61 protein-coding genes (1 of these 61 cut by a window edge) are annotated in these 55383 nt (G+C 59.6%); 29 read left to right on the plus strand and 32 right to left on the minus strand.

Going from position 1 to position 55383, the window contains the following annotated elements:
- The first annotated feature begins 99 nt into the window (after positions 1–99).
- Positions 100–750, plus strand: coding sequence for an immunity protein Imm33 domain-containing protein (locus GOX63_RS24105; protein WP_170325913.1), 651 nt, complete (start codon positions 100–102; stop codon positions 748–750).
- A 59-nt stretch (positions 751–809) separates the two neighbouring features.
- Here GOX63_RS24105 and GOX63_RS10500 read toward each other — a convergent pair whose 3' ends face one another.
- On the minus strand, positions 810–1271 hold the full coding sequence (locus GOX63_RS10500; protein WP_170325914.1) for a hypothetical protein: 462 nt from the start codon (positions 1269–1271) through the stop codon (positions 810–812).
- Positions 1272–1628: 357 nt separating this feature from the next.
- Here GOX63_RS10500 and GOX63_RS10505 point away from each other — a divergent pair, with 357 nt between their 5' ends.
- Complete coding sequence (locus tag GOX63_RS10505; RefSeq protein WP_170545675.1) at positions 1629–2207, plus strand: thymidine kinase; 579 nt, start codon at positions 1629–1631, stop codon at positions 2205–2207.
- On the opposite strand, the gene GOX63_RS10510 is transcribed toward GOX63_RS10505, so the two are convergent.
- The 5 genes from GOX63_RS10510 to GOX63_RS10530 form a co-directional block, all read right to left on the minus strand.
- The gene (locus tag GOX63_RS10510) at positions 2204–3154 is read right to left on the minus strand and encodes a 2-hydroxyacid dehydrogenase (RefSeq protein ID WP_170325916.1); all 951 of its coding nucleotides are present in this window, start codon (positions 3152–3154) and stop codon (positions 2204–2206) included. The genes GOX63_RS10505 and GOX63_RS10510 overlap by 4 nt on opposite strands.
- Entirely contained in the window at positions 3154–3492 is a 339-nt protein-coding gene (locus GOX63_RS10515) for a tRNA-binding protein (protein ID WP_170325917.1), read from the minus strand. Before GOX63_RS10515 ends, GOX63_RS10510 begins: the two co-directional genes overlap by 1 nt.
- Complete coding sequence (gene proC / locus GOX63_RS10520; RefSeq protein ID WP_170325918.1) at positions 3485–4300, minus strand: pyrroline-5-carboxylate reductase; 816 nt, start codon at positions 4298–4300, stop codon at positions 3485–3487. The genes GOX63_RS10515 and proC overlap by 8 nt, the downstream gene beginning before the upstream one ends.
- Before the next feature lie 36 nt (positions 4301–4336).
- Positions 4337–4837 (minus strand): YbjN domain-containing protein, encoded by a 501-nt coding sequence (locus tag GOX63_RS10525; RefSeq protein WP_170325919.1) that lies wholly within the window; start codon positions 4835–4837, stop codon positions 4337–4339.
- Positions 4838–5149: 312 nt separating this feature from the next.
- Complete coding sequence (locus GOX63_RS10530) at positions 5150–5398, minus strand: accessory factor UbiK family protein (protein WP_050604795.1); 249 nt, start codon at positions 5396–5398, stop codon at positions 5150–5152.
- 97 nt (positions 5399–5495) lie between these two features.
- Between GOX63_RS10530 and lgt the strand changes: the two genes are divergently transcribed.
- The 5 genes from lgt (at position 5496) to GOX63_RS10550 (ending at position 9721) form a co-directional block, all read left to right on the plus strand.
- Positions 5496–6383 (plus strand): prolipoprotein diacylglyceryl transferase, encoded by an 888-nt coding sequence (gene lgt / locus GOX63_RS10535; protein ID WP_170325920.1) that lies wholly within the window; start codon positions 5496–5498, stop codon positions 6381–6383.
- The gene (locus GOX63_RS10540) at positions 6380–7447 is read left to right on the plus strand and encodes a class I SAM-dependent methyltransferase (RefSeq protein WP_170545677.1); all 1068 of its coding nucleotides are present in this window, start codon (positions 6380–6382) and stop codon (positions 7445–7447) included. The genes lgt and GOX63_RS10540 overlap by 4 nt, the downstream gene beginning before the upstream one ends.
- On the plus strand, positions 7444–8202 hold the full coding sequence (gene pgeF / locus GOX63_RS10545) for a peptidoglycan editing factor PgeF (protein ID WP_170545680.1): 759 nt from the start codon (positions 7444–7446) through the stop codon (positions 8200–8202). The genes GOX63_RS10540 and pgeF overlap by 4 nt, the downstream gene beginning before the upstream one ends.
- A 270-nt stretch (positions 8203–8472) precedes the next feature.
- On the plus strand, positions 8473–8601 hold the full coding sequence (locus GOX63_RS23985; RefSeq protein WP_302477124.1) for a hypothetical protein: 129 nt from the start codon (positions 8473–8475) through the stop codon (positions 8599–8601).
- 337 nt (positions 8602–8938) lie between these two features.
- On the plus strand, positions 8939–9721 hold the full coding sequence (locus tag GOX63_RS10550; RefSeq protein ID WP_170325923.1) for a Hint domain-containing protein: 783 nt from the start codon (positions 8939–8941) through the stop codon (positions 9719–9721).
- 116 nt (positions 9722–9837) lie between these two features.
- Here GOX63_RS10550 and GOX63_RS10555 read toward each other — a convergent pair whose 3' ends face one another.
- On the minus strand, positions 9838–10338 hold the full coding sequence (locus GOX63_RS10555; protein WP_170545683.1) for an Lrp/AsnC family transcriptional regulator: 501 nt from the start codon (positions 10336–10338) through the stop codon (positions 9838–9840).
- A gap of 227 nt (positions 10339–10565) precedes the next feature.
- Between GOX63_RS10555 and trxB the strand changes: the two genes are divergently transcribed.
- The 4 genes from trxB (at position 10566) to GOX63_RS10575 (ending at position 15634) form a co-directional block, all read left to right on the plus strand.
- Positions 10566–11507, plus strand: coding sequence for a thioredoxin-disulfide reductase (gene trxB / locus GOX63_RS10560; protein WP_170325924.1), 942 nt, complete (start codon positions 10566–10568; stop codon positions 11505–11507).
- A gap of 4 nt (positions 11508–11511) precedes the next feature.
- Entirely contained in the window at positions 11512–11970 is a 459-nt protein-coding gene (locus tag GOX63_RS10565) for an RES family NAD+ phosphorylase (RefSeq protein WP_170545686.1), read from the plus strand.
- Between the two features lie 58 nt (positions 11971–12028).
- Complete coding sequence (locus GOX63_RS10570) at positions 12029–13696, plus strand: adenylate/guanylate cyclase domain-containing protein (protein WP_170325926.1); 1668 nt, start codon at positions 12029–12031, stop codon at positions 13694–13696.
- A 219-nt stretch (positions 13697–13915) separates the two neighbouring features.
- The gene (locus GOX63_RS10575) at positions 13916–15634 is read left to right on the plus strand and encodes a bifunctional sulfate adenylyltransferase/adenylylsulfate kinase (RefSeq protein ID WP_170325927.1); all 1719 of its coding nucleotides are present in this window, start codon (positions 13916–13918) and stop codon (positions 15632–15634) included.
- Between the two features lie 54 nt (positions 15635–15688).
- On the opposite strand, the gene GOX63_RS10580 is transcribed toward GOX63_RS10575, so the two are convergent.
- From GOX63_RS10580 to GOX63_RS10595, 4 genes are all read right to left on the minus strand, one after another.
- The gene (locus GOX63_RS10580) at positions 15689–16549 is read right to left on the minus strand and encodes a glycosyltransferase family 10 (RefSeq protein ID WP_170325928.1); all 861 of its coding nucleotides are present in this window, start codon (positions 16547–16549) and stop codon (positions 15689–15691) included.
- Positions 16546–17433, minus strand: coding sequence for a PhzF family phenazine biosynthesis protein (locus tag GOX63_RS10585; RefSeq protein WP_170325929.1), 888 nt, complete (start codon positions 17431–17433; stop codon positions 16546–16548). Before GOX63_RS10585 ends, GOX63_RS10580 begins: the two co-directional genes overlap by 4 nt.
- An 86-nt stretch (positions 17434–17519) precedes the next feature.
- Positions 17520–17744 carry a DUF1150 family protein gene (locus GOX63_RS10590; protein WP_170325930.1) on the minus strand — a complete coding sequence of 75 codons (225 nt, stop codon included), beginning with the start codon at positions 17742–17744 and terminating at the stop codon, positions 17520–17522.
- Positions 17745–17749: 5 nt separating this feature from the next.
- Positions 17750–18163, minus strand: a complete 414-nt coding sequence (locus tag GOX63_RS10595) for an Hsp20 family protein (RefSeq protein ID WP_058275530.1) — start codon at positions 18161–18163, stop codon at positions 17750–17752.
- Between the two features lie 164 nt (positions 18164–18327).
- On the opposite strand from GOX63_RS10595, the gene GOX63_RS10600 reads away from it, so the two are divergent.
- The 4 genes from GOX63_RS10600 (at position 18328) to GOX63_RS10615 (ending at position 20926) form a co-directional block, all read left to right on the plus strand.
- Positions 18328–18552 carry a YdcH family protein gene (locus tag GOX63_RS10600; protein ID WP_170325931.1) on the plus strand — a complete coding sequence of 75 codons (225 nt, stop codon included), beginning with the start codon at positions 18328–18330 and terminating at the stop codon, positions 18550–18552.
- A gap of 65 nt (positions 18553–18617) precedes the next feature.
- Positions 18618–19103, plus strand: a complete 486-nt coding sequence (purE, locus tag GOX63_RS10605; RefSeq protein ID WP_170325932.1) for a 5-(carboxyamino)imidazole ribonucleotide mutase — start codon at positions 18618–18620, stop codon at positions 19101–19103.
- Positions 19100–19855 carry an NAD(P)-binding domain-containing protein gene (locus GOX63_RS10610; RefSeq protein WP_170325933.1) on the plus strand — a complete coding sequence of 252 codons (756 nt, stop codon included), beginning with the start codon at positions 19100–19102 and terminating at the stop codon, positions 19853–19855. The genes purE and GOX63_RS10610 overlap by 4 nt, the downstream gene beginning before the upstream one ends.
- Before the next feature lie 3 nt (positions 19856–19858).
- Positions 19859–20926 (plus strand): 5-(carboxyamino)imidazole ribonucleotide synthase, encoded by a 1068-nt coding sequence (locus tag GOX63_RS10615; RefSeq protein WP_170325934.1) that lies wholly within the window; start codon positions 19859–19861, stop codon positions 20924–20926.
- Positions 20927–20986: 60 nt separating this feature from the next.
- Here the strand turns inward: GOX63_RS10615 and GOX63_RS10620 are convergent, their stop codons facing one another.
- The 6 genes from GOX63_RS10620 to GOX63_RS10645 form a co-directional block, all read right to left on the minus strand.
- Positions 20987–22138: an alpha-D-ribose 1-methylphosphonate 5-triphosphate diphosphatase gene (locus GOX63_RS10620; RefSeq protein WP_170545689.1), complete on the minus strand. Its 1152-nt coding sequence runs from the start codon at positions 22136–22138 to the stop codon at positions 20987–20989.
- Entirely contained in the window at positions 22135–22908 is a 774-nt protein-coding gene (locus GOX63_RS10625) for an esterase/lipase family protein (protein ID WP_170325936.1), read from the minus strand. Before GOX63_RS10625 ends, GOX63_RS10620 begins: the two co-directional genes overlap by 4 nt.
- Positions 22909–22946: 38 nt before the next feature.
- A complete protein-coding gene (locus GOX63_RS10630) occupies positions 22947–23789 on the minus strand; it encodes a DMT family transporter (RefSeq protein ID WP_170325937.1) in 843 nt (280 codons plus the stop codon).
- 121 nt (positions 23790–23910) lie between these two features.
- Positions 23911–25551, minus strand: a complete 1641-nt coding sequence (gene groL, locus GOX63_RS10635; RefSeq protein ID WP_170325938.1) for a chaperonin GroEL — start codon at positions 25549–25551, stop codon at positions 23911–23913.
- Positions 25552–25605: 54 nt separating this feature from the next.
- On the minus strand, positions 25606–25893 hold the full coding sequence (gene groES / locus GOX63_RS10640; protein ID WP_039523824.1) for a co-chaperone GroES: 288 nt from the start codon (positions 25891–25893) through the stop codon (positions 25606–25608).
- A 152-nt stretch (positions 25894–26045) separates the two neighbouring features.
- Complete coding sequence (locus GOX63_RS10645) at positions 26046–26720, minus strand: DUF2161 domain-containing phosphodiesterase (protein WP_170325939.1); 675 nt, start codon at positions 26718–26720, stop codon at positions 26046–26048.
- 114 nt (positions 26721–26834) lie between these two features.
- Between GOX63_RS10645 and GOX63_RS10650 the strand changes: the two genes are divergently transcribed.
- The 8 genes from GOX63_RS10650 (at position 26835) to GOX63_RS10685 (ending at position 34514) form a co-directional block, all read left to right on the plus strand.
- Positions 26835–27824 (plus strand): TraB/GumN family protein, encoded by a 990-nt coding sequence (locus GOX63_RS10650; RefSeq protein WP_254435921.1) that lies wholly within the window; start codon positions 26835–26837, stop codon positions 27822–27824.
- Between the two features lie 111 nt (positions 27825–27935).
- The gene (locus tag GOX63_RS10655) at positions 27936–28856 is read left to right on the plus strand and encodes a manganese-dependent inorganic pyrophosphatase (protein WP_170325941.1); all 921 of its coding nucleotides are present in this window, start codon (positions 27936–27938) and stop codon (positions 28854–28856) included.
- 127 nt (positions 28857–28983) lie between these two features.
- Positions 28984–30060, plus strand: a complete 1077-nt coding sequence (locus GOX63_RS10660; protein WP_170325942.1) for a DUF389 domain-containing protein — start codon at positions 28984–28986, stop codon at positions 30058–30060.
- 104 nt (positions 30061–30164) lie between these two features.
- A complete protein-coding gene (locus GOX63_RS10665; protein WP_170325943.1) occupies positions 30165–31040 on the plus strand; it encodes an HAD family hydrolase in 876 nt (291 codons plus the stop codon).
- Between the two features lie 100 nt (positions 31041–31140).
- A complete protein-coding gene (locus GOX63_RS10670; protein WP_170325944.1) occupies positions 31141–31584 on the plus strand; it encodes a MaoC family dehydratase in 444 nt (147 codons plus the stop codon).
- Positions 31585–32077: 493 nt separating this feature from the next.
- Positions 32078–33010 (plus strand): bifunctional riboflavin kinase/FAD synthetase, encoded by a 933-nt coding sequence (locus GOX63_RS10675; RefSeq protein ID WP_170325945.1) that lies wholly within the window; start codon positions 32078–32080, stop codon positions 33008–33010.
- On the plus strand, positions 33007–33480 hold the full coding sequence (locus GOX63_RS10680) for a YcgN family cysteine cluster protein (protein ID WP_170325946.1): 474 nt from the start codon (positions 33007–33009) through the stop codon (positions 33478–33480). Before GOX63_RS10675 ends, GOX63_RS10680 begins: the two co-directional genes overlap by 4 nt.
- Positions 33480–34514, plus strand: coding sequence for a threonine aldolase family protein (locus tag GOX63_RS10685; RefSeq protein ID WP_170325947.1), 1035 nt, complete (start codon positions 33480–33482; stop codon positions 34512–34514). The genes GOX63_RS10680 and GOX63_RS10685 overlap by 1 nt, the downstream gene beginning before the upstream one ends.
- Here GOX63_RS10685 and GOX63_RS10690 read toward each other — a convergent pair.
- Positions 34511–35320 (minus strand): alpha/beta fold hydrolase, encoded by an 810-nt coding sequence (locus GOX63_RS10690; protein ID WP_170545691.1) that lies wholly within the window; start codon positions 35318–35320, stop codon positions 34511–34513. The two genes, GOX63_RS10685 and GOX63_RS10690, sit on opposite strands and share 4 nt — an antisense overlap.
- Positions 35317–35919: a 2-hydroxychromene-2-carboxylate isomerase gene (locus tag GOX63_RS10695; protein ID WP_170325949.1), complete on the minus strand. Its 603-nt coding sequence runs from the start codon at positions 35917–35919 to the stop codon at positions 35317–35319. Before GOX63_RS10695 ends, GOX63_RS10690 begins: the two co-directional genes overlap by 4 nt.
- Positions 35920–36027: 108 nt before the next feature.
- Here GOX63_RS10695 and GOX63_RS10700 point away from each other — a divergent pair, with 108 nt between their 5' ends.
- From GOX63_RS10700 to GOX63_RS10710, 3 genes are all read left to right on the plus strand, one after another.
- Complete coding sequence (locus GOX63_RS10700) at positions 36028–37047, plus strand: ribose-phosphate pyrophosphokinase (protein WP_170325950.1); 1020 nt, start codon at positions 36028–36030, stop codon at positions 37045–37047.
- A 60-nt stretch (positions 37048–37107) separates the two neighbouring features.
- Entirely contained in the window at positions 37108–37554 is a 447-nt protein-coding gene (gene rpiB / locus GOX63_RS10705) for a ribose 5-phosphate isomerase B (protein WP_170325951.1), read from the plus strand.
- 143 nt (positions 37555–37697) lie between these two features.
- Complete coding sequence (locus GOX63_RS10710; RefSeq protein ID WP_170545694.1) at positions 37698–38813, plus strand: linear amide C-N hydrolase; 1116 nt, start codon at positions 37698–37700, stop codon at positions 38811–38813.
- Positions 38814–38834: 21 nt separating this feature from the next.
- Here GOX63_RS10710 and GOX63_RS10715 read toward each other — a convergent pair whose 3' ends face one another.
- The 7 genes from GOX63_RS10715 to GOX63_RS10745 form a co-directional block, all read right to left on the minus strand.
- Positions 38835–39185 (minus strand): H-type lectin domain-containing protein, encoded by a 351-nt coding sequence (locus GOX63_RS10715; protein WP_170325953.1) that lies wholly within the window; start codon positions 39183–39185, stop codon positions 38835–38837.
- Positions 39186–39302: 117 nt separating this feature from the next.
- Positions 39303–39713 (minus strand): F0F1 ATP synthase subunit epsilon, encoded by a 411-nt coding sequence (locus tag GOX63_RS10720; RefSeq protein WP_170325954.1) that lies wholly within the window; start codon positions 39711–39713, stop codon positions 39303–39305.
- Positions 39714–39725: 12 nt separating this feature from the next.
- Positions 39726–41150, minus strand: coding sequence for a F0F1 ATP synthase subunit beta (atpD, locus tag GOX63_RS10725; protein ID WP_170325955.1), 1425 nt, complete (start codon positions 41148–41150; stop codon positions 39726–39728).
- An 18-nt stretch (positions 41151–41168) separates the two neighbouring features.
- The gene (locus tag GOX63_RS10730) at positions 41169–42044 is read right to left on the minus strand and encodes a F0F1 ATP synthase subunit gamma (RefSeq protein ID WP_170325956.1); all 876 of its coding nucleotides are present in this window, start codon (positions 42042–42044) and stop codon (positions 41169–41171) included.
- Positions 42045–42059: 15 nt separating this feature from the next.
- Positions 42060–43598, minus strand: a complete 1539-nt coding sequence (atpA, locus tag GOX63_RS10735; RefSeq protein WP_170325957.1) for a F0F1 ATP synthase subunit alpha — start codon at positions 43596–43598, stop codon at positions 42060–42062.
- Positions 43599–44159: a F0F1 ATP synthase subunit delta gene (locus tag GOX63_RS10740; RefSeq protein WP_170325958.1), complete on the minus strand. Its 561-nt coding sequence runs from the start codon at positions 44157–44159 to the stop codon at positions 43599–43601. It abuts the gene before it with no gap.
- 303 nt (positions 44160–44462) lie between these two features.
- Complete coding sequence (locus tag GOX63_RS10745) at positions 44463–45197, minus strand: class I SAM-dependent methyltransferase (RefSeq protein ID WP_170325959.1); 735 nt, start codon at positions 45195–45197, stop codon at positions 44463–44465.
- A 61-nt stretch (positions 45198–45258) separates the two neighbouring features.
- Here GOX63_RS10745 and gloB point away from each other — a divergent pair, with 61 nt between their 5' ends.
- Complete coding sequence (gloB, locus tag GOX63_RS10750; RefSeq protein ID WP_170325960.1) at positions 45259–46026, plus strand: hydroxyacylglutathione hydrolase; 768 nt, start codon at positions 45259–45261, stop codon at positions 46024–46026.
- A 166-nt stretch (positions 46027–46192) separates the two neighbouring features.
- A complete protein-coding gene (gene clpA / locus GOX63_RS10755; protein ID WP_170325961.1) occupies positions 46193–48517 on the plus strand; it encodes an ATP-dependent Clp protease ATP-binding subunit ClpA in 2325 nt (774 codons plus the stop codon).
- A gap of 123 nt (positions 48518–48640) precedes the next feature.
- On the opposite strand, the gene GOX63_RS10760 is transcribed toward clpA, so the two are convergent.
- The 4 genes from GOX63_RS10760 to GOX63_RS10775 all read right to left on the minus strand — a co-directional run bounded on the left by GOX63_RS10760 (position 48641) and on the right by GOX63_RS10775 (position 52836).
- Positions 48641–49270 carry a phosphotransferase gene (locus GOX63_RS10760; protein WP_254435934.1) on the minus strand — a complete coding sequence of 210 codons (630 nt, stop codon included), beginning with the start codon at positions 49268–49270 and terminating at the stop codon, positions 48641–48643.
- Positions 49271–49415: 145 nt separating this feature from the next.
- Positions 49416–51053 (minus strand): peptidoglycan -binding protein, encoded by a 1638-nt coding sequence (locus GOX63_RS10765; protein ID WP_170545699.1) that lies wholly within the window; start codon positions 51051–51053, stop codon positions 49416–49418.
- A 3-nt stretch (positions 51054–51056) separates the two neighbouring features.
- On the minus strand, positions 51057–52235 hold the full coding sequence (locus GOX63_RS10770) for a biopolymer transporter ExbB (protein WP_170545702.1): 1179 nt from the start codon (positions 52233–52235) through the stop codon (positions 51057–51059).
- A gap of 70 nt (positions 52236–52305) precedes the next feature.
- Entirely contained in the window at positions 52306–52836 is a 531-nt protein-coding gene (locus GOX63_RS10775; RefSeq protein WP_170325965.1) for a gamma-glutamylcyclotransferase, read from the minus strand.
- A 67-nt stretch (positions 52837–52903) separates the two neighbouring features.
- Here GOX63_RS10775 and GOX63_RS10780 point away from each other — a divergent pair, with 67 nt between their 5' ends.
- On the plus strand, positions 52904–53905 hold the full coding sequence (locus GOX63_RS10780; protein WP_170325966.1) for a DUF2125 domain-containing protein: 1002 nt from the start codon (positions 52904–52906) through the stop codon (positions 53903–53905).
- On the opposite strand, the gene GOX63_RS10785 is transcribed toward GOX63_RS10780, so the two are convergent.
- Both GOX63_RS10785 and GOX63_RS10790 read right to left on the minus strand, forming a co-directional pair.
- Positions 53902–54729, minus strand: a complete 828-nt coding sequence (locus GOX63_RS10785; RefSeq protein WP_170325967.1) for an extensin family protein — start codon at positions 54727–54729, stop codon at positions 53902–53904. The two genes, GOX63_RS10780 and GOX63_RS10785, sit on opposite strands and share 4 nt — an antisense overlap.
- On the minus strand, positions 54726–55383 hold the 3' portion of the coding sequence (locus GOX63_RS10790; RefSeq protein WP_170325968.1) for a prephenate/arogenate dehydrogenase family protein. The gene runs 263 nt beyond the window's last position; only the last 658 of its 921 coding nucleotides appear in the window; its start codon lies off the right edge, out of view; its stop codon occupies positions 54726–54728. Before GOX63_RS10790 ends, GOX63_RS10785 begins: the two co-directional genes overlap by 4 nt.

The raw sequence follows: 55383 nt of genomic DNA on the forward strand, positions 1-55383 counted from the left end.
TTTGCCATATGTTCTTGCGCCGGTTCTGAAAATTGATCACGGTGGTGATGAATAATACAGAGCAAAGTGAACTACTAACGCTGATCAAGGTCGCCTTTTGTGACAGAACCTACCTTTCGTCTTCAAGACCCGCGCCCGACGCAAAAAGAAAACCCTTACACATTCCATATCCCAAGCAAGGAAGAACTTGCCGAAGTCACCAAAGGGACAACCGTCAAACTGATCTTCAGTGCAGTTCCTGCTTCCGAGAAATACGATGCAGAGCGAATGTGGGTTATAGTTGAACACCGCGATGGCACCAACCTGGTGGGCAGACTCGACAATACTCCAGAAGACATTCCAGGGTTGAACCCCGGCGATCCGGTTGAGTTTCAAATTCATCATGTCATTGATGTTGATTGGGAAGACCCAGAACTGAATGCGCGCTTTGCAAGCGACTTCAACAACTGGTTTGCGCGTTGCTTCGTAGATGATGCGGTCCTGGAACGACGCGCCCGCGTCGGGTTTGTATATCGCGAAGACCCCGAACACGACGACGAAGACAAGTATCCTGATACCGGCTGGCGAATCCGCGCAGATGTAGAACAGCTATCGCAAGAGGAATACGATGATACACCGTGCAGCTATGTGGCCATCGGTGCAGTATTAAATTGCGACGATAGTTTTGTACATCTGCTCTCAGAACCTGTCGGCAGCAGGTTTTTGAGAACTGAAGGAGACACCTACGAGCTTTGTCGGGAAAACCAGTAAGCATGCTTAGCTGATAAAACCGATCAAAGCTGTTAGCCGCTCCACAACACCAGGATTGCTCAGCTCACGCTTTCCTCTTCCAGATGCAGCTTCATCTCGATCAGCACCTGTTGCAGCAGGCTGGTTTCTTTCAACAGGCGCTTGGCTTCGTTCACGGTGATAATACCGTCCTCGATGGCGGCCTGATATTCGGTCATCAGCATCGCGAACCGTTGGCTCAGGGCGATGACGTCCGAGTTCACCCCTCCGGTACGCGGTTTGTCCGTGTTGCGGCCATCGTAGGACAAGGTGATGTTCTTCAGGTCGGCCAGCGCCGAGGTGACATGCGGATAGGTCGAAACGGCCTCAAGCCGGGCCACGGCGTCCACCGGCATGAACCGGTCAACATGTTCGGCGTTGTCTGAATAATACCGGCCCAAAGTCGCCTTGGATTTGCCTGTGATGTCACATGCGGATTCAATGCCGACATCTTTGACCAATGCTTCGGTGTGTTTTTTCAGATAGGCCCCGATATCTGCCATGTTTTTACCTTTTCTGCCTGTCCCCCCCACAATATCTGCCACTGTGGGGGAAAGGGGAAAGAAATTTCCCATACTCGATTCTTAATTGAAATGTCATACATTGGCTATCCCTCAGATATTCGGGGGTTTTGTGAGTGAGTGACGGCAGTTCCGGCTGGTGATGAGTGATTGTGAGGCAGAATTTTAGCCTCGCTCTGTATTGGCCGCCTGTCGGCCAACGGCGTCGTTGTTGTTGATGTGGGGGATCCATCCCCCTTGAGCTTTACGCTCGGCCCCCGCACAACAACGGCGGCGTCGCTTCTTTCCCCCGATTTTGACATCTTGCCCAAGGGGATCAGGCGTTTTAGACCCGGGCGCATGGCAAAGCTCTACTTCAATTATTCGACCATGAACGCGGGCAAATCGACCGTGTTGCTGCAGGCCTCGCACAACTATCGCGAGCGGGGCATGGACACCTACCTGATGACCGCGGCGTTGGATGGGAGGGCCGGGGTGGGCAAGATCGCCTCGCGGATCGGGATTTCCGCCGATGCCGATACATTTTCGGTCGGCGATGACGTCTATGCGATGATTGAAGCGCGCCTGAACCAGGGCGCGATCGCCTGCGTTTTTTTGGATGAGGCGCAGTTTCTAACCGAAGAACAGGTCTGGCAACTGGCCCGCGCCGTGGATGATCTGCGTGTTCCGGTGCTGGCCTATGGGCTGCGGGTGGATTTTCAGGGTCATCTGTTCCCCGGCTCGGCGGTCCTGCTGGCGCTGGCCGATGAGATGCGCGAGGTCCGCACGATTTGCAAATGCGGCCGCAAGGCAACGATGGTGATTCGTCAGGACGAGAACGGCAATACCATCACCGAAGGCGCACAGGTGCAGATCGGCGGGAACGAGACCTATGTCTCGCTCTGCCGTAAACACTGGCGCGAGGCGGTCGGAACCTAAACCGGATTCGGCAACGCGTGGCCTGCAACAAAAGCTGCTACGTTGTCCAACGCCATGTGGCCCATATCGCTGCGTACTTCCTCGGTCGCGGTGCCCAGGTGGGGCAACAGGGTAACATTCTGCATGTCACGCAGAGCCTGCGGAACGGCGGGTTCGAATTCGTAAACGTCCAGACCTGCACCCGCGATCTCGCCCGATTGCAGCGCCGCAATCAGGGCCGACTCGTCCACGACCTCTCCGCGCGCGATGTTGATCAGGATGGCCGAGGGATTCATCGCCCCAAGCACCAAAGCGTCAATCAGATGACGGGTTTCCGCACCACCGGGGACGGCGAGGATCAGGAAATCGACAGAACCTGCCAGTGCTTTGAGATCGCTGGTGTACACGGCCGGAAAGTCCAAGTCTTTCGGACTGCGAGACTGATAGGCGACCTGCATTCCGAACCCGAAATGGCAACGGCGGGCGATGGCCTGACCGATACGGCCCATGCCGACGATACCCACACGCTTGCCGGTGACGTGATGGCCCAGCATCTGCGTTGGGTGCCAACCCTGCCAGTCACCTGAACGGACCAACCGTTCGCCCTCACCCGCGCGACGCGCGGTGGTCAGCAACAATGTCATGGCAATGTCGGCGGTGGCATCGGTCACCGCGCCGGGTGTGTTGGTAACGGCAACGCCAGCGGCACGGGCTGCGTCCACGTCGATGTGATTGTAGCCGACGCCAAAATTCGCCAGCAGCTTGCAGCGCGGGTTGGGCGCTTCGGCGAACACTTGAGCCGAGAATAGATCACCTAGTGTGGGCACAACCACGTCAAAGTCAGTCAGAGCGCGCAGCATCTCATCGCGTGTCAAAGGCAGCGTTTCACTGCGAATCTCGACATCGAACTCGGCACGGGCGCGGGCTTCGACGGCGGCGGTCATCGGGCGGGCAATAAACAGTTTCATCAGTGCATCCGCCCGCCGACAGGAACCTCACCATCCGGTCCGATCAGGACGATCTCGCCGTTTTCATCGGGCAGGCCCAGCACCAGAACCTCGGACATGAAGCGACCGATCTGGCGTGGAGGGAAGTTGACAACGGCCATCACCTGTTTGCCCACCAGCGTTGCCGGGTCGTAATGCGCGGTGACCTGGGCCGAGGTTTTCCGCTCTCCAATCTCATCACCGAAATCGATCCACATCTTGATCGCAGGCTTGCGGGCCTCAGGGTACGGTTCAGCGCGGATCACTTCGCCCACGCGGATATCAACTTTGAGAAAGTCGTCGAAGGTAATCTCACCCACGGGACAGCTCCTTGGATCGGTCGGTTGCGGCTTTGACCGCGCGGTGCAGCAGGTCGGGGAAGCCTTCTTCTTCGTGCATCAGCACCTCAAGCGCGGCTTGTGTGGTGCCGTTGGGCGAGGTCACGTTGATTCGCAATTGCGAGGGGTCTTCCTCGGCCGCCATCGCCAAGGCCCCTGCCCCGGCGACGGTGGATTTGGCCAGCTTCATCGCCAGCTCATGCGGCAGCCCCTGCGCCTGACCGGCGGCGGCCAGCGTTTCGATCAGGTGGAATACATAGGCCGGACCCGAGCCGCTGAGGCCAGTGACAGCGTCCATCTGCGCCTCATCGTCGAGCCGGACGGTCTCGCCAATGGCCGATAGCAAATTTTCGGCCAGCGCAACATCGGCATCCGACGCAATCGAATTGCCGATCAGCGCGGTGATTCCCCGCCGGATCGCGGCAGGTGTGTTTGGCATGGCGCGCACGATCGGCGTTCCCTCACCCAACACAGATTCGAATGTGGCGATCGAGGTGCCCGCAGCAACCGATACAAACAAGCTGCCCCCGCCGCCCAGCGCTTTGATCGCGGGCAGAGCCTCACCCATCATCTGCGGCTTGACGGCCACCAGCACCACTGCGGGCGCTTCGGGCAACGGAGTGTTGATGTTGACGCCTTGCGCCTTCAACCAGTCCGAGGGGTTCGGGTCGATCACCCAGACGGCTGACGCAGGAAGGCCATGCTCCAACCATCCGGCGAGCATGGCCGATCCCATCTTGCCGCAGCCCAGAAGCACCAGCCCCTGCTCGGCGACGCGTGACATGTCCATGATTGCCCCTCCCCTTAGTCGGCTTGGGGCAAAGCTTTACGCGCGGCCGTAGGCCTCTGCAATGGCGACTTGCATCGCTTCTTCAGGGGTCCGGTTGCCCCATGTGACCAGCTGGATCGCCGGGTAGTAACGCTCGGCGCTCAGCACCGCTGCGTTGATCATCGTGTCGATCTGTTCCGGGCTGGCCATCTGACCACCGGCCAGAACCAGACCGTAGCGATAGACCATCAGCTTCTGGTTGGCCCAGTACGTGAACGCCCCGGCCCAGCACTGATCGTTCATCTTGTTCAGCAGCTCGTACAGCTCGCTCTCACGCTCCGACGGTGGCTCCATTTCAAAAGAGCAGACCATCCGCAGGGTTTCGTCATAGTGCGACCAGGCCAGAGTGATCGAGTATGTGCGCCACTGCCCTTCGACAGCCATGGCAATCTGATCATCCCCGATCCGGTCAAAGTCCCAGTCGTGATGTTCAGCCAAATGTTCAACAATATCGATCGGATGAAGGTCTTCTTCGAGAAACTGCTCGGAAAGGGCCATAATGCCACCTCACTAATCTCTAGCATTTCGGGGCTGGCAGCGCCCCAGCGCTAGTTGCCTGCTCTACAAGCCGGGCTTCCCCCGTAGGCCTGTACTAAATATGGTGCGACGCAAGATGGGTTCTGGCAACCCTATTTATTGGGGATAACAGCAATAAGTTGTGGACAGAAGGCAACTAGGGTCAAAATATTGGCACTTCACGCAGCTTTGTCTTGATTAAATTCCGCAAGACGGCAAGATGCACAACACCGCACAACCCAAGGCCCGGATTGCGCGGCGTATGTCTTTTTCCGAAAAACTCTGAGCTGGACGTTACTTGTCCAGTTTCGCCTCAAGCGCGGCAATTCGAGCTTCAAGCGCTGCGTTTTCTTCGCGCGCTTTCTGGGCCATCGCGCGGACGGCGTCGAATTCTTCGCGCGTGACAAAATCGCGGTCGGCCAGCCAGCGGTCGATCATCGACTTCATCGCGTTTTCGGCCTCTTCCCGCGCACCCTGCGCCACACCCATGGCGTTGGTCATCAGCTGGGATACGTCGTCGAGAATCTTGTTGCGGGTTTGCATGGCTTTACTCCGAAATCGCGGTTGGTCTCTATATGGGGAATGATTACGCCGGGCTCAAGGTTGACTTGCCCCGCAAACCCCGGGCAATGAGACGCACATGCAGGCTGTTCTGAATTTCCCCGATCTGTCGCCCGAACTGTTCTCGATCTCGCTATTCGGGATGGAGTTCGCGCTGCGGTGGTACGCGCTGGCCTATATCGCCGGTATCCTGATTGCGTGGCGGATGGGGGTGATGGCGCTGAAGCGCCCGGCCCTTTGGCCCGACAAGACACCTCCAATGAAACCCGAACAGCTTGAGGATCTGATCACCTGGATCATCCTCGGCGTGATTCTGGGGGGGCGTCTTGGGTTCGTGCTGTTCTATCAGCCCTCTTATTACTTTTCGAACCCGCTGGAGATCGTGAAGGTCTGGCAGGGCGGCATGGCCTTCCATGGCGGGCTGCTGGGGGTGGTGATTGCATCTTACCTCTATGCGCGGCGTCACCAGATTCCGGTTCTGTCCATGGCGGACCTGATCGCTCATACAGTACCGCCGGGTCTGTTGCTGGGGCGGTTGGCGAATTTCATCAATGCCGAGCTCTGGGGCCGACCCAGCGAGTTGCCCTGGGCCGTGATCTTTCCGGGGGCGGCTGCACAGGACTGTACTGGTGTTGTCGCGGGCATGTGCGCGCGGCATCCGTCACAACTGTATGAAGCCGCGCTAGAGGGGTTGCTGCTAGGGGCCGTGCTGTTGTGGCTGGCCTATCGGCGCGGAGCCTTCCACAAGCCCGGCCTGATCATGGGCCTGTTCCTGGCGTGCTATGGCGCGTCACGGTTCATTGTCGAATTCTTCCGGCAGCCCGACGCACAGTTCATCTCGGCCGGTAACCCGCTGGGACTGGCCCTACAGGTCGGCGGGTACGGCCTGACGATGGGACAATTGCTGTCGCTGCCGATGATCGCGCTTGGCTTATGGTTCGCCTTGCGTGCAAGATCGGAATCATGAGCCTGAAAGATCATCTGCTGGCGCGGATCGCGCAAGACGGCCCGATGAGCGTGGCCGACTACATGACCGAATGTCTGCTGCATCCGACGCACGGCTACTACACCACCCGTGACCCGCTGGGCGCGCAGGGGGATTTCATCACCGCCCCGGAGATCAGCCAGATGTTCGGGGAACTGATCGGCCTGTCTCTGGCGCAGAGCTGGCTGGATCAGGGGCATCCGGACCATTTCGTGCTGGCCGAGCTTGGCCCGGGGCGCGGCACACTAATGGCGGACATGCTGCGCGCCACGGCCCGCGTGCCAGGGTTTCTTGATGCCGCCGAAATTGCGCTGGTCGAGGCCTCACCCGCCCTGCGGGACATGCAGGCGCAGACCTTGAAGGAGTTTAAGCCGCGCTGGATCGATTCGGTTGCGGACCTGCCCGAAGCACCGTTGTTTCTGGTCGCGAACGAGTTCTTTGACGTCCTGCCCATTCGCCAGTTCCTGCGTGACGGCGATAGCTGGCGCGAACGGTTGATCGGCCTGGATGGCGATGCGCTGAAATGGGGGCTGGGACCGCAGGGCGAACAGGTCGCGCTGAAGGATCGGCTGGATGACACCAAGGACGGCGATCTTGTCGAGCTGTGCCCGGCGGCCATACCCATCATCACCGTGATCGCAGGTCGAATCGGCACCCACGGCGGGGCTGGTCTGATCGTGGACTACGGTGACTGGCATTCGCTGGGCGATACGTTTCAGGCACTGCAGGCGCATGAGCGCACCGACCCTCTGGCCCTGCCCGGTCAGGCCGACCTGACAGCACATGTGGATTTCGAACCGCTGGCCCTGGCGACCCGCGCTGCGGGATGCGCCCATTCCCGCCTGACACCGCAAGGCGTATTCCTTGAACGGCTGGGAATCACCACCCGCGCGCAGGCGCTGGCTGCCCCTCTCGGCGGGTCTGAGCTTGAAGCGCTGGTTGCTGCACATCGCCGGTTGACGCACCCCGAGGAAATGGGAAACCTGTTCAAGGTGCTGGGCCTCTACCCCACCCCTTCCTCGCCGCCACCCGGACTGGAGCCATGACCCTGGAAATCCTGACCTCAGATTTGTTGTCGCCCATGCGCCACGGGTTCTTCAGCCGCCGCGGCGGCGCCTCATCGGGCGTCTTCGCTGGCCTCAACTGTGGCTATGGGTCGTCCGACCAGACCGAGGCCGTCACGGTGAATCGCAAGCGGGTGGCGCAGGCGATGGATGTCGCGCCCGAGGCGCTGATCGGTGTTCATCAGGTTCACTCGCCAACCGTCTTGACCGTGGACGCGCCGTTAAACGGCGAAAAACCCAAGGCTGATGCGGTGGTCACGGCAACGCCCGGCCTGGCGCTGACGATTCTTACGGCCGACTGCCAGCCGGTCCTCTTCGCCGATTCTGACGCAAATGTGATCGGGGCTGCCCATGCTGGTTGGCGCGGTGCGTTGGATGGGGTGCTTGAGGCAACGCTTGACGCGATGGAAGCCTTGGGCGCGAAACGGGAAAACACCGTGGCCGTGATTGGGCCGTCAATCTCGCAACGCGCTTATGAAGTCGGCCCCGAGTTTCTGGACGAGTTCATTGCCGATTCTCCGGAAAACCTGCAGTTCTTCGCGAATGGGAACGGGGACAGGCTGCAATTCGACCTGCCTGCGTTTGGCCTACACAGGCTACGCCAGGCTGGGGTCGGTCAGGCCGAATGGACACGCCACTGCACCTACTCCGATCCGGACAGATTCTATTCCTATCGCCGGTCGACCCACGCGAAAGAGGCCGACTATGGCCGCCTGATTTCAGCCATAAAACTTTAGGACCCTGCCTAGATTGCGGCAATATCGCCGCTTTTTCGCCACAATTGTCTTGTCTACCTAAGTCTAGACAATTCGATTTTTATTGTCCGCTCTCAGATGGTTATCAGCCTTTAGGCCAGCCAAGCGTGACATAACCGAAAAAGAGGAAACGCAAACCGTCCATTGTCCTGAATTCATCCCGGATCAGCCTTATCGCCGCCGCAATGGCGCTGCACATTGAGGACCCAGAGGAAAAACGGGGCGAAAGTTCCCAAACGGGCAGGACATGACATGAAGATGAAATCACGCTTTCTCAGCGCCGTGGTTGCGGCCACCAGAGAGCAACAGTTGGAGATGCCGTGGAAACGGGTTTCCAGCCACTCGGTCAGGGTCGCACGCCGTCTGGCGGCACGTCGCTGACCAAAAAGGGCCCCACAAGCCAAGCTGCCGGTTGTTTGGGGAACTGAAGACGCACAGCGGAGGAAGGCTCCGATCCGGTGTGTGACCTGCCGCCAATATTGTGTGCGGTTCAGGCTCGGGGCGTGTGTGCGCAGGCAATTCCGCCCGCGTTTGTATGAGTTTGTCTGGGGGGACCAGTGGTGACTAAAAGCGTAGGGATTTTCGTTGCAACAAGCGCCAACCGCGCCTGTTGTCCTGCGGTCACAAGCTTCTTTCCTGACAAAAGTAAATCCAATTGGACGGGCCTGTACGGGGGTTCGGTCTGTCTGAGCGGGGGTTAGAGGGGACTAAATTGAGAATGGGTATTCCACATTCGTTATCGCGCGCAGCCAGAAACGCCGTAGAAACTTCGGCGCTGCTGCGTGACGCACCAAGGCCAACAACACAGAAAAAGGCGCAGCTGCGGCGCTATGAAGTCAGCACGTTGATGAGAAACGGAGATGTCGTACAGACCCGTCACATCGCGCCTGCACTGCCGATGTTCGAAGACGCGTTCTGCGCCTTCACCCGGGGGTCTCTGGTCGAAACCGAATTCGGGCCAATGGCGATCGAAGATCTGCTGCCCGGCGATACGGTCCTGACGCAAAGCGGCGCCTCGGAAACGGTGCTGTGGAAAGGATCGGTTACGCTGGTTCCCGGGCGCGAGGACTCTCGTGGCCGGGCACGACCGCTGACACGGATCATGGCCGATACGTTCGGGATACAAAAGCCGATGTCGGGTGTCATCGCCGGCCCTGCCGCACGCCTGCTGGGAACGCCTGCGCACCTTCGGCATCTGCATGGCGACGATCAGGTTCTGACGCCGGTCCGCGAGTTTCAGGATGGCACAAGCATCATCGAAACGATGCCGCCGACACCGGTCGAGCTGTTTCACATCTGCCTCAAACGCCATGCGGTGATCAGGGTCGACGGGCTGCAGTTCGAATCCTATCACCCGGGCGTCAACACCATTCGCAAGGTCAGCCGGTCACTGAAGTCTATCTATCTGAACCTGTTCGCGCATATCGATACGCTGAGCGACTTCGGACCGCTGGTCCTGCCGCGCGCCGGAGACGGAGAGGTGGATGCGATAACCGCCTGAATCCGGGCTCATTCTGCAATGTGGGGGCATTATGCAGTTATTGTTAAGTTGGGTGTTTTACATGACGGTGGCAGCCTTTCTGCCATCGATGAAGCCACACCCAAGGGCGGCGGCGCTTACGCCGTCCGGCTCATTCGTTCTTCCAGAACATCAAAAGGTACGCCGGGCTCGTCTTTTGCGCCGCGGATGACCAGCGAGGTCTTAACGCTGGCCACGTTCGGCGTGGTCAGCAATTCGCCTGTCAGGAACTGCTGAAAACTGCTCAGGTCCGGTGCCACGCATTTCAGGATAAAATCCACCTCGCCGTTCAGCATGTGGCATTCCCGGACCAGCGGCCATTCACGACAGCGTTCCTCGAACGCGCTCAGCTCGAATTCGGCCTGGCTTTCCAGACCGACCATGGCAAAGACCTGAACCTCGAACCCCAGCTCGCGTGAGTTCACTTCGGCGTGGTAGCCGCGGATCAGGCCCGATTCTTCCAATGTCCGCACGCGCCGCAGGCATGGAGGCGCTGAAATACCCACGCGCTTTGCCAGCTCGACATTGGTCATGCGACCGTCTGCCTGCAATTCCGCCAGAATCTTGCGGTCAATCTCATCCAGCCGTATCGCGACCATCAAATGCTCCTGATTTTTGCGGTTGTTATATCAGCCCCCAAGGGATGCGCAATAATCTTTCGTGGACGCGCAATATTGTTTGTTTTCAATGTTCTTTTTTTGTGCGCCATTCATTGGGCGCATATCGGGTGTGAAACAGGAAGGGGCTTTAAGCGAGGCACAGGGGTCGCTATATCCATCCGCCAAGGGCTGCGCGCCCAAATCAGGCAGATCGAGTTGGGGGTACCATGGCCGAAACACGTCACACAAAGGTTCTGATCATCGGGTCGGGACCGGCCGGTTATACTGCAGGCGTCTATGCAAGCCGCGCGATGCTGGAGCCGATCCTGGTTCAGGGCATCGAACCCGGCGGTCAGCTGACCACCACCACAGATGTTGAAAACTACCCCGGCTTTACCGAAGTTCAGGGCCCTGATCTGATGGTCAAGATGCAGGAACACGCTCAGGCTATGGGCTGTGAGGTGATCGGCGACATCATCAGCGATCTGGATGTTTCGAAACGCCCCTTCACCGCCAAGGGCGACAGCGGCACCACCTACACCACGGATGCTGTCATTCTGGCCACCGGTGCGCGCGCCAAATGGCTGGGTCTGCCGTCGGAAGAGAAATTCAAGGGCTTTGGCGTTTCGGCTTGTGCCACCTGTGACGGCTTCTTCTATCGCGGGCAGGAGATCGTGGTGATCGGCGGCGGCAACACCGCCGTGGAAGAGGCACTGTTCCTGACCAACTTCGCCAGCAAGGTGACCCTGGTCCACCGCCGCGACGAGCTGCGGGCCGAGAAGATCCTGCAGGATCGGCTGCTGAAGCACGAAAAAATCGAACCGCTGTGGTTCCACGAGCTGGAAGAAGTGATTGGCACCGATGCCCCGCTGGGCGTCGAAGGCGTGCGCGTCAAGAATGTCAAAACCGGCGAGATTACCGAGATCCCCTGCAAGGGCGTCTTTGTTGCCATCGGCCATGCTCCGGCCAACGAACTGGTCAAGGACACGCTGGAAACCCACATGGGTGGCTATGTCGTGACCAAGCCGGGCTCGACCGAGACCTCGGTCCCCGGTGTCTTCGCCGCCGGCGACCTGACCGACCACATTTATCGTCAGGCTGTTACCAGCGCTGGCATGGGGTGTATGGCCGCGCTGGATGCAGAACGCTTCCTGGCGGAGCAGGATTAACCCGATGCTGGAGTTCTCCGGCCCCGTCTGGAGAATTCTGTTTTTGTCACAGATAGACGCCCCTCTGGCCCCCGCACAGGCGCCCGAGGGGCGTTTTCATTACGCGGGTCAGAGGGCGCTGTATGCCTCTCTCACAGCAGAGGGCGCCGGGGTCGCGATCCGGCGGTATGTGTCGGACGGTGACCCTCCACGGGTCTTGCAGCGCGCGCGCATCATAGGCTCTCGACTGGTGGACCTGCGCGGACGACCCGACGTTTCGATTGTCTGGCAGGGCATCCGCGACGTTCAGGGACGCTCACCCACATGGCGATTTTCAGACGAAGCCCGCGCCGAGGGGGCCGACGGGGTGCTGTACAGCTCACGCTCGCGTCCCGAACTCAGCCATGTCGTGCTGTTTGACCCCTCCCCTGCCCTGATCCGCACGGACGCCGCGGCAACAGAATGGGTCCCGTCTTATTCTTGACCCACTCGCCCGCCCGTATCAGACTCGGGTGCACGCAAAGCGAATACAGGTGAATTGATTGAACAGCGTTCTATGGCGAGGCGGGTGGACAACCCGGCTGAGGATCGGCAGCGGCCTGATCCTGTTTACCTTTGCCTTCTTTCATTTCATCAATATCGGGCTGGGGCTGTTTCACACCGATTATCTGCACGGAATGCAGGATGGTCGCAAAGCGGTCACCCGCCACGATGTCATGAGCTTGGTTTTGTATGCTGCGCTGTTGCTACATGCAGGGCTGGCGCTGTTTTCGATCAGCCAGCGCAGAACGCTGCGGATGCCGCTGTCGACGGGGTTGCAGGTTGTGCTTGGTTTGCTGATCCCGCTGCAGCTGATCTCTCATATCGTGCACACGCGCTATGCACATGAAATCTATGACGTAAATGACGAGATGGGCTATATCATCGTCCTGATGTGGCCCGGCACCGTGATCTGGATGCAAAGCCTGCTGTTGTTGGTGGTGTGGGTTCATGGCTGCATCGGGCTGCATATGTGGCTGCGGCTGACCCACTGGTGGTCGAAAACTGTGCCCTATCTGATCGGTGTAGCGGTATTCATCCCCTCGTTCGCGCTCGCCGGGCTGCTGACCGAGGGGCGGCGCATCTGGGCGGATTTCGCCGATCCGTTCCTGCGCGAACAGTATATCGAGCATTACAACTGGCCCTCTCCCGAGGCCTTCGAGGCCATGTTCAGCGTCAAGGACAATGCGCTGATGGCCTTCTGGATTGCGTTGGGGGCAGCGCTGGCAGTGTTTGCGATCCGCAAGCTCTGGCGTCGAAGGCATTCCGTGCGGGTGAAATATGTCGAAGGCCCCGAGGTCGTGGCCGAAAAGGGTATGACCCTGCTTGAGATTTCACAGGCCAATGGCATTCCGCACACGGCCCTGTGCGGCGGCAAGGGGCGCTGCACTACCTGCCGGGTGATCGTCGAAGACGGCGCTGACTCACTCCCCGCCCCCGAAGAGGTTGAGGCCCGCAGTCTCAATGCCGTTGGCGCCCCGAAGGGCGCGCGGCTGGCCTGTCAGATCCGTCCGACCGAACCTCTTACAGCGTATCGCATGTTCCGCCCGGAAGGAGGGCGGCACCGTGCCCATGCAAGCCAGGGGCAAGAGCGCAAACTGGCCGTTCTGTTTCTGGACATGCGCGGGTTCACGTCACGCACCACTGGCCAGTTACCCTATGACATCGTGTTCCTGCTGAACCGGTTCTTTGATGCCATTGTTCCGGCGATCACCGCAGATGGCGGCGTGGTCGACAAATACATGGGCGATGGCCTGCTGGCCGTGTTCGAAACGCCCGACGCCGAAAGCTCGGCCCGGGCGGGGTTGAAAGCTGCGACCGATGTCAGCCGCGCCCTCGCCCAGTTCAACCAGCGACTTGAGGCCGAAGGCAGCCCCCGCATACGTATCGGGATGGGGTTGCATCTGGGTGATCTGGTGCTTGGGGAAATCGGCGCTGCCGGTCACGCAGCACGCACCATCATCGGCGACGCGGTCAACGTGGCCAGCCGACTTGAGGGTCAGACCAAAGCCCTGGGGGTCGAGCTTCTGGTCTCGGAGGAGTTGCTGCAGGTTGCAGGCTATGAAGGCGATCAAAGCGGCATGAGGTCTTTTGATTTGCGCGGTGTAACGCGACCGATTCCGGCTCTGCCGGTGACAAGCGCCTCGGAGCTGTTGCTGGTCACCGCATGACAGGAACAGACGTGCTGAATCTGCACGACAACTGCGCGTCTGCAGAAATTAAGTCGTGAAAAGCTGCGCCAGCCGAAATTTCCTTCCAATCCCGGCAAAAACGGCGCATATCGTCCTTAATTTCGTGAATGTATATGGACTTCAACCAGTAGTCGGGGCAAATGCCCCGCAAACACCCCTGAACCACCGGTAAAACCGAACTTCGACAAGAGTATTCCTATGACGATGTTAAGCAATCTGGCTCCCATCCCTGAGCTTTATGTATCTTATGAATCGGCTCAAAAGCTGAAAGTAGAAGCCGCCGACCTGACCAGCTGGGATCTGAGCCCGCGTCAGATCTGCGATCTGGAGCTTCTGATGAATGGCGGGTTTAACCCGCTCAAGGGTTTCCTGTCCGAGGCAGATTACGACAATGTTGTCGAAAACATGCGCCTGGCTGATGGCACCCTGTGGCCGATGCCGATCACGCTGGATGTCAGCGAAGATTTTGCCGAAACCGTCGAATTGGGCCAGGACATCGCCCTGCGTGATCAGGAAGGTGTCATCCTCGGCACCATGACCGTGACCGACCGCTGGACCCCGAACAAGGCACGCGAGGCCGAAAAGGTCTTTGGCGCCGATGACGACGCCCACCCCGCCGTAAACTACCTGCACAACGTGGCAGGCAAGGTCTATCTGGGTGGCCCCGTCACCGGTATCCAGCAGCCCGTCCACTATGACTTCCGCGGCCGCCGCGACACCCCGAACGAGCTGCGCGCTTATTTCCGCAAGCTGGGCTGGCGCCGCATCGTTGCGTTCCAAACCCGCAATCCGCTGCACCGCGCGCATCAGGAACTGACCTTCCGCGCCGCGAAAGAAGCGCAGGCCAACCTGCTGATCCACCCGGTCGTGGGCATGACCAAGCCGGGCGACGTCGATCACTTCACCCGCGTGCGCTGCTATGAGGCGGTTCTGGACAAATACCCGGCCTCGACCACCTCGATGTCGCTGCTGAATCTGGCAATGCGTATGGCAGGCCCGCGCGAAGCAGTCTGGCACGGCCTGATCCGCGCCAACCACGGCTGCACCCACTTCATCGTTGGCCGTGACCACGCCGGCCCCGGCAAAAACAGCCAGGGCGAAGACTTCTACGGCCCCTATGACGCGCAGGACCTGTTCCGCCAGTTCCAGGACGAGATCGGCGTCGAGATGGTCGATTTCAAGCACATGGTCTATGTGCAGGAACGCGCCCAATACGAGCCGAATGACGAAATCGAAGACAAGGAAAACGTCACGATCCTGAACATCTCGGGCACCGAACTGCGCCGCCGTCTGCGTGAAGGCCTGGAAATCCCCGAATGGTTCTCCTTCCCTGAGGTGGTTGCAGAGCTGCGCCGCACCTCGCCGCCCCGTTCAGAGCAGGGCTTTACCGTGTTCTTCACCGGCCTTTCGGGCTCGGGCAAATCCACCATCGCCAACGCGCTTATGGTTAAGCTGATGGAGATGGGCGGCCGTCCGGTAACGCTGCTGGATGGTGACATCGTTCGTAAGAACCTGTCCTCGGAACTGGGCTTCTCGAAAGAGCACCGCGACCTGAACATCCGCCGCATCGGCTACGTGGCCAGCGAAATCACCAAGAATGGCGGCATCGCCATCTGTGCTCCGATTGCGCCTTACGCCACCACCCGCCGCGCCGTTCGGGAAGACATCGAACAGTTCGGCGCCTTCTGCGAAGTGCACGTTGCGACCTCGATCGAGGAATGCGAACGCCGCGATCGCAAGGGCCTGTACAAGCTGGCGCGTGAAGGCAAGATCAAAGAGTTCACCGGCATCTCAGACCCCTATGACGTGCCTCAGAACCCTGAGCTGAGCGTCGAGACCGAGAATGTGGACGTCGACAACTGCGCCCATCAGGTTCTGCTGAAACTGGAAAGCATGGGTCTGATCGCCGCGTCGTAAACCGGCACCAGAAACATTCAAAGGCCCTCGCGTCGCGGGGGCCTTTTTTCTTGGTCAGAGCTCGGCACGGATGGCCGCGACGGCGCGGGCTTCGAAGTCTCCATACTCCGCCGCTTTGGCCTGCATCTCCCTCAGGTGCGGCAGACGGGTGGCATAATCCTCGGCTGAGGCCGCCTGAATTGCGCGTTGAATATCGACCTCGGACTCGCACATGATCATGCCCGACGTATCGAAGAAATCGCCGATATTCGGACAGCCCCAGTAAATCGGCACCGTCGAGCACAGGATCGCGTCCGTCAGCTTTTCCGAGAAATAGTTCCGCTCCCGCACATTCTCGATCACCACGGAATAGCGGTACGGGGCCAACCCGTCGGACTTGCGGTCAAACGGCGTATAGCCACGACCCATGATATCCACATCCGCGCCGGTTTCCCGCACCCAGTTGATCACCGAATGGCGCAATTGGTGCCCTTCAAGGTCACGTTTGGCCGACGCGATCAGCGAACAGGACTTGGTTTTCGTGACATCAAGATTCTGCCAGTCAGGCACCATAGTGACGCCATAGGGCAGGAACACTGCATTTGGGATGCCTTTCAACAGCACGTCGTGGAAAGTCAGCACCCGGAAGAACCGCCGCCACGTATAGCGCAGCATCCGGTCGTGTTTGCCATGAATGGCCGACGGTTCGCCCATCATCAGCGATATCCGCGCGCGGGTACCCCTACGCAGGCGCAAGTGCACGGTCGAGTTCGGATACATGATCAGGTGATCGGTGGGCTCCAGATCACCAACCGTTTTGCCGATCAGCCGGTCTGGGCAGCCCTCGGGCCAGTTCAGCTCGGACAACGGGACCGAAGCCAACTTCGGCCCCAACCGATGCCCGTAAGGCAAGATCGCAATTGCGGGTCGGGTCATTGCACGATCTCGGGCAGATCGACCTGACCGCGCATCAGAATATGGCCGCGCCCCGCGACCTTGATACCAGTCATCTCATCCGGCGGGCCAACGCGGGTGACAGTGGCCTGACCCGGGCGCCCCATGTCGTGACCCTGCTCGGCGATGAACGTGTCTTTGGGCATCAACCCGTGTTTCCACAGATAGGCTGCCATAGCGCCGGTGGCCGATCCGGTGAACGGGTCCTCGGGCGGACTGGGCGGCGCCATCAACAGGCGCGAGAACGTGTCGCCTGCCTGGGTTGCGCCCTTGAGTGTGACGAGAAAAGGTTCGGCCATGTCTGAACCGGAAAACCCTGCCATTTCCGTGATTTTGCCCAGCGCGCCCGCGTCCAGCTTTGCGGCGCGCAGAGCCTCATGATCACACAGAACAGTGATGCAGAACGGCAGCCCGGTGGACACGAATTGCGGTGGGGAAATGATGGTGTCCTGTGGCAGGCTGATGGCTTCGGCGACAAGCTCGGTCGGGACTGAATTGCCGAATTTCGGCGCGACCTGCGTCATCTCGATCTCATCCCCGTGCAGACGGATCGAGACAATCCCGGCGCCCGTTTCAAGCGTCAGCGTATCGCCCTGAAACAGGCCCCGCGACCGCATCGCGGCCACGGTGGCGATGGTGGGGTGCCCGGCAAAGGGAATCTCGCGGCTGGCCAGGAAATAGCGCACCCGGATATCGGCCACGTCGGATGGTCCGGTAAAAGTACATTCAACCAAAGAGGTTTCGCGCACATAGGCCATGCAGACCTCTTGTGTCAGCACAGCGCCACCATGAACCACGGCACAGCCATTACCGCCGAATGCACGGTCGCTGAAGGCGTCTACCCAGTCAAAGTCAAACCAGCTCATGTGTTGCGCCCTTTCGATATGCGAACCGTTACAGGTCCGCATATCTCGCCCGCGGGGCGGCAGATGTCACGGGGAAATCGTGCGGCTCAGTGGACAGCCACCGGCGAGAAGTCATGCTCTCGCGCCAGAACAAAGGCCAGCTTGCGGTCGGCGACCAGCGCCAGTTGCTGACCGTCGGAATCGTGAACGGCGTAAAGCTGATCCAGATCGCCCGCCTGCTCGCGTACTTCCCGAGGCAGATCAGCGACGTCGACAGCTTTCACATAGACGATCCGGTCGCCCTCGGCGTTCAGCTCAATCGGTGTATTCATTGCTCTTACCCCTTTCTTATGTTGATCGTTTGCACCACGGTTTCGGGCACGGCACGAGTCAGATCCACATGCAGCAGACCGTTTTCCATGATCGCCTCGCCCACCTCGACACCGTCGGCCAGCACGAACATGCGCTGAAACTGACGCGCCGCGATACCACGGTGCAGGAAAATACGCCCCTCGCTGTCGTCGCGTTGACGGCCCCTGATCACCAGTTGGCGATCCTCGATGGTGATCGACAGATCCTCTTCCGCGAAACCGGCAACGGCCAGTGTAATGCGATACGAAAAGTCCGAGGTCTGCTCGATGTTGTAGGGCGGGTATCCTTCGTTGCCAGCCTTTGCAGACCGTTCCAGAAGGCGTTCCAGCTGCTCGAACCCCAAAAGATGCGGGTATGAGCCAAGAGTAAGTTTCGACACGTATTTTCGTCCTTTATTGTCAAAGCGACGTGTGGTGCGGCCCCGTTCTGGCGACCGCGTAGAATAGAATATGGGAATATGCGGGGATGTCCACAAGGTCTGGCCGGATAAAGCCTGACACACTATCTTGTGTGTTAAGCACCACAAAAGGCACTGAGTCGCACATGAACGCGCCCACCGATCTTTCGATGAAAACAGACGAGGTTTTGCGGGTTGAACTGGAGGTTTTCCGCCGCCAGCACCGTGATCTGGACGAGGCGATCGAAGCGCTGCAAGCCACCGGCACAGCCGATCAACTGACGATCAAACGGTTGAAAAAGCAAAAACTGCGGCTGAAGGACATCATTCGCCTGATCGAAGACCGTTTGACCCCTGATATCATTGCCTGACGCATTGCCACGAAGTCGGTTTTGGCTATAGTGCGCGCTCTCTCAGAAGGCGGGGAAGCAAGCGGATGAGCGACGTGAAAGTGGGGATCATCATGGGCAGCCAGTCGGATTGGCCCACGATGAAAGAAGCAGCTGACATTCTGGATGAGCTGGGCATTGCATATGAGAAACGCATCGTCTCAGCACACCGCACCCCCGACCGTTTGTGGGACTATGGCAAAACCGCCGTATCGCGCGGGCTGAACGTGATCATTGCAGGGGCCGGTGGGGCCGCGCATCTGCCGGGTATGATGGCCTCGAAAACGCGGGTGCCGGTGATCGGCGTTCCAGTGCAGACGCGGGCGCTGTCGGGTGTCGATTCACTGTATTCCATCGTCCAGATGCCCAAGGGGTTCCCCGTGGCAACCATGGCGATCGGATCGGCTGGCGGCGCGAATGCAGGCTTGATGGCCGCCGGCATTCTGGCCTTGCAGGATGACGCTCTGGCGCAGCGGTTAGACGCGTGGCGTGAGGCTTTGTCGGCCTCGATCCCCGAGGAACCACAGGGATGAGCCGGATCGGGTTCATCGGCACTGGCCATATCGCGGCACCAATCGCACGCCTGCTCGCCCGTAAAGGGCACGAGATTTTTGTGACCGAGCGCAACGCCTCGGTCTCGGCTGCGCTGAAAGCCGAAATCAACGCGACGGTAAGCGATCCGCAGTCGGTGATTGACCAGTCTGAGATTGTGTTTTTGTGCCTGCGCCCGCAAATCGCTGCCGAAGTACTTGGTCCGCTGACCTTTGGATCCGAACATCGGATCGTTTCTGTCATGGCCGCGGTTTCCGAGGAAGAACTCAGATCGCTGTGTGCCCCTGCCGCGGATTTCGTGCAAACGATCCCGTTGGGCTTTCTGGAACAGGGCGGCTGCCCTATGGCGGCTTATGGGAACGATCAGCTGCTGGCCGACCTGTTGGCCCCCGAAAATCCGGTCGTCAAAGTGGCAAGCGAAGCATCGCTGAATGCCCATTTTGCGATCTGCGCGATGGTTCCCGGTATTCTGGATCTGTTGGCGACCGGCTCGGAATGGCTGGCCGATCAGACGGGCGATGCTGACGGCGCAGAATTCTACACGACGCAGTTGATGGCAGGGTTTCTTGCGACCATGAACAAAGGTCAGGCCGGACGGCTTGCCGCCGAACGCGATGCGCTGGCCACTGACGGAACGCTGAGCCTTCAAATGACGCAGGCCCTGCAAACTGACAAGGCGCATCAGGCCTTGCGCGACGCCCTGACTGCAATCGGCAAACGGCTGGAGACCTGAATAATGACCGACATGCTTGCTCCCGGTGCCACGATTGGCATTCTTGGCGGTGGCCAACTGGGCCGAATGTCGTCCGTAGCGGCGGCGCGTTTGGGCTTTGTGACCCATATCTATGAACCCGGCGCCAACCCGCCCGCGGGGCAGGTCGCCGACCGGGTGACCACCGCAGCCTACGATGATGCGGACGCCTTGCGCGCCTTTGCCGAGTCGGTCGATGTCATCACCTATGAGTTCGAAAACATCCCGACCGAGGCGCTGGACCTGTTGGAATCCCATCGCCCGATCCGCCCGGGACGCGAGGCGCTGCGGGTCAGCCAAGACCGTCTGACAGAGAAGATTTTTCTACAGGGGTTGGGTCTGCAAACCGCACCGTTTGCCGATATCACCGATCTGGACAGCCTGAACGCAGCGATCGAACAGATCGGCACCCCCGCCATCCTGAAAACCCGCCGGTTTGGCTATGACGGTAAGGGGCAAGCACGGTTGCGTGCGCCCGAAGATGCCGAAACCGCTCTGGCCGATATGGCTGGCGCACCGTCGATCCTTGAAGGGTTCGTGGAGTTCACGCACGAAGTTTCGATCATCGCCGCGCGCGGCCTGGATGGACAGGTCGCCTGTTTCGACCCCGGCGAGAACGTGCACCGCGATGGCATCCTGCACACCACAACGGTCCCGGCCCGCCTGCGCCCGGCGCAGCGCACGGACGCGGTCTTGCTGGCCGCCAATATCCTCAACGCGCTGGACTATGTCGGCGTCATGGGGGTTGAGCTATTCGTCACCCCTGCCGGTCTGATCGTGAACGAGATTGCGCCGCGGGTGCATAACTCGGGCCACTGGACGCAGAATGGCTGCGCCGTGGATCAGTTCGAACAGCATATCCGCGCCGTGGCCGGGTGGCCGCTGGGCGACGGACAACGGCATTCGGATGTTGTCATGGAGAACCTGATCGGCGGCGACATGGACCGGGTACCGGAACTGGCACAGGAACGCGATGTGGCCCTGCACCTTTATGGCAAGGCCGAGATCAAGGCCGGCCGAAAGATGGGGCATTTCAACCGCATCTCCCGCTAGGGTATCGCGTTGGCGCGCGATGCCGCCGGCGGAGACATTTATGGCCTGATGAAGCGCGGATCAGCCGATGAACCGGTCCGCGATATCCCCGGCCATATAGCTGACGCGGCCATTGGCCAGAGTTGCGGCAACGCGGTGGGCCTGCCTGTCCAGTATGGTCAGGTCGGCACGTTTTCCGGCAGCCAAAGTTCCCCGATCATCCAATCCAAGCACTCGTGCGGGGCCCGACGATACCAACGCCCAGGCCCCTGCCATGTCCACCAACCCGGACTTGGCCAGCATCAGCGCAGCCCGGCGCGGACTGGGGTAGTGATAGTCCGAGGCCAGCGCATCACAATACCCCATCGAGATCAGATCCAGCGCGCTGACGTTGCCCTTATGTGATCCCCCGCGCACCACATTGGGCGACCCCAGAATAATATAGTCACCCGAAGCACGCGCCGCCTCGGCGGCCTCAAGCGTTTCGGGGAACTCGGCGATCTGTGCCCCCCGCACGCGCCAGTCGGCGCGGGTTTGTGCAGTGGCATCGTCATGGCTGCCCATGCGCACGCCCTGTTTGGCGAGGTCCGCACACAGCGCGTCCAGCGCCGCAGGCACCTCGGTCCGGCGGTCATGCATGGACAGCAACAGTTCGAAGTGCTTCTCCGGGTTGCGCCCAGCCTTGAGTGCCTGCCCGGTCAGGCGCGGCGGTTTGCGTCGCTCGGCCAGCCGATCATGCGGCAGATGGTCGTTGAACACCACATAGGGCACCTGCCATTCGGCAATACGTTCAGGCAGGCCTGCGTAGTCGTCGAGCATATGCGTCTCGAACCGCAATTGCGGCATCAGGTCGGTGACCACACGATCTTTGACCGCAGCAATGGCGTCAAATACCTGCCCTGCAAATTCGGGGCCGCGAACACCGCCTTCCCAACTGTGGAACTGGGCCAGAACAGCGGTGGTGATACCGTTAGCCGCCAGCTCGGCCTCGACCGAGAGTATGCCTTCGTCCATTTGTTTCATCGCCCCTCGACGCGGCGCGATATGCCGTTCGAACCCATCCCCGTGCAGATCGATGATCCCTGGCAACACCAGATAGCCGGACAGGTCGATTTCCCGCCCGGCACGGTCCGGCTGAATAACCCCATCCCCAATGGCCAAGTCGGAAGGCACAAGGCCCTGCTCCGGCAACAGCACCTCTGCGCCGATCAGGGTCAGGTTCAAAGCATTCATTGCGAGGGCTCCGAAGCAGGTTCCGAGCAATCCCGCCCGATGCAGATTTCGTCGATGACATCCAGCACCCCGTCCAGCCAAGTGATCTGGGGGTCAAACTGCCCGAATTCAATGAAATGCAGCGCCTGCGCCATCACGCGCGGGTTGTTCATCATGAAGGTGTGGGTCACCGGCAGAACGATATGATCCTTCATCCCTTCGACCTTGGTCGTTTCGATCGACACCTTGCCGTCGTCCCGACCGTCGATCATCGACGAAAACACCGGGTTCAACGAGTTTTCGCCCGCGATCACGCCGAGTTCGAACTCTACCGGAGGTAACTGGCGCGGGATGCCCTCGGGGCCGGTGCCCAGTGCCAGCCCGGCTGGGCCGTGCAACATGCCGAACACTTCCCAGGCGCCCAGCTCATCGACCAGTTGGCTGCCCTGATTGGGCGGGCCGAGCATGACCACACGGCCCAGATTCTCCGGGTGGTGGTCCTGCAGCCAATAGCGCAGCAGAATCCCACCCATCGAGTGCGCCACGACATTCGCCGTGTCGTCTCCACAGGCCGCGAAGGCATCCGGCAAGGTCTGGTTGGCCAGTTCGGGGATTGGCAGGTCTGTCGAGGGATAGCCGGGGCGCACCACGTTGTATCCGTGCGCCTGAAAAAGCTGCTCCATGACGGTGAATGACGCCTCGGTCCGCGCAAGCCCGTGCAGCAGAACCACGCATTTTGCCTGGGCCACGACCGGAACAAGGAACAGAAACAGGGCAAGCAGATATCTCATAGCCGCCAGATAAGCCCTAAGCGTTGGTGATGAAACCCCTAGCGCGGTGTTAGGCGCAGGACGGCCAACGCAATGCCGCCCAGAACCAGCAATGCCCCCAGGATCAGGCGCAGGCTGGCTACCTCACCCAGCAGGAGAATGCCGCCGAGAATGGCGATTATTGGAACGCTCAGTTGCACCACCGCTGCCGTGGTCGGGGCCAGTTGCGGCAGGACGCGATACCAAAGCGCGTACCCCATCCCCGACGTGACACCGCCCGAGATCGCGGCCAACAAGTAACCCGAACCGGTCATCTGCCATTCTGCTCCGTTAACCAAAAGGGCCAACCCGGTCACCGGTAGGGCAACGATGAAATTGGCCGCTGTCCCCGCCAAAGCATCCGGTTCAGATCGCCCGGCCAGAGAATAGATCGCCCAGCCGACCCCCGCAGCCGCCATCAGCACCGCGCCCTGAAGGTCGACCTGCACGACGCCGGACGGCCAGAGCACATAAGCCAAGCCCGCTAGCGCAATCGCAGCACCGGCAATCTGGCGGGAGGTCGGGGTGTTTCCTGTAACAGATGTCACAGCAAACATTGTGATCTGCACCACTCCGAACAGGATCAACGCCCCCAACCCGGCATCCAGCGTCAGATAAGCCAGTGAAAACCCGATCATGTAAAGCGACAACGCCCCTGCCCCCGTGATCCTGCGCCGGTTGCGCAGCGGCAGATGCCCAGACCGGAGCCAAACAAGACCTACCAGTACCACAGCCCCGGCCAGAACCCGAACAACGGCGAACCCGGCAGGATCGCTGGCACCGCTGTCGATTGCCATGCGGTTCAGGATCGAGTTCGCCGCAAAGGCGCACATGGTCAGGGCAGTGAGCAGAAACAAACGCATATCAACCGCATAGCCGTTTCGCAGGGGTTTGCACACTCACATTCCTTCGCGACTGTGTCGCAAAAAAGAAACGGGGCCGCCCGAAGGCGACCCCGCTCTTTAGCATTATAGCTTAAGCAGCTTACATCATGCCGCCCATGCCGCCCATGTCGGGCATGCCGCCACCAGCAGGCGCGTCTTTCTGCGGTTTGTCGGCAACCATCGCTTCGGTGGTAACCAGCAGACCAGCAACCGATGCCGCGTCTTCCAGAGCGGTACGGACAACTTTGGCCGGGTCGATGACGCCGAACGAGAACATGTCGCCATATTCTTCGGTCTGAGCGTTGAAGCCGAAGGATGCGTCAGCGGATTCACGGACTTTGCCCGCAACAACCGCACCATCAACACCTGCGTTCTCGGCGATCTGGCGCAGCGGCGCTTCGATTGCTTTGCGAACGATGTTGATACCGGCGTTCTGGTCAGCGTTTGCACCTTCCAGAGCTTCCAGTGCTTTACCGGCCTGAACCAGAGCAACACCGCCGCCTACAACAACGCCTTCCTGCACAGCAGCGCGGGTTGCGTTCAGAGCATCGTCCACACGGTCCTTACGCTCTTTTACTTCAACTTCGGTCATGCCGCCGACGCGGATAACGGCAACACCGCCTGCCAGTTTGGCAACGCGCTCTTGCAGCTTCTCACGGTCGTAGTCCGACGAGGTTTCTTCGATCTGAGTGCGGATCTGAGCAACACGTGCTTCGATCTCAGCTTTCTCGCCAGCACCGTCAACGATGGTGGTTTCGTCTTTGGTGATTTCGATTTTCTTGGCAGTGCCCAGCATGTCCATGGTGACGGACTCGAGCTTCATGCCCAGGTCTTCGCTGATGACCTGACCGCCGGTCAGGATTGCGATGTCCTGCAGCATGGCTTTGCGGCGGTCGCCGAAGCCCGGTGCTTTGACAGCAGCAATTTTCAGGCCGCCGCGCAGTTTGTTGACAACCAGCGTTGCCAGCGCTTCACCTTCAACATCCTCAGCAATGATCAGCAGCGGCTTTTGCGACTGGATCACCTGCTCGAGCAGCGGAACCATCGGCTGCAGCGAGGACAGTTTCTTTTCGTGCAGCAGGATCATGCAGTCGTCGAGTTCTGCGATCATCTTGTCTGCGTTGGTGACGAAGTAAGGCGACAGGTAGCCACGGTCGAACTGCATACCTTCGACAACGTCGGTCTCAGTTTCCAGACCTTTGTTTTCTTCGACGGTGATGACGCCTTCGTTGCCGACCTTCTGCATCGCGTCTGCGATTTGCTGGCCGATTTCGGCTTCGCCGTTGGCCGAGATGGTGCCGACCTGAGCGACTTCCGACGAGTCTTTGACTTCGCGCGAAGCCGACTTGATGCCTTCAACAACCTTGGCAGTTGCCAGGTCGATGCCGCGCTTCAGGTCCATCGGGTTCAGACCAGCTGCAACCTGCTTCAGACCTTCGCGAACGATGGCCTGGGCCAGAACGGTTGCGGTGGTGGTGCCGTCACCGGCTTCGTCGTTGGTGCGGCTGGCGACTTCTTTCACCATCTGCGCGCCCATGTTTTCGAACTTGTCTTCCAGTTCGATTTCCTTGGCAACCGAGACACCGTCTTTGGTGATGCGCGGTGCGCCGAAGGATTTGTCCAGAACCACGTTGCGGCCTTTGGGGCCCAGGGTCACTTTAACAGCATCGGCCAGGATGTTCACACCTGCCAGCATGCGGTTACGGGCATCGGTGTCGAACTTGACGTCCTTTGCAGCCATGTCGTTTCTCCTTGAGAAATAAGTTGGGAATGAAGATCAGAGAAGCGCGTGGGCTTACTCGATGATCCCCATGATGTCGCTTTCTTTCATCATCAGCAGCTCTTCGCCGTTGACCTGAACCTCGGTGCCCGACCATTTGCCGAACAGGATCTTGTCGCCAGCTTTCACAGCCATTGCGATCAGTTCGCCGCTGTCCTTGCGTGCGCCTTCACCGGTCGCGACGACTTCGCCTTCGCTGGGCTTTTCTTTTGCGCTGTCAGGAATGATCAGGCCGCCTGCGGTTTTCTCTTCGCTTTCGGTACGGCGAACCAGCACGCGGTCATGAAGCGGTTTCAATGCCATCTTTGCAGCTCCTTGGGCTCAAAGTTTATCTATCCTCCCCTCACCGGACGGCGAGGCGTTAGCACTCAAAGGTGGAGAGTGATAACGACGCATAGCTAGGGAGTTCAAAACCCCGAGTCAACAAGCTGTGATGGATTTTTTTGCGGCTTGGGTCAGTCGGCTTGTTCCCAGCTATAGGCCCAATGCTTCAACCCTTCCGCCCCCTGAGAGGTAAGCACATAAACGCCCTTTTCAACCTTCTCAAACCAACCATAATGGTTTTCCCGCATCAGGCGGGTGGCCGTGGGTACTCCGGTCGCTTTCGCCACCTCGGCCCCCTTGGTGGCGCCACATTCGGCAAGATGAGCCGCACACTTCAACGCGTCCTGGCGGTAAGCAGTGACGATGCCATGCCGGGTGGCACCACCGGCGTTGGGATCGCCTTCCAATCGGTCGAATTCTCGCAGCAACCGCGCCGCTTTGGCCTTGTTCTTGCGCGGTGCGTAGGGGCCGGGATCGCATTGCACCTCGACCGCGCCATCGGCCCGAACGGTGATCAGCCCCAAGCCCAGACGACGGCACAAAGAGAGGTTGTCCTTCAGCGCCCGCCGGGCTGTGCGTCCTTTAGGTTTGCACACGCCGATATAGACCTGATCGGTCACTTTCAGCCGCGTGATCGCCTGATGAAACAGCGCCAGAGAAAACCGCAGTTTGAGCTCTACGATCACTGGCTCACTCCCATCCCGCAACGCGACGACATCGGCCGCGCCGACCTCGCCTTTGACGGTATAGCCCTGACGCTCCAACAGCGCCTTGATAGGGGGGTAGAGATCCTGCTCGCGGTCCATGACCGCATGCTAGGCGATTTGCCACAGAATGCCAGAGGTCACCTGCAAGCCTCTGATCTGCCTTGCATACCGCCCTGCACCGGGGCAAGGTTCGGCAAAGATGACACCACCGGGATGAAACACATGCGCCTGTTCCTGTTCCTGATCTGCCTGTTGCTGCCCGCCACCGTTCAGGCCGCGTGCGAAGGGCGTGATCTAAAGGCCGATCTGACACCCGCGGCATGGGCAGAACTGGAACAGGCCCTCGAAGGTGTCCCCTATCCAGAAGGCAACCACTGGATCGCGACCAAGGGCGACACGGTGCTGCATCTGATCGGCACACTGCACCTGAACGATCCGCGCATGGGCGCAATTGTCGAACGCCTGACGCCGACACTCAGCCAGGCCGATGCGTTCTATTTCGAAGTGACTCGGAACGAAATGGACGCCTGGGAACAGGAACTGGCCCTGGACCCGAGCCCGATCATGATCACGTCCGGCCCCACTCTGATTGACCTGCTACCAGAGGAGGCGTGGGCGACCTTGTCTTCTGCATTGGACGAGCGCGGCATACCCAGTTGGATGGGGGCAAAAATGCGCCCCTGGTTTCTGGGCATGACGCTGGCCATGCCTGCGTGTCTAATTGGCGACCCGGAGGCCAGTCGCGGGCTGGATGCACGCCTGACCGAATTGGCCGAAGAAAACGGCATCCCGCAATTCTCGTTGGAGAGCATCGAGGAACTGATGGCGATGTTCGAAATCCACACCATCGAAGAACAGGCGGAATCGCTGGCGCGGATGGCCAATGCGTATGGAAACAGCGACGACCAAATGGCCACCATGAAAAATGCCTACTTCGACGAAAATCACGCGCATTCCATCGAACTGGGTCGCATCATGGCGCGCAAGTATTCCGGCATGTCACCCGAAGTTTTTGACGAGGAATGGAATGCGTTCGAACAACACCTGCTGATCGAACGGAACAACAACTGGATGCCGCATATTCTGAACATTCAGGATCAGACCGCCGTGATCGCCGTGGGCGCGGGGCATCTTAGCGACACACACGGCCTGCTGAACCAGTTGCAACAGGCCGGATACACCCTGACCCGCGCCCCCTTCTGACCTGAAACCAGCGAAATCCAGACCAACCGTCGCAGCGTAAACTCTGCCGGGTGACAACCCCGGCGGACCACCCTATAAGGCGCGCAAATTTATCATCCTCAGGACGCTGACATGACAACTCTTGTATTTGGCCATAAATCCCCCGACACCGATTCCACCGGCTCTCCGATCCTGTGGTCATGGTACCTGAACGAAGTCAAAGGCGAACAGGCCGAGCCCGTTCTGCTGGGCGAACCCAACACCGAAGCCGCGTTCATGCTGCAGCGCTGGGACCTGCCCAAGCCGCGCATCATCGACGACGTCGAAGCCGACGCGCCGGTTGTCATCGTTGACACCAACAACCCGGCCGAGCTGCCCGCCAGCATCAACAGCGCCGACATCCGCGCCATTATCGACCACCACAAGCTGGTCGGCGGTCTGGAAACCAAAGGCCCGATCGACATCACCGTGCGCCCGCTGGCCTGCACCGCGACCATCATGGTCGACCTGATGGGTGACGACGCCGCCAAGATGCCCGAAGCCATTAAAGGCGCGGCGCTGACCTGCATCCTGTCGGACACGTTGGAATTCCGCTCGCCCACCACCACCGCGCATGACCGCGACGTGGCCGAGAAACTGGCCGCCGATCTGGGCTTGGACGTCTCGACCTATGCTGCCGACATGTTCGCGGCCAAATCGGATGTATCGTCCTTTTCGGACGCTGAACTGATCCGCATGGACAGCAAGGAATACGAAGTCGACGGCACCAAGTTCCGCGTCTCGGTTCTGGAAACCACCGCACCCGGCGTCGTGCTGGACCGTAAGGCAAGCCTGGCGGACTCGATGGTGGACGTTGCCAAGGAAGATGGCGTCGATCAGGTTCTGCTGTTCGTTGTCGATATCCTGAACGAAGAAGCCACCCTTCTGGTGCCGAACGATCTGGTCAAAGGCGTAGCCGAGAAAAGCTTTGGCGCTTCGGTCAATGGTGACGCCGTTGTTCTGCCCGGCATCATGAGCCGCAAAAAGCAGATCATTCCGAACCTCAAGGTCTAACCTTCGGAACAGTGATTTTTAAAGGCGCCCCAAGAGGGCGCCTTTTTTCATTGCACTGAAATATTTGCGTGAAACGCTTCCGTTGTTACTCTGGTCAATAGAGTGGGTACCGGACCAGATCCAAAGTATGAGTAAGCGCAAGTTCAGCACAACACGCAGCATCCTGCGGTTCGAAGGCCAGGATAAATCAGCCTATTGGCGCCGCTTTGCCATGTTGCTGACCCTGTCCGTGGTCATTGCCACGATGGGCATGTTGCGCAATTCCGGCGCAGTGGTAATCGCCGCAATGTTGGTGGCGCCGCTGATGACTCCTATTCTTGGCGTGGCGGCAGCTATGGTCATGGGATGGCTGGGGCGGGCGCTCTACCTGGCAGTGATTGTTTGCGGCGCAGCAGTATTGTGCGTCCTGCTGGCCTGGTTTCTGGTCTATGTCGCCGACGTCCCGCGCGGGATTCTGATCCCTGATCAGGTTCTGGCCCGGACTGATCCAGGAACCGAGGATCTGATCGTAGCCTTGGCTGCAGGTGTCGCCGGGGCATATGTTCAGATCAACAGGTCCGAAGCCAGCTTGCTGCCCGGCGCAGCCATTGGCGTGTCACTGGTGCCGCCGCTGTCAGCCTCGGGTGTTCTGATGTATTTCAGAGAACCGGCAGAAGCGTATGAAGCCGTCTTGTTGTTTGCCACAAACCTGGGCGCGATTATCCTGTCCGCCTGCGCGGTCTATATCGTGTACGCGGCCCGCTCGGTGGTTTTCAGTAAAGGTCGGCGCAAGCTGAACTTCACAGCCAGCGTGGTGGTAACTTTGGCCTTTCTGGCCTTTGTCGTCCTACAGTTGGGCAAATCCACGTATAATCGGTACCTCGAAACACGGACCGAGGCGCAACTGGCACAAACCATCCGCAACTGGGCCGATCCGGTCTCGGTCGAGATCATCCGCATCGACGTAAACGCCAAAAGCAAACATGCCGACATCTGGTTGATTGTCGACCTACCGATCGAGGCGGCCTACAAAGTCTCCTCGGTTGTAGGATTATTACCTGAGAGCCTGCGAGAGAAACCTCTGGTTGACGTCTTACGCAAGGAACTGGGTCCGGGCTATTTGGTCGTTGTGCGATTTCAAAATAGGATTGGCGCGCAAATCATTTTGGGCACAGACACCGTCCAGCAAGCACCGGACGTAGAGAAAGTGACCGAAGAAAACTGAAAGAAACGGCCCTAGTTTCCCGGCAATTGATTTTGCGGGATGGCAAAACTGCACCAGCTTTGTAATAGCTGTCGCAACCTGATTTAACTCCCCCGAGGCTTTTCATGACCCAGATCATCCACGCCCTGTCCGAAGTATCCGATCGCTATAAGGCGTTGTTCGTTGACCTTTGGGGCTGCGTTCACAACGGCATCACCGCCTTCCCCGAGGCTGTTGCCGCCCTTCAGGCCTATCGGGCGAAAGGCGGGATTGTGGTGCTGGTCACGAACTCTCCGAAACCCCGCGCAGGCGTAGCTGTACAGTTGGAGCACTTCAACGTGCCCGCCGATGCCTATGACACCATCGCCACCAGCGGCGACTCGGCGCGTTCGGCGATGTTTCGGGGTGCGGTGGGCGAAAAGGTCTACTTCATGGGGGAATGGCAACGGGACGCCGGGTTCTTTGAACCGCTGAAACTGCTGCACCACCCCATCCACATCGAACGTGTCCCTCTGGACGAGGCCGAAGGCATCGTCTGCTGCGGCCCGTTCGATCCGATGGCGGACCCTTCGGTCAACCGTCCCGATTTCCTCTATGCCAAGCAAAAGGGCATGAAGCTGCTCTGCGCCAACCCCGATATCGTGGTTGACCGGGGCGAGGTCCGGGAATGGTGCGCAGGCGCGCTGGCCAAGCTCTATACCGAGATGGGTGGAGAGAGCCTGTACTTCGGCAAACCGCATCCGCCGATCTACGATCTGGCCCGCCGCCGGTTGCAGGAAATGGGTCATGACATCCCCGATGGCGACATTCTGGTGATCGGCGACGGCCCCCATACCGACATTCTGGGCGGCATGGGAGAGGGGATTGATTCTCTGTTCATCTCGGGCGGATTGGCCGCGGCCGAAACAAAAACTGAGCACCATCCGCACCACGAATCCCTAACTGATTATATCGCAAGGGAAAATATCAACCCCACCTATACAATCGGCCTCTTGAGATAGTCAGAAAAGACTTGATTTTCTGCGACTGCGAAGTAATAAAGTTGCCGAACAGGGGTGACTTCGGTTGTTTTGTTGCCCTACGGATTTAAGTGAGGGCGACATGTTGGACAATCTTCCGCGCGGCACGATCTGTATCGAAGACATCGAAATGGGCATGACCCGTCACCTGCGCAAAGTGGTGACGGATGAAGACATCGAGATGTTCGCGCAGGTTTCGACTGACCGGAATCCAGTGCATCTGGATGACGATTATGCCCGCGACACGATCTTCGAGGGCCGCATTGCGCATGGAATGCTGACCGCGGGCCTGATCTCGGCCGTAATTGGGGAACAACTGCCCGGTCACGGTACGGTTTACATGGGTCAGTCGCTGAAGTTCCTGGCTCCTGTCCGCCCTGGCGACATGGTCTATGCCGAGGTCAAGGTGATCGACATCGACTTTTCAAAGCGCCGGGTCAAGCTGGACTGCCACTGCTCGGTCGACGGTAAGAAAGTGCTGATCGGCGAAGCCATGGTGCTGGCCCCGTCGCGCAAGTTCGACTGACTTGAGTTGAGGTGGAAAGGGCGTCGCATTGACGCCCTTTACTTTAGTGACAATGCAAAGGCTTTTTGCCTGCATGGCAACATTTCCCGGGAGGAGAGTCTCTACGGCAGCCACCTCCGTGTGCAATCTCATCGCCTGACACGAACCCAAAATGCGAAACAGCAGACGCAGGCTCTTCTGTTAGCAAGCACGCGCATATCCCAATAAACAAGAACTTCTTCATCTCTCTTCCAGTGGTGACTTATTCACTAAGTTTAACATCATTTTGATGCCGCCTGACGTATTACTCTACAAGCTTGAGGTCGGGCTACCAGGCTACTCAAACTGATCGGAAACGCATCAATACAAATCAGCTAGGATGCACCGAATGAGTTGTGCCCCCATTGGCCAAACCTACGGATGCGGCGAAGCAGAGTTTTGGGGCTGGCCGGTCCGACCCTGACGACGCAATCAGACGCTTGAACCCGCCCCGCAGTCCCGATAGGCAGGCGGTATGCGCATTATCCGGGATTTTCAGTTTATCGAGCCTCAGGACCGCGGCGCCAGCGTGGCGATCGGGAATTTTGATGGCGTTCATATCGGCCATCAGTCGGTGATCGAACTGGCGCGCAATGCCGCCCCGGATGCCCCATTGGGTGTGATGACATTTGAACCCCACCCGCGCGAGTACTTTGCACCCGACGCGCCCCCCTTTCGCCTGATGCGCGGCAATGCCCGCGCGCACCGTTTGGAAAAGCTGGGTGTGCGAAAGCTGTACGAATTGCCCTTCAACGCCGCCCTGGCCGGACTGACACCCGAGGAATTCGCTCGCAACGTGATCTGCGACGGGCTGGGCCTGTCGCATGTGGTCGTGGGGGCCGATTTCTGCTTCGGCAAAGGCCGCAGCGGGACGGCAGATGACATGGTCCGCTTTGGGCAGGAGATGGGGTTCGGCGTCACCATTGCCCCGCTGATGGAACGGTCCGAGAACGTGGTGTCCTCGACCGCAATCCGCACTGCCCTGTCGGAAGGCCGCCCGCGCGATGCCGCCGCCATGCTAGGCCATTGGCACCGGATCGAGGGCGAAGTGATAGGTGGCGAACAGCGTGGCCGCGAGCTGGGCTTCCCCACTGCAAACATGTCCATCGAAGGCTTGCACCCGCCGAAATTCGGCGTCTATGCGGTGTTGGTCGATGTGTTGGACGGCCCCCATCAGGGCAGCTATCTCGGCGCGGCCTCGGTCGGGACGCGACCGATGTTCCATGGCGAAGTGCCCAATATTGAAACCTTCCTGTTCGACTTCTCGGGGGATCTTTATGGCGCGACCCTGTCGGTCGGCCTGATCGACTATCTACGCCCCGAGATGACCTTTGACGGGCTGGATGGCCTCATCACCCAGATGGATGCCGATTGCGACAAGGCCCGCAGCATTCTGGCGGCGCTATGACCGCCGACCCGATTGATCGCAACGGCCTGAGCCCCCGCTTCTGGGAACGCAAACCGCTGACCAAGATGAACCAGCGCGAGTGGGAGGCGCTGTGCGACGGATGCGGCAAATGCTGCCTGAACAAGCTGGAAGACGAAGATACAGGCGAGGTCGCCCTGACCTGCGTCGCCTGCCGCCTGCTGGACGATGAGACTTGTCGATGCACCCAATACGACATCCGCCACCAGTTCGTGCCGGAATGTATCGTGATGAAGCCCGACAACATAGACGACCACGCCTATTGGCTTCCGCAGACCTGCGCCTATCGGCTGCTGTGGGAAGGGAAACCTCTTTACGATTGGCACCCGTTGATATCTGGTACGCCGAACAGCGTGCACGCCGCCAGAATGTCGGTTCAGGGGCGCACGGTGTCCGAGTTTGAAACACCGCTTGAAGAGTGGGAAGACTATATCATCGAGGAGCCCAGCTGATGTATTTCGCCTCTGACAATTCCGGGCCGGTTCACCCGCAGGTCATGGCCGCACTGAACGCGGCCAATGAAGGTTATCAGATGGCCTATGGCGCCGACACCCTGATGAACGAGGTGCGGGATCGCATTCGCGGCATCTTCGAGGCTCCGGGCGCGGCGGTTTATCTGGTGGCCACCGGCACGGCGGCCAATTCGCTGGCGCTGGCGACGCTTGCAAACCCTTGGGATACGGTATTCTGCTCGCCTGTTGCCCATATCCACGAGGATGAGTGCAACGCGCCGGAGTTCTACAGCGGCGCCAAGCTGACGCTGGTGCCGGGCGGTGACAAGATGGAGCCCGAGGCGCTGCGCCGCTCGATTCTGGCGGAAGAGACGCGCGGTGTGCACGGCCCCCAACGCGGTCCGGTGTCGATCACGCAGGTGACAGAGCGCGGGTCGGTCTATTCGCTGGCCGAGTTGCAGGCGCTGTGCGGTGTGGCCAAGGAATACGGCCTGCCAGTGCATCTGGACGGCGCGCGGTTCACCAACGCGCTGGTTGCACTGAACTGCTCTCCGGCCGAGATGACGTGGAAGGCGGGTGTGGATGCGGTCAGCTTTGGCGGCACCAAGAACGGGCTGATGGGGGTCGAGGCGGTTGTCTTTTTCGACGAATCCAAAGCCTGGGAATTCGAACTGCGCCGCAAGCGCGGGGCGCATCTGTTTTCCAAGCATCGCTATCTGTCGGCGCAAATGGCGGCCTATCTGCAGGATGACCTGTGGCTGAAACTGGCGCGTCAGGCCAATGACAACTGCGCCCGTCTGGCCGAGGGGTTGCGCGCCAAGGGGGCCTCATTCCTGCACGAACCGCAGGCGAACATGATCTTCGCGCAATTCTCGCGGGCACGGCACAAACAGCTGCACGACGCGGGTGCCGTCTATCACCTGTGGGGGGCGGAACTGGACGGGGCCGATGATGCGGAAATCCTCGCCTGCCGTCTGGTCTGCGACTGGTCGATCAGCGCCGAGGATATCGACAGGTTCCTCGCCCTGCTTTAACGGTCGCGGGCATCCCGCCAAAACTGCTGCACAAGACGCGCAGTGTCTTGCGGATACGAAATCGGCACCATGTGCCCTGCGCCCTCGACCACGGCGCAGGATGCGTTTGGCAGCCGCCGTTGCAGCCCCTGACCGATCGCAGGCATCACCGGGTGCGTTTTTGATCCGCTGAGGATCAGAACCGGCATGGCTGCGAGGCCCAGAACATCGGGGCTCAGCAACCCCTTTTGATCTTGAAACAGAACGCCCTCCACCGCGGGAACGACGTGCACGCCCCGCACCATAGCCGCGCGTGTCCGCTCGGGCAGGTCCGGCCAGCGAGGGCTGTCATCGGTGCTCCACATCCTGTTGAACAGGCGTGCGGCCAGCACCATGTCTCCGGCGGCCAGAGCATCGGTATATGGCTGCGCCTCGTGGTCATGTTTCGCTAACAACTCAGGCGCATCCTGTTTCGCGACTGCAAAGAACACAGGCTCGATCAACACGGCGCTGCGGATCAGGTCTGGATGTTCGGCCGCAAGGCGCAACGCGATCATGCCGCCAAAGGAATGGCCGATCACGCCCATCGGCTCGGTCAGCTGTGCGACCGCCGCTTCCGTCGCGAGGTCGAAAAAATCGCCCTGCCCGTCCCAATCCGGACTGCGCCCATGCGACAGCATGTCGGGAGCGATCAGGGTCGCCTCACCGTCCAGCGCCGCTGCCAGACCCGACCAGGCCCCGGAATGCGCAATCGTGCAGTGTAGGGCTAGCACCTTGCGGGCGCCCTGCCCCAAGGTTCTGACATGAACCGGTGACAGGTCCTTCACCCTTTCATCTCGACCAGATGCCGATCCAGATCGTCCAGCCGATCCTGCCCCCAGAACCTCTGATCATCCTCGGTAATATAGAAAGGCGCACCAAAAACGCCACGATCCACGGCCTCTTCCAGATTGGCTGAATAGGTTTCGGCACCCACAAGCAGGCCACTATCCGCAAGGTTCGGATCAAACCCGGCATTCGACAGACATTCGCGGATCACGTCATCCTGCGCGATGTCTTTTTCTTCGGCCCAACAGGCGCGCAGGAAGGATTGAACCAACTTGCCCACATCGCCGGAGCCATCCTTGACCGCGGCAATCACCGCATATGAGGACGGTGCCATATTCGTCGGCCAATGCGCGGGCTGCATATTGAACTCCACGCCTAAATTCTTGGACTGCCGCTGCAATTCTTGCGCCCGGTATTCAACGCGCGAGATATGTCGATCCTTCGGCGGCGTCCCCCCGGTGCGTGAGAACAGAGCCATGATATCCAGCGGTTTGTAATTGATCGTCGCGTCATGCTTGGCCGCGATTTCTTCAAGCCGTGCGCCCGCCAGATAGGTGAATGGCGAAATTGTCGCAAAATAGTAGTCAATGGTGGCCATGTTCACTTTCTCCGCTGCGTTATCTTTGCTGGACGGTAAGGCCATGCTAAGCGGTGTCAACATCACGAATCTGTCACATTTGCCATTGCTGCCCGGGGACCTCAGCCGATGCCGACACTCAACGAACCCAAGCTAATCGCTGGGAACGCCAATCTTCCGCTTGCCGATTCTATTGCACGCCGCATGAGCCTGTATCGCGGCGTCGATCAAGGTCTGGTCGATGCGCGGGTCGAACGGTTCAACGACGGCGAGATATTCGTCGAAGTGTTCGAAAACGTCCGGGGCGAGGATATGTTCATCGTCCAGCCGACCTCGAACCCGGCAAATGACAATCTGATGGAACTTCTGATCATTGCCGACGCACTGCGCCGGTCCTCGGCCCAGCGGATCACGGCCGTGATCCCTTATTTCGGCTATGCCCGCCAGGACCGCCGCACCAAGGCGCGCACGCCGATTTCCGCAAAGCTAGTCGCCAACATGCTGACCGGCGCAGGGATCGAGCGGGTTCTGACCATGGACCTGCACGCAGCCCAGATCCAGGGGTTCTTCGATATCCCGGTGGACAACCTTTATGCCTCGCCGATCTTTGCGCTGGATGTGAAGCACCAGTTCAAGGACAGCATGGATGAGATCATGGTGGTCTCGCCCGACGTTGGCGGTGTGGCCCGCGCGCGCGAGCTGGCCAAGCGCATCAACGCCCCCCTGTCGATCGTGGACAAGCGCCGTGAAAAGGCGGGCGAAGTGGCCGAGATGACCGTGATTGGTGATGTCAAAGACAAGATCTGCCTGATCGTGGACGACATGTGCGACACCGCCGGCACGCTATGCAAAGCGGCGCAGGTGCTGCTGGATAATGGCGCGAAGGAAGTGCACTCGTACATCACTCACGGCGTCATGAGCGGCCCCGCGGTCGAACGTGTGACGAACTCGGTAATGAAGTCGCTGGTGCTTACCGATACGATCCAGCCGACCAAAGAGATCGCCAAGGCCAAGAACATCCGCATTGTTCCGACCGCGCCGATCTTTACCCAGGCGATCCTGAACATCTGGAACGGCACCAGCGTGTCGTCGCTGTTCGAGGACAAGACCCTGACACCGATCTACGAATCCATGTACCATATGGACTGACAGAGACGGGCGGCCCAACAGCCGCCCTTTTTCGTTAAAAACCCAAAGCAGGACGTTTCCGTGACAGCCTCAAAACGCATTGTTCTTTCCAGCGACCACGCAGCTATCGAGTTGCGCCAAGCCGTCGCCGACCATGTTGCAGCCCAAGGCTGGGACGTGGTGGATATCGGACCAACCACACCCGAAAGCACACATTACCCCAAGCACGGCAAGGCCGCAGCACAGGCCGTGGCCTCGGGTGACTGTCAGCTGGGGATCATCCTGTGCGGCACCGGGCAGGGCATCATGATGGCAGCCAACAAAGTGCCCGGCATCCGCTGTGGCGTCTGCTCGGACGCATTCTCGGCCCGGATGATCCGTCAGCACAACAACGCCAACATGCTGTCCATCGGCGCGCGTGTGGTGGGTGAAGGCCAGGCGCTGGACATTGTCGACGCCTTCCTGACCGCCGAGTTTGAAGGCGGCCGTCACGCGACACGTGTGGACATGATCGAGTCTGCAGACTGAAGAAACCTGCTCTGGCCGGGAGTTCAGTCTCTCGGTCAGAGCGTTTCGGCGCACCAAAAGCCCCTGCGTTTCGGTTGACACCATTCGCATTACGGGAACACTGATCGGGAGCATTTTGAAACCCGATTTTCAGGAGTCCCGTCATGAAAACGATTACAAAACAAATCTTTGGACTTTCTATCGCCGCGCAGATGACATTGGCCACGGCCTTTTCGGCAGAGGCTTGCACCGGCATTCAGTTGAATGCGCAGGACGGATCATCCGTGTATGGCCGGACAATGGAATGGGGCGCCTTCGACCTCCACTCTCGGGTTGCTATCATACCGCGGAACTTTGAGTTCACGGGCAAAACCCCCGAAGGGCAAAACGGCAAGGTATGGCGTACGAAGTACGGCGTTGTTGCGCTGGACATGCTAGGTCAGGACTATCTTGCCGACGGAATGAACGAAGCCGGGTTGGCTGGCGGGTTATTCTATCATCCGGGCTTTGCCGACTATGCCGAGTACGACCCCGATGCCGCTGCTGACACGATCACCGCGGTGGACGTGCTGGGATACGCCCTGACTCAGTTTTCTTCGCTGGAAGAGCTTCGTGAAGGGCTTCAGAACGTCCGCGTTGTTCCCGTTGTGGAAGAGGCCATCGGCATCCCGGTTGCTGCCCATTGGATTTTCAATGACCGTCAGGGCAATTCGATGGTTGTCGAGGCGCATGAAGGGGAATTGCGATTTTTCGATGCGCCCTTGGGAGTCATCACAAACGCCCCCAACTACGATTGGCACACGACGAACCTGCGGAATTACCTGAACCTCTCTGCGGTAGCCTTGCCGGACAAACGGCTCGAGAATACCGATTTCACACCGCTGGGGGCCGGAAGTGGCATGATCGGCTTGCCCGGAGACCACACGCCACCATCGCGTTTCATTCGGGCAGTTGCGTGGTCACAGACCGCTCGCCCAACCTCAAATTCGGATGAAACCGTGTATGAACTGTTCCGCATCCTGGACAATTTCAACCTGCCCTTGGGCTCTGCGGAAGGATCAGATCTGCCAACCGATGAGATCGACCAGATGCGTAGCGCAACAATCTGGACGACCGTCTGGGACCAACAGAACATGACCCTGTATTTCCACACCCAGCACAACCGTCGTGTCAGAATGCTCGGGCTGGAGGGTCTGGACTTTTCGTCAGATACGATCCGGCACCTACCGCTGGATCTGTCAAAAAGTCAGGATGTGGAAGATCTGGCAACCCGCGAGTAGGACAAGGCCCCTCTGCGGACTCTATGAAATGTCCCAATCGTCCTCATGCGCAACCTCTCCGATGGCGGTCCACGCAGCCCGTATCCGCGCGATACGGGTGTCGGACCAGGTCCGGAAAACAGCGGTGAACCCCTCGGGTGAAATATCCTCGGCGGTCACTTCGGCGCGCAGGGCCGAGGACGTGTCCACATCCCACAGCGATACACCGATCTGAACCGCTGGCACCGACCGGAAGGGTTGACTGAAGGTGATGGATTTCCGCCGTTCGCGCGGGCCCTCGCCCGTCCACATGTCGCCACCATCGGCAAATTCCGAAAACAGCACGGCCTCGCCTTGGTCGATACCAATCGGGTGGGTTCGAAATGTCTTCATTCCAGCATCTTTATCTTTGAATTCCGACACCTTATCCTGACGCTTTGACAAAATCACCACAAAAAAAACGGCCCCGCGCAAGCGAGGCCGTTTTCGACATTCTGAATGCAGTGAGCCTTACAGGCTCATATGCGTTCCAAGGGCTTCCATGTCGGCCAGCAGTTTGGCGGCGTCGTCGACGATGGTCTGATCATCGCCGTTCTTGGCCACTTCGTGCGAGGCACGGGCCTCGGCGATCAGGTCGTCCAGTTGCGACCGGGTCACCTCGGTCACCGGAATGGCCTTTTCAGCCAAAACCGACAGACCGTCGCCGTTGATCTGAGCAAACCCGCCGGTGACCAGATATTCGCTGGACCCTTCCGGTGAGTCGACCTTCAGGATGCCCGGGCGCAGCGTGGTGATGGTGGGGGCATGATCGGGCATTGCCGTCATGTCCCCGTCCGCGCCGGGAATCTGGACCGCCGTCGCCGCAAGCGAAGCTAGGCTCCGCTCGGGGCTGACGAGGTCGAATTGCATCGTGTTTGCCATCAGGGATACTCCTTAGGCGGCTTCTGCGGCCATCTTTTCCGCTTTGGCGATCACTTCTTCGATGCCGCCAACCATCAGGAAGGCTGCTTCGGGCAGGTGATCGTATTCGCCGGCCACAACGGCCTTGAACGACGAGATGGTGACATCCAGAGGAACCTGAACACCCGGCGAGCCAGTGAAGACCTGAGCCACGTCGAACGGCTGCGACATGAAGCGCTCGATCTTACGGGCACGGGCCACGGTCAGTTTGTCTTCTTCCGACAGTTCGTCCATGCCAAGGATGGCGATGATGTCCTGCAGCGACTTGTAGCGCTGGAGGATCTGCTGAACGTCGGTCGCAACCTTGTAGTGCTCTTCACCAACGATGGCCGGGTCGAGCAGACGCGAGGTCGAGTCGAGCGGGTCAACCGCAGGGTAAATACCCTTTTCCGAGATCGCACGGTTAAGAACGGTGGTCGCGTCCAGGTGAGCAAACGAGGTTGCCGGCGCGGGGTCGGTAAGGTCGTCCGCAGGCACGTAGATCGCCTGAACCGAGGTGATCGAGCCCGACTTGGTCGAGGTAATGCGTTCTTGCAAGGCGCCCATGTCGGTGGCCAGTGTCGGCTGGTAGCCCACCGCCGAAGGAATACGACCCAGCAGAGCCGAAACCTCGGAACCCGCCTGCGTGAAGCGGAAGATGTTGTCAACGAAGAACAGAACGTCGGTACCGGACTGGTCGCGGAACTGCTCGGCCAGGGTCAGACCGGTCAGAGCAACACGTGCACGTGCTCCCGGAGGTTCGTTCATCTGACCGTAAACCAGGGCCACCTGCGATTCCGACAGGTTGTCCGGCTTAATAACGTTCGATTCGATCATCTCGTGGTACAGGTCGTTCCCTTCACGGGTCCGTTCACCAACACCCGCGAACACCGAGAAGCCCGAGTGCACTTTTGCGATGTTGTTGATCAGTTCCATGATCAGAACGGTTTTACCCACGCCGGCGCCGCCGAACAGGCCGATCTTACCGCCTTTGGCGTAGGGGGCCAGCAGGTCAACAACCTTGATGCCGGTCACCAGGATTTCCGACTCGGTCGACTGTTCGTCGAACTCGGGTGCGGGCTGGTGGATCGCGCGGGTTTCAGTTGCTTCAACGGCGCCCTTTTCGTCGATCGGCTCGCCGACAACGTTCAGGATGCGGCCCAGGGTTGCGTTACCAACCGGAACCGAGATCGGCGCGCCGGTGTCGGTAACCGCTTCGCCACGAACCAGACCTTCGGTCGCGTCCATCGCGATGGTGCGGACAGTGTTTTCACCCAGGTGCTGAGCAACTTCCAACACCAGGCGCTTGCCGTTGTTGGTGGTTTCCAGCGCGTTCAGAATTTCAGGCAGCTGATCTTCGAAGTGCACGTCGACGACGGCCCCGATGATCTGTGTGACTTTGCCTTTTGCATTCGCCATGTTTCGTCTCCGGTTTTCTTACAGCGCTTCGGCGCCGGAAATAATTTCAATCAGCTCGTTGGTGATCACGGCCTGACGCGAGCGGTTGAACTGGATCGTCAGCTTGTCGATCATCTCACCCGCGTTGCGTGTCGCGTTGTCCATCGCGGACATCCGTGCACCCTGTTCAGACGCCCCGTTTTCGAGCAGAGCCGAGAAGATCGCGGTCGCAACCCCCTTGGGCAGCAGGTCGGCCAGAATGGCCTCTTCGCTGGGCTCGTAATCGAACACTGCACCGCTGTCGTCACCCTCGGTTTCCTCGAACGAGGCGGGGATAACCTGCTGTGCCGTCGGGATCTGGGTCACAACGTTGACGAACTTCGAGTAGAAGATCGTGGCAACATCGAACTCACCCCCGTCAAAGCGGGACAGGATGTCCTTCGCAATGTCCTGCGCGTTGGTGTAACCAATGCGTTTGACTTCGCTCAGGTCGACATGTCCAACGAACATGTCGCCAAAATCACGCTTCAGCGCGTCGCGGCCTTTCTTGCCGACGGTCAAAACCTTGACCGTCTTGCCTTTCAGGCGCAGCTCTTCCGCTTTGACACGGGCCAGCTTGGCGATGTTCGAGTTGAAGCCGCCGCAGAGGCCGCGTTCAGCTGTCATGACAACCAGCAGATGGACATCATCACTGCCCGTACCACGGAGCAGCTTGGGGGCGCTGTCGCTGCCCCCGACCGAAGCCGCCAGCCCCGCCATCACGGCATTAAACCGCTCGGCATAGGGACGCGAGGCTTCGGCAGATTCCTGGGCGCGGCGCAATTTTGCAGCCGCGACCATCTGCATGGCCTTGGTGATCTTGCGGGTCGATTTGACCGACTCGATCCTGTTTTTAAGGTCCTTAAGATTTGGCATATGCCCGCCTCTCCCTTAAGCGAAGGTTGCGGCGTATTCGTCCAGCGCAGCCTTGATCTTGTCGGAAGCGTCACCCTTGATCTTGGGATCTTCGTCCGTGATCCACTGAAGCAGATCCGCGTGCTTGCCACGCAGGTGCGCCAGCAGGCCAGCTTCGTAACGGCCAACATCGGACACGTCGATCTTGTCGAGGTAACCGTTGGTACCTGCGAAGATGACGCAGACGATTTCAGCGTTGGTCAGCGGCGAGTACTGCGGCTGTTTCATCAGCTCGGTCAGGCGCGCACCACGGTTCAGCAGCTGCTGAGTTGCGGCGTCGAGGTCGGAACCGAACTGCGCAAACGCAGCCATTTCGCGGTACTGAGCCAGTTCCAGCTTAACCGGACCAGCAACCGACTTCATCGAGTTGGTCTGAGCCGAGGAGCCTACACGCGAAACCGACAGACCGGTGTTCACGGCGGGGCGGATGCCCTGGTAGAACAGTTCGGTTTCCAGGAAGATCTGGCCGTCGGTGATCGAGATCACGTTGGTCGGAATAAACGCCGAAACGTCACCACCCTGAGTTTCGATAACCGGCAGAGCGGTCAGCGAACCTGCACCGAAATCTTCGTTCAGCTTCGCCGAACGCTCCAGCAGGCGCGAGTGGAGGTAGAAAACGTCACCCGGGTACGCTTCACGTCCGGGCGGGCGGCGCAGCAGCAGCGACATCTGACGATAGGAAACGGCCTGTTTCGACAGGTCATCATAGATGATCAGCGCGTGGCGGCCGTTGTCACGGAAGTACTCGGCCATCGCGGTCGCGGAATAGGGTGCCAGGAACTGCATCGGCGCCGGGTCGGACGCGGTCGCAGCCACAACGATCGAGTATTCAATCGCGCCGGACTCTTCCAGTTTCTTCACCAGCTGCGCAACGGTCGAACGCTTCTGACCAATCGCAACGTAGATGCAGTACAGCTTTTTCGACTCGTCGTCGCCTGCTGCGTCGTTGTAGGTTTTCTGGTTCAGGATCGCGTCCAGAGCAACGGCGGTTTTACCGGTCTGACGGTCACCAATGATCAGCTCACGCTGGCCACGGCCGATCGGGATCATCGCGTCAACCGATTTCAGGCCGGTTGCCATCGGCTCGTGCACCGATTTACGCGGGATGATGCCGGGTGCTTTAACGTCCGCAACGCCACGCTTGGTTGCGTTGATCGGGCCCTTGCCGTCCAGCGGGTTGCCCAGACCGTCAACAACGCGGCCCAGCAGTTCGTCACCGATCGGAACGTCCACGATCGAGTTGGTGCGCTTAACAGTGTCACCTTCTTTGATGTCACGGTCGGAACCGAAGATAACGACACCGACGTTGTCGCTTTCCAGGTTCAGGGCCATGCCCATGATGCCACCGGGGAATTCGACCATCTCACCGGCTTGAACGTTGTCCAGGCCGTATACACGGGCAATCCCGTCACCGACGCTCAGCACGCGGCCGATCTCGGCCACTTCGGCTTCCTGACCAAAATTCTTGATCTGGTCCTTCAGGATTGCAGAAATCTCTGCAGCTTGGATTCCCATTTATCCGACCTCTTTCATTGCATTCTGTAGGGAGTTGAGCTTGGAGCGGATCGAGCTATCGATCATCTTCGAGCCCACTTTAACGACTAGACCGCCGATGAGGCTTTCATCCACGGTCGCATTGATAGTCACGGTCTTGCCCACACGCTCGGACAGCGTCTTGGACAGTTTTTCCAGTTGTGTCTTGGTCAGCGCCTTGGCCGAGGCGACATCGGCGGTCACTTCGCCACGCTCTTCGGCCAGCATGTCGCGCAGAACCTGCACCAGCTGCGGCACGACAAACAGGCGGCGTTTCTGCGCCATCAGACCCAGCGTGTTGCGCAGGATCGCATGCAGGCCCATCTTGTCGGCAACCGCGGTGATCGCGCCTTCCTGCTCGGCACGCGAAACCAGCGGAGATGCGATCAGGTCACGCAGTTCGGCGCTTTCGCCCAAAGCTGCAGACAGATCATTGATGCCGGATTCCAGACCTGCAAGGTCATTGTTCTCTTTCGCAATCTCAAAGATTGCGGTGGCATAGCGCTCGGCGATGCCAGTGGAAATCGAAGCTGGTTCGGACACGTCCACCCTTCCGATATTTGAGGCCCCGATTTTGAGTAGCGGCCGCTACCTTGGGGCGTGAGGAAACCCCGTCCTTTTAGGGCGGGGATCAAAATCACCGGGGATGTAGCAGAGCAGAACCAACCAAGCAATATACTATAGCGGTAACGGAATTATCCACAAAGCGTTGCTTTTCAAATACTTACACCAAGTGCGACGGTTTGAACCCCTCAGGTCAGTTGAAAAATGTTACGGATATGCAGGTTTTTGCGATTCCTGTGACTTTTTTCGCGCATGTTTTCCGCCCATTTGGCGGTTGAAGGGTCATGCGGGCTTCAACAACCCATCCAGAGCTTTGATGGGGCGCCGCTCGGTATCCTTCGAGACGCTGCCGCTGGGAGGGCGGATATGTTTGGTCACTTCGACCATCAGAACGCCGCCCGCCATGATCGTTGGCACGCGCTGGCCTGTTTTCTCGATCAGATTTCCAGACTTCAGCCAAAACCGGCGAAATGACGGCGGCATGTAAAGGGCGGAACAATGGCTTTCGGGGATGAAGTGATGCGCCTTCAACTGGCTTTCCAACTGAGACGCCGAGTACGGTCGTCCAAACCCGAACGGTGTCCGATCCGTCCGCGACCACAATCCGGCCCGGTTCGGCACAACGAACAGGGCACGCCCGCCCGGCCCCAGCACGCGCCAACATTCGTCCAGCAATTCACTGGGGCGGCTCGAGGTTTCAAGCCCGTGCATCACCACCAGTTTGTCAACATGGCCGGTCTCGATGGGCCACAAGGTTTCCTCGGTCAGGACCGATACGTTGGACATCCCCGCAGGCCAAGGCATCACGCCCTGCGGTCCCGGCATCAGGCCGATCACACGCCGCGCATCTTTCAGGTATGGGCGCAACAAAGGCACTGCAAAGCCGAAACCCACCACTGTCTGCCCCTTGGCTTCGGGCCATATCTCGGTCAACCGACCCCGAATAGCCGCCTGCGCAGCACGGCCCAATGTGCTGCGGTAGTAGAAGTTCCTCAGATCCTGCACATCAAGATGCATTGCGGACACCCGGTCAATCGGCTTAGCTGAGCGCAGTCTAGCAACGAAAGGGCAAAAGGCCATGCCTCTTGAGATCGTCACCATCCCATGTCTCAGCGATAACTACGCTTTTCTGGCGCATGACGCGGAAAGTGGCCAGACCGCCCTTGTTGATGCGCCCGAATCCGGCCCGATTCTGGCCGAACTGGAGGCGCGTGGTTGGAGCCTCAGCCATGTACTGCTGACCCATCACCACTGGGACCATGTCGACGGTCTGCCCGGCATTCTTGAAAAGCATCCCGCCAAGGTCGTTGGGGCCGCTGCCGACGCCCATCGCCTGCCCCCGCTGGACCAGCAGGTCACCGATGGCGATACATTCGAGATCGGAGGCGAACCGGTTCAGGTGCTGGACGTCTCCGGCCACACAATCGGGCATGTTGCTTATTATATGCCCCAAAGCTCGGTAGTCTTCACCGCTGACAGCCTGATGGCGCTTGGCTGTGGCCGCCTGTTCGAAGGGACCGCGCCGCAAATGTGGGCGTCGCTCAGTAAACTGGCCGCCCTGCCCGACGAAACAATCGTCTGCTCCGGGCACGAATACACACAATCCAACGCCAAATTTGCCATAACAGTCGATCCCGACAACGCCGCGCTGCAGCAACGCATGATCGATATCGACCGAGCCCGCGCCGAAGGGCGGCCCACAGTGCCGTCGACTCTGGCGCTGGAAAAGGCTACGAACCCCTTTCTACGCGCCACTGACCCGGCGATTCAGGCGCATTTGGGGATGGAGAATGTCGACCCGGCGGATGTTTTTGCTGAAATCCGGGCTAGAAAAGACCGGTTCTGATGCCTATTTCGCTCTCTTCACGGCCACGGTCACATGAAATGTGACTGTCAAGTGAAAGAAAACCCTTGAAGCCGGGCCACGATCAACCAAACTCTAATAGTATGAGGACATGGTTGGATTGGGGCCATAGCCGCCCCCCTTCGACCCAAGACAGAGGAGCACCCGCGTGCCTTCATTCTCGAGCACATTAGAACAAGCCATTCACGCGGCCTTGGCGGCTGCGAATGAGCGGCGACATGAATTCGCAACGCTGGAGCATCTGCTGCTGGCGCTGCTGGAGGAACCTGATGCCATCCGCGTCATGAAGGCCTGCAGCGTCGATTTGGACGAGTTGCGCAGCACTCTGGTCGAGTTCATTGACGAAGACCTGTCCAATCTGGTCACCGATATCGACGGCTCGGAAGCCGTCCCAACCGCCGCGTTCCAGCGCGTGATCCAGCGTGCCGCGATCCATGTCCAAAGCTCGGGACGGACCGAGGTGACCGGCGCGAACGTCCTGGTCGCCATCTTCGCCGAACGTGAAAGCAACGCGGCCTATTTCCTGCAGGAACAGGACATGACCCGCTATGACGCGGTGAACTTTATCGCGCATGGTGTGGCCAAGGACCCGGCCTATGGCGAAAACCGCTCGGTTTCGGGCGCAGACCAGGTCGAGGAAGAGGTGCAGTCCACCGCGAGTGAAGGCGACCAGAAAGAAAGCGCGCTTGGGAAATACTGCATTGATCTGAACGCTAAATCGCGTGCGGGCGACGTTGACCCGCTGATCGGCCGCGCCGATGAGGTTGAACGGTGTATCCAGGTTCTCTGCCGCCGTCGCAAGAACAACCCGCTGTTGGTGGGCGATCCGGGCGTGGGTAAAACCGCCATCGCCGAAGGCCTGGCACATAAGATCGTATCGGGCGAAGCACCCGACGTGCTGGCCAATACCACTATCTTTTCGCTGGACATGGGCGCGCTGCTGGCGGGCACACGTTATCGCGGTGATTTCGAAGAACGGCTCAAGGCAGTTGTCACCGAGTTGGAGGATCACCCCGACGCTGTGCTGTTCATTGACGAGATTCACACCGTGATCGGCGCCGGCGCCACGTCGGGTGGTGCGATGGATGCGTCCAACCTGCTGAAACCTGCCCTGCAGGGCGGCAAGCTGCGCACCATGGGCTCGACCACGTATAAAGAGTTCCGTCAGCATTTCGAAAAAGACCGCGCGCTCAGCCGCCGGTTCCAGAAGATCGACGTGAACGAACCTTCGGTCGAGGACAGCGTGAAAATCCTGCGCGGTCTCAAGCCCTATTTCGAAGAGCATCACGAGATCAAATACACTGCGGACGCCATCAAGACCGCCGTGGAACTCTCAGCCCGTTATATCAATGACCGCAAGCTGCCCGACAAGGCCATCGACGTAATTGATGAAGCCGGTGCCGCGCAGCATCTGGTTGCGGAAAGCAAACGCCGCAAGACCATCGGTGTGAAGGAAATCGAGGCTGTTGTCGCCAAGATTGCCCGCATCCCGCCGAAGAATGTCACCAAAGACGATGCCGAGGTTCTGAAAGACCTTGAGGCTTCGCTGAAACGGGTGGTGTTCGGTCAGGATGACGCCATCGTGGCGCTGTCCAGCGCGATCAAACTGGCGCGTGCCGGTCTGCGGGAACCTGAAAAGCCCATCGGCAACTACCTGTTCGCTGGTCCGACCGGTGTGGGCAAGACCGAGGTCGCGAAACAGCTGGCAGATACGCTGGGTGTGGAACTTCTGCGCTTCGACATGTCGGAATACATGGAGAAACACGCGGTCAGCCGTCTGATCGGTGCGCCTCCGGGTTATGTCGGGTTCGATCAGGGCGGACTGCTGACCGACGGTGTCGACCAGCATCCGCATTGTGTGCTGCTGCTGGACGAAATCGAGAAAGCGCACCCAGATGTGTTCAACATCCTGTTGCAGGTGATGGACCACGGCGAGCTGACCGATCACAACGGCCGCACGGTGAACTTCCGCAACGTGGTTCTGATCATGACCTCGAACGCGGGTGCACAGGAACAGGCAAAGGCCGCCATCGGCTTCGGTCGTGACCGCCGCGAGGGTGAAGACACCGCTGCAATCGAGCGTATGTTCACGCCGGAATTCCGCAACCGTCTGGACGCTGTGATCTCGTTCGCGCCGCTGCCGAAAGAGGTCATCCTGCAGGTGGTCGAAAAGTTCGTGCTGCAGCTTGAAGCGCAATTGCTGGATCGCAACGTGACCATCGATCTGACGCCCAAGGCCGCCGAATGGCTGGCCGACAAGGGCTATGACGACAAGATGGGCGCCCGCCCGCTGGGCCGCGTAATCCAGGAGCACATCAAGAAACCTCTGGCCGAGGAGCTGCTGTTCGGCAAGCTGGCCAAGGGCGGTGTGGTCCGCGTTTCGGTCAAGAAGGGCGAGCTGAACCTGGAAATCTTCGGCCCCGATCAGCCGCGTATTCCGGGCGACAAACCGCCATTGCTGACGGCGGATTGATCGCCAGCACTTCAAACAGAAAACCCGCCATTCACGGCGGGTTTTTTCATTTGGACCTGCATTGCAGAGATTTGGTAGGCAAGCCCGGCCTTGCGGAAACTCCGAATTTTCAAACCAACGGCATTACCAGATATGAGGCTGGCGGTTTCGCACCGGGCATGGTTCCGGCAGAACTTGCGGCTGCCTCTCATTTGCCAAACGATAGGCCGATAGGATGCAATGTGCATAGCGCGGCCCACTCGCGCCCTGCGATAAGGCCGACAGAATCGCGATGCCGACATCGCGGGCTTTGCGGAGCCGCCCGGCTTTGACAGGCACAAAATACTCGAAGTCGATGAACCGAATCTGACGCCCGTCCCAGCACATGTCCCGAAAGGCTGGACGTCCATGGGCCAGGTCCACCGCATGCAATCGCGCCAAAGCCCGCCCTGCTGCGCGGCATGCCCTGAGCTTTTCTGCCATCGTGACAGATGTGCTCTGACAGAGTTTGGTCAGGCTGGCCCCGGCGTCCTCGATGGCGATAAACCCCAAACCTTCGGCCACGATCCGGGGGACGGGCATCCCGTAATTCCAGAGAAAGCGATGGGAGCGCCGATCACGGTCAAACGCCTTCTCTGGCCTTCCCTTCACCAGCCAAAGATGCGGAGCGAAACGCTCAACACGTTTCAGCCAAAACCTTCCCCCTCGCCGGGTCTGGCACAGAGTTACACGGCGGTACGGCGACCGTAGTCGCTTTTCCACCGCAATGTGCATCTCTGTTTCCTTGTCTTTCACGCACAGCTCCGCTCAACCTATGGTGAGGATATAGGAGTGTTGCCCCCTCAATTCACCATATGCGTGTCGACAATCCGCCCGTATCAAAAGATTTTTTTTGCACTCCCAAGTGCAGCCCGATTGACTACCGCTCGGTCAGCTTCAGCTCGATGCGGCGGTTCTGCGCGCGGGCTTCGGGGGTATCGGCGGGATTGACGGGTTGGAACTCGCCAAACCCGTTGGCGGCCAGCCGGTTCGGCGGGATACCCAGCGCGTCGACCATATAGCGCACCACTGACAAAGCCCTGCCCTGACTCAGTTCCCAGTTGTCGCGATATCGCCCGGACCCCGCCAATGGCACGTTATCCGTGTGGCCATCTACGCGGATCACCCAGTTCAGACCTTCAGGAATTTCCACCGCCACGCTGCGCAGGATAGCGGCCACCTTTGCAACCTCTTGCTGACCGACCGGAGACAGGACAGCCGAGCCGGTATCGAACAGCACTTCGGAAGAAAACACGAAACGGTCCCCTTCGATCCGAACGCCTTGTTCATCGCCCAGAACGTCGCGCAGGCGACCGAAAAACTCCGATCGATAGCGTTGCAGATCCTCGGCCTGCGCTGCCAGGTCCTGCGCCTCGATTTCAAGACGCTTGCGTTCGGCTTCTTCTAGCAGACGGCGGCGACGCTCTTCCGAGGCTGCGCGCGCCAACGCCGCGTTCAGGTCCTGCCCCAGTGTCTGGATACGGATATCAGCAGCCGCATTGCGCTCTGCGTAGTCGTCCAGCAAGCCCTGCAACCCGCCCACTTGCTCGCGCAGCGCGGCCAACTGCTGGTTCAGCAGCGCGGTTTCGCGTTGCGCCTTTTCCGAGATCGCCTGCTCATCCGAAAGCGTGTCACGCGCCACCGAGAGCAGGGCCGCGCGCTCCGCGGCCAAGGTTCGTTGTTCCTGCGCCTCGGCCAGGGCTTCGCTCTGCGCGGCAAGGGCGGCCTCAAGCTGCGCCCGCAACTCTTCGGTGTTCAGGTCCCCAAACTGCCGTTCCAATTCCGCCCTTGCAGCCTGCGCCGCAGCCAGCAGAGTCAGCGTTTCCTCGGCTTCCTTGCGCTGCGCCTCCAGCGCAAGGGTCATGGCTGTCAATTCAGCATCCGCATTCTGCAGACGGGCCCGCAGGTTTTCGGCGGCAGCAGCCTCGGCCAGTCTGGCGGCCTCTTCTGATGTCAGTTGTTCCTCTAGCTCAGAAATCCGGGCGCCCTGCGCCGCGTCGCTTTGTTCCAGATCAGCCACCAGCGCCTCAAGCGCCTCGCGTTGGGCGGCGGCCAGACGGGCGGCCTCGGTCTGTTCGTCGATCTCGGCCCGGCTTTGCGACAGAGCCAGGTTCAGAGCGTCCTGTTCGCCCTGCAATTCAGCGATTTCATCCTGTGATCGAGCCTGGTCGAACAACAGGGCCGCAACCTGAGCTTCAAAGTCGGTCAGTTGGATCTGTGCCTGAACCAGCTCGGTCTCGACCTGCGACAGAGTCGAGCTCAATACGCCCAACCTCGCCTGCAACCGGCTGTTCTCCCGCTCTTCCAGACCCAGCGCCCCGGCCAAGGCCGCGACCTCATCCGACAGGGCGGTCAGTTCATCCTCTTGCCCGGAAATGGTTTCGCGCAGCACGTATTGCACCACCATGAAGATGGTCAACACAAAGGTCAGCACCATCAGCAGCCCGGTGATCGCGTCCACGAATCCGGGCCAGACCGAGCCCTGGAAACGTTGACCTGTGCGGCGGGACAGAGCCATTGTTTACTCGCTTTCCGGAGCGGTGCGCACGGCGCCTCGGGGCAAAGTCAGGGCTTTGACCAAAAGTTCGATATCCTTGCGCAGCTCGCTCATGCTCTCCTGCCGCCCGGCGGAAATCTCTTCGAGAATACGCAGCAACTGTACATCCATCGAGCGCAGGCGCATACGGCTTTCGGCATCGATCCCATCGCCGGCACCCTGTTCGCGCATATGGTCCAGAAGCGCGTCCTGCCCAAGGGCTACCCGCTCCAGCGCCGCTGCCACGTTGTCGTTAGTGGATTGCCGTGCGTTCATTTCGCCAATCGAGTCCGCCAGCTGGCCTAACTTGGTCGATACTGCTGCACTGTCCGCCCCTTGCGCGGAAAACAAATCCTGCAGCGCGTTCATCTGCTCGGACATGGCGTCAAGCACGGGGGTCAGCACGGCCAGTTCGGCGCTGCCCTCATCCCCGGCAGCAAAACCGACACGGGTGATCGAGGACAACCATTCCTCAAGTTCGCGGTAAAACCTGTTCTGCCCGTGGCCCGCAAACAGTTCCAGAAGACCAACGATCAGCGATCCGGCCAGACCCAGCAGCGAGGAGCCAAAGGCCACGCCCATGCCCTGCAACTGCGATTCCAACCCGACCATCAGGCGGTTGAAGACGGCCAGACCCTCTTCCCCCTGTTGCGGGTTGAGGCTGCGGATGGTGTCGACGATAGCCGGAACTGTTGTCGCCAGCCCGAAGAACGTACCCAAAAGGCCAAGATAAATCAGGACGTTGGTGATGTATCGGGTAATCTCACGCTCTTCCTCGATCCGCTCGGCCACCGAATCCAGAATGGAGCGGGTTGAGGTCGAACTGATTTGTGACCGCGCGCCCCGTTCGCGCAGCAAAGACGCCAGCGGTGCCAGCAATTGCGGCGTGCGGGCGTCTTCGCGGACGACACCACCGACAAACGCCTCGATCCATCGGACCGACCCGATCAGCTGTGTCACCTGATAGAAACAAGCAAACACGCCGATGATGAAGACGAGAATAATAAAGCCGTTCAGGTAGGGGTTGGCGTAAAAGACCGGCAGCACATAAGGCAGCGCCATGAAGACCCCAAACCCCGCCAAAGCGATCGCGACCAGCATTGTAACGATCTGACGAATGGGTTGCGAGAAATGCGGTCTCGCGCCCTGATGTGCCTGCGCCATGCGCGTGGTTCCCGGTATTTTGCCTGCTCTATGCCGAAACTAGCGAAATAACACCGGTGACGCCAAGGGTTTATGCGGTGATGGTCCGCACCCGTTGCGCCAACCACTCAAGATCAGGATCGCGCAGGTCGATCTCGGCCAAATGTTCGGCGGTGTTGTAGAGGTATTCGGTGTTTGGCCCGCGCCCGCCCACGGCATGGGCGATGATCTGTGCCTGTTCCTCCAGCGGCATTCCCCCGCAATATTGCACATGATCGGCGTCGATCACGTAGGTCACCGCAGTCACCACCTCGCCGTTGTCGAGCTGCACGTCCAGCATTTTCTCGACATAAGCCGATGAGATCAGCTCGCGCTCGCGCAATTCGTGCAACGTGCGGTCCTCATGACCGGCTTCAACCGCCAAAGCCAACCCCTTGCAATGGGCATCGGCCTGTTCGTCCAGCGCCAGTACGAGGCCGGGATGATCCTCGGTGCCGCGGTGGTGGATCGAGCTCATGCAGAAGGACCGCGCATAACCGTGCAGCGTTGCGCGTTCGCTGCGGGCCACCGGAAAGCCCGGGTTCCACAGCAGCGATCCATATCCGAAAACCCACATCGTCATAGCACTGGTCCTTGCCCGTTTGCGCCTATAAACATCAAATCCGAGGCAGGAAAAAGGGCCATCTGTCATGCGCGGTCTGGTGCGGTTTATCATTTTCATCCTTGTCGCGTGGAGCGCCTATTGGTTCATTGCCGGTTTCGGGCTGCGCAATGCCATCACGACATGGTTCGACAAACAGCAGGAACAGGGCTGGCAGGCCGAATTTGCAGACGTTGAGACTGCCGGATACCCCTTCCACCACATGACTCGACTGAACAGCCCCGCGCTGGCCGATCCGGTCAACGGAACTGCATGGAGCGCCGACTGGATAGAATTCCAAAGCCCCGCGATCTGGCCCGGCCGTCAGGTGCTACGGTTTGCCGAAACGCCGCAGCGCTTGTCCCACTACGACCAGACGGCCACCATTGAAGCCGGTGATTTGCAGGCTGAACTGCAATTGCAACCCGGTGTCGCGCTGGTGCTGGAAAAAATGGCGCTGACCGCCGGGCCTTGGTCCATCACTGACGATACCGGGACGCTGGCCGGCGGTGATACACTGGCCCTCGTGATGGAGCAGACGCCAACCCCCGAAACCTATGTGATCGGCGCGCGGATTGACGGCTTCACCCCCGGCGATGATCTGCGCGACCTGATGCGTTCGGCCACGACCCTGCCGCAGGCGTTCGAGACGCTGGAACTGGATATGGCTGTCACCTTCGACAAAGCCTGGGATCGTTCGGCGCTGGAAGACAGCAGGCCGCAGCCGGTAAAGATCGACCTTCGTCTGGCCGAGATGAAGTGGGGCGCGCTGCGTCTGTTCGCCACCGGAGAGCTGGATGTTGATCAGCAAGGCATTCCGATTGGCGAGATTGCCGTCAAGGCCGAGAACTGGCGCGACATGATCGCCATGGCCAACGCTGCGGGCGCCCTGCCCGATCAGGCGGTTGACCCGGTGACGCGTGCGCTAAACTTCATGGCCGGGCTTGGCGGCAATCCCAACGCACTGGATTTACAGCTGAATTTCCGCGATGGCTTTGTGGCACTGGGTCCCCTGCCCCTTGGGCCGGCCCCACGACTGATCCTGCGTTAACGGCAGTATGGCCCCCGGCGGTGGCGCGCCGTATCCAGGTGGAAATGGTCCTTATGATAGCGATCCGCGTTTGGCCCCAACACGGTGCCAAACGGCCCACACGCCCCCCGCCAGACTTTTGTCAGCTGACGCTTTGACGGGTTCTTGCGCCAGCCGCTCAGGACCGTCACCACTTCGCCATCGGCCATCTTGAAACCCGAGATATCAATCGCCCTGCCCTTGCCGTGCTCGGATATCTTCGCACCTTTGCGATTGTTGCGGGTTCGGCAGGCATAATGCGCGGCGACCTGAATCTCGACCACCGGTCCGCGCCGCTTGAAGGTGGGCTTGACCGTCTTGTCGACCCATTTGTTCAGCGCAATGGCGGTACCGCAATCCATGGTCGACGGACGGCTAAGTGCCACGCCCGAGACCGAAGTTACCTGAACGGCATCCTTGATCCCACACGCCTTGATCTTACCCGGAACGCTGCCGACTGGCTTGCCCTGAATATCTATGTCCCCGCAGACCGAGGTTTTGCGCAGCTTGCGTTTCTTGAACAGAACCTCCAACTCCAGCGCTTTCGGGCGCAAAAGCGGTCGGATAGGCGAAGTTTGCTCCAGCACCGACACATCCGCCGGGGCGGAGGCGGCGGCCAGGATGATTTGAGTCTCGGGCCGCAATTTGGGGCGAATTTCAACGGCAGCCGGGCTGGCGAAGGCCAGTACTTGTGCCTCAGAGGGGCGAGTAACGGGAACCAGTGACTGTTCCAGAGGCGCCGCGTTGGACCATGTGGCGTTGGCTGCCACAAATCCAATCATCAGAAACCTCCAGCTGCGTCTCATGAGCTTGCTTTGCCTCGTCCAAAGTCTGGCGCATCCGTATCCTGCCCGGCGTCGATGATCCCGCGCCGGATCGCGCGGGTACGGGTGAAATAGTCGAACAGGTGTTCACCATCGCCGGTGCGGATGGCGCGCTGGAGTGCGAAAAGCTCCTCGGTAAAGCGCCCGAGGATTTCCAGCGTTGCGTCCTTGTTCGTCAGGAACACATCGCGCCACATGGTCGGGTCCGAGGCCGCGATCCGCGTGAAATCCCGGAAACCGGCGGCGGAATACTTGATGACCTCGGTATCGGTCACACGACGCAGGTCATCGGCGACACCCACCATCGTATAGGCAATCAGGTGTGGCGCGTGGGACGTCACAGCCAGAACCAGATCATGGTGGTCCGCGTCCATCTCATCGACATTCGCGCCCATGCCTTCCCACAGCGCACGCAGGCGCGCGATGGCGTCCGGGTCCGATCCTTCGACTGGCACAAGCAAACACCAACGATTGTCGTAAAGCTCGGCGAAGCCAGCCTCGGGGCCGGAATGCTCGGTCCCGGCCAGCGGGTGCGCGGGCACAAAATGTACGCCTTCAGGGATATGTGGAGATACGGCCTGAATCACGTGCCGTTTGACCGAACCCACATCCGTCACCGTCGCTCCCGGCTTAAGG

It is taken from the genome of Ruegeria arenilitoris (assembly GCF_013031355.1).
Lineage (GTDB): Bacteria > Pseudomonadota > Alphaproteobacteria > Rhodobacterales > Rhodobacteraceae > Ruegeria > Ruegeria arenilitoris_C.

Coding starts and splice junctions, on each gene's coding strand:
- GOX63_RS10500 (WP_170325914.1), bottom strand. CDS start 1,271: ATGGCAGATATCGGGGCCTATCTGAAAAAACACACCGAAGCATTGGTC.
- GOX63_RS10505 (WP_170545675.1), top strand. CDS start 1,629: ATGGCAAAGCTCTACTTCAATTATTCGACCATGAACGCGGGCAAATCG.
- GOX63_RS10510 (WP_170325916.1), bottom strand. CDS start 3,154: ATGAAACTGTTTATTGCCCGCCCGATGACCGCCGCCGTCGAAGCCCGC.
- proC (WP_170325918.1), bottom strand. CDS start 4,300: ATGGACATGTCACGCGTCGCCGAGCAGGGGCTGGTGCTTCTGGGCTGC.
- GOX63_RS10525 (WP_170325919.1), bottom strand. CDS start 4,837: ATGGCCCTTTCCGAGCAGTTTCTCGAAGAAGACCTTCATCCGATCGAT.
- GOX63_RS10530 (WP_050604795.1), bottom strand. CDS start 5,398: ATGCAAACCCGCAACAAGATTCTCGACGACGTATCCCAGCTGATGACC.
- lgt (WP_170325920.1), top strand. CDS start 5,496: ATGCAGGCTGTTCTGAATTTCCCCGATCTGTCGCCCGAACTGTTCTCG.
- GOX63_RS10540 (WP_170545677.1), top strand. CDS start 6,380: ATGAGCCTGAAAGATCATCTGCTGGCGCGGATCGCGCAAGACGGCCCG.
- pgeF (WP_170545680.1), top strand. CDS start 7,444: ATGACCCTGGAAATCCTGACCTCAGATTTGTTGTCGCCCATGCGCCAC.
- GOX63_RS23985 (WP_302477124.1), top strand. CDS start 8,473: ATGAAGATGAAATCACGCTTTCTCAGCGCCGTGGTTGCGGCCACCAGA.
- GOX63_RS10550 (WP_170325923.1), top strand. CDS start 8,939: ATGGGTATTCCACATTCGTTATCGCGCGCAGCCAGAAACGCCGTAGAA.
- GOX63_RS10555 (WP_170545683.1), bottom strand. CDS start 10,338: ATGGTCGCGATACGGCTGGATGAGATTGACCGCAAGATTCTGGCGGAA.
- trxB (WP_170325924.1), top strand. CDS start 10,566: ATGGCCGAAACACGTCACACAAAGGTTCTGATCATCGGGTCGGGACCG.
- GOX63_RS10565 (WP_170545686.1), top strand. CDS start 11,512: ATGCTGGAGTTCTCCGGCCCCGTCTGGAGAATTCTGTTTTTGTCACAG.
- GOX63_RS10575 (WP_170325927.1), top strand. CDS start 13,916: ATGACGATGTTAAGCAATCTGGCTCCCATCCCTGAGCTTTATGTATCT.
- GOX63_RS10580 (WP_170325928.1), bottom strand. CDS start 16,549: ATGACCCGACCCGCAATTGCGATCTTGCCTTACGGGCATCGGTTGGGG.
- GOX63_RS10585 (WP_170325929.1), bottom strand. CDS start 17,433: ATGAGCTGGTTTGACTTTGACTGGGTAGACGCCTTCAGCGACCGTGCA.
- GOX63_RS10590 (WP_170325930.1), bottom strand. CDS start 17,744: ATGAATACACCGATTGAGCTGAACGCCGAGGGCGACCGGATCGTCTAT.
- GOX63_RS10600 (WP_170325931.1), top strand. CDS start 18,328: ATGAACGCGCCCACCGATCTTTCGATGAAAACAGACGAGGTTTTGCGG.
- purE (WP_170325932.1), top strand. CDS start 18,618: ATGAGCGACGTGAAAGTGGGGATCATCATGGGCAGCCAGTCGGATTGG.
- GOX63_RS10610 (WP_170325933.1), top strand. CDS start 19,100: ATGAGCCGGATCGGGTTCATCGGCACTGGCCATATCGCGGCACCAATC.
- GOX63_RS10615 (WP_170325934.1), top strand. CDS start 19,859: ATGACCGACATGCTTGCTCCCGGTGCCACGATTGGCATTCTTGGCGGT.
- GOX63_RS10620 (WP_170545689.1), bottom strand. CDS start 22,138: ATGAATGCTTTGAACCTGACCCTGATCGGCGCAGAGGTGCTGTTGCCG.
- GOX63_RS10625 (WP_170325936.1), bottom strand. CDS start 22,908: ATGAGATATCTGCTTGCCCTGTTTCTGTTCCTTGTTCCGGTCGTGGCC.
- GOX63_RS10630 (WP_170325937.1), bottom strand. CDS start 23,789: ATGCGTTTGTTTCTGCTCACTGCCCTGACCATGTGCGCCTTTGCGGCG.
- groL (WP_170325938.1), bottom strand. CDS start 25,551: ATGGCTGCAAAGGACGTCAAGTTCGACACCGATGCCCGTAACCGCATG.
- groES (WP_039523824.1), bottom strand. CDS start 25,893: ATGGCATTGAAACCGCTTCATGACCGCGTGCTGGTTCGCCGTACCGAA.
- GOX63_RS10645 (WP_170325939.1), bottom strand. CDS start 26,720: ATGGACCGCGAGCAGGATCTCTACCCCCCTATCAAGGCGCTGTTGGAG.
- GOX63_RS10650 (WP_254435921.1), top strand. CDS start 26,835: ATGAAACACATGCGCCTGTTCCTGTTCCTGATCTGCCTGTTGCTGCCC.
- GOX63_RS10655 (WP_170325941.1), top strand. CDS start 27,936: ATGACAACTCTTGTATTTGGCCATAAATCCCCCGACACCGATTCCACC.
- GOX63_RS10660 (WP_170325942.1), top strand. CDS start 28,984: ATGAGTAAGCGCAAGTTCAGCACAACACGCAGCATCCTGCGGTTCGAA.
- GOX63_RS10665 (WP_170325943.1), top strand. CDS start 30,165: ATGACCCAGATCATCCACGCCCTGTCCGAAGTATCCGATCGCTATAAG.
- GOX63_RS10670 (WP_170325944.1), top strand. CDS start 31,141: ATGTTGGACAATCTTCCGCGCGGCACGATCTGTATCGAAGACATCGAA.
- GOX63_RS10675 (WP_170325945.1), top strand. CDS start 32,078: ATGCGCATTATCCGGGATTTTCAGTTTATCGAGCCTCAGGACCGCGGC.
- GOX63_RS10680 (WP_170325946.1), top strand. CDS start 33,007: ATGACCGCCGACCCGATTGATCGCAACGGCCTGAGCCCCCGCTTCTGG.
- GOX63_RS10685 (WP_170325947.1), top strand. CDS start 33,480: ATGTATTTCGCCTCTGACAATTCCGGGCCGGTTCACCCGCAGGTCATG.
- GOX63_RS10695 (WP_170325949.1), bottom strand. CDS start 35,919: ATGGCCACCATTGACTACTATTTTGCGACAATTTCGCCATTCACCTAT.
- GOX63_RS10700 (WP_170325950.1), top strand. CDS start 36,028: ATGCCGACACTCAACGAACCCAAGCTAATCGCTGGGAACGCCAATCTT.
- GOX63_RS10710 (WP_170545694.1), top strand. CDS start 37,698: ATGAAAACGATTACAAAACAAATCTTTGGACTTTCTATCGCCGCGCAG.
- GOX63_RS10715 (WP_170325953.1), bottom strand. CDS start 39,185: ATGAAGACATTTCGAACCCACCCGATTGGTATCGACCAAGGCGAGGCC.
- GOX63_RS10720 (WP_170325954.1), bottom strand. CDS start 39,713: ATGGCAAACACGATGCAATTCGACCTCGTCAGCCCCGAGCGGAGCCTA.
- atpD (WP_170325955.1), bottom strand. CDS start 41,150: ATGGCGAATGCAAAAGGCAAAGTCACACAGATCATCGGGGCCGTCGTC.
- GOX63_RS10730 (WP_170325956.1), bottom strand. CDS start 42,044: ATGCCAAATCTTAAGGACCTTAAAAACAGGATCGAGTCGGTCAAATCG.
- atpA (WP_170325957.1), bottom strand. CDS start 43,598: ATGGGAATCCAAGCTGCAGAGATTTCTGCAATCCTGAAGGACCAGATC.
- GOX63_RS10745 (WP_170325959.1), bottom strand. CDS start 45,197: ATGCATCTTGATGTGCAGGATCTGAGGAACTTCTACTACCGCAGCACA.
- gloB (WP_170325960.1), top strand. CDS start 45,259: ATGCCTCTTGAGATCGTCACCATCCCATGTCTCAGCGATAACTACGCT.
- GOX63_RS10760 (WP_254435934.1), bottom strand. CDS start 49,270: ATGCACATTGCGGTGGAAAAGCGACTACGGTCGCCGTACCGCCGTGTA.
- GOX63_RS10765 (WP_170545699.1), bottom strand. CDS start 51,053: ATGGCTCTGTCCCGCCGCACAGGTCAACGTTTCCAGGGCTCGGTCTGG.
- GOX63_RS10770 (WP_170545702.1), bottom strand. CDS start 52,235: ATGGCGCAGGCACATCAGGGCGCGAGACCGCATTTCTCGCAACCCATT.
- GOX63_RS10775 (WP_170325965.1), bottom strand. CDS start 52,836: ATGACGATGTGGGTTTTCGGATATGGATCGCTGCTGTGGAACCCGGGC.
- GOX63_RS10780 (WP_170325966.1), top strand. CDS start 52,904: ATGCGCGGTCTGGTGCGGTTTATCATTTTCATCCTTGTCGCGTGGAGC.
- GOX63_RS10785 (WP_170325967.1), bottom strand. CDS start 54,729: ATGAGACGCAGCTGGAGGTTTCTGATGATTGGATTTGTGGCAGCCAAC.